Here is a 57671-nt window from a genome sequence, read left to right on the forward strand (position 1 = left end):
GCGCCAGACGCGAAATGAAAACTATGCTTACTTGGAGCAGCAGCTGGGGGCAGACAATCCCTTAAAATTGACGGTGCCGGATGGTGCTTTTGCTTATCCATTTCTGGTGGAGGACGGTACAGCCATCCGGAACAAGCTGGTCGAACAGAAAATTTACATACCGCTTCTTTGGCCGAATGTAATGAGCGACTGTCCGGAAGACAGCATCGAATACCAGTACGCGGCAAACATCCTGCCGCTGCCGTGCGACCAGCGCTATGGAATAGAGGATATGGCGTATTTGGTGGAAAAGGTAAAGGGGCAGTTGACTTAACATCCACGATTGGCAAAACAGAAAAGGCATCCTAAAAGGAACGGGCCCAAAGCTCGTTCCTTTTTTGGTTGCCGCAGTTTTAGCCGAGAAAATCCTCGCTCATTTGTAAATTAACTGTAAAAAATATTAAATTCTTGTAAAGAGTATTGGAAAAACGATGCTATAATAAACTGAATAGTTGAATAAATAAATCTTTGAAATAGAGGAAAGAGTGATGAAGTTGTTCACAAATCTTCCAAGGGAGCTGCCTATAAAAAAACTGGCGGTCTGGATGTTGACAGCGTTTTTTATGATTGGCTTACCGCTGCTGACCTTGTATATCAGTGAAACCATTGTTCGACAGGCATTGGATATGCCGTTTTCCGTTTGGACGACAGAGTTTACAAAGCGTTTTGCATTAAATGCCATCATCTTAATTGCCATCTTTAATGTCTTGTATATTTTGCCGCGCAAATGGTTCCTGTTCACCAGCTTTGGGCTGAGCTGCGTCTTGGTCATTTTTGCGATCGCCAATAGTATAAAAATCGAGCTGCGCAATTCCCCGATTTCATTGGGAGATTTTGCGCTGTTAGATGAATTGCGCGGCTTGGAAAATCCCGTCGATTTGTCAATGCCGCTCATTGTTGGGGGTTGTGCGGTTTTTCTGGCAATCACAGTGGGAATTTTTTGGCTGGTGCCAAAAATCAAAGAGCTGTGGTGGATGAAAGTTGGTATATCTCTGATTTCCTTGGCGTTTCTTGCGATGCTGTGGACCGGCTATCCGTTTTCCCCGATGGAGAAAGTGCAGTTTCAAAACACGTGGTGGCAGCAGGAAGTCGGAACGATGAGAAACGGATTGTTTGGCAATTTCGTCCTGCTGGCACAACAGTCGAACATCGACCCACCGGAGGGCTATTCGGAAAACAGGATTGAATCGATTGGCAATGAGTATGTGCCAGCTGGCGGCACCGCAGGAGAAAAACCAAATGTCGTCATACTCATGAGTGAGGCATTTATCGATCCTTATCATTTTGGAGCTGAGAATTTCACTGAAGATCCAATTCCGAATTTCCGCCAGTTTTATGAAGAATCGCTGCACGGCACGATGTATTCGCCGGAGTTCGGCGGCGGGACTGCCAATGTCGAGTTCGAGGCGTTGACGGGTTTGAGCCGCCAGTTTATGCCCGACAGCTCGGTCGCTTATCAGCTGTATGTCAAAAAACCTCTGCCATCTGCGGCCTATGCGTTTAAAGCGGCAGGGTATGAGACGACAGCGATTCATTCGTATTTCGGCTGGTATTACCAGCGTGAATCCGTCTATCGCCTATTGGGTTTTGACCAGTTTATCTCAGGTGAATTCATGGATCTCGACCACGCCCTCGGTTCGGGCTGGGGGTTTCCGAAAGACCACAACATCTCCACTTCGGTGCTGGAAACTCTGGATGCAACAGAAGGCAAGGATTTTGTCCATGCGGTAGCGGTTGAAGGCCATCAGCCTTATCAGCCTCAGGAAGATTCTCCATTTATCAAAACCGGGGGGCTTCCAGACATTACCCGGCAGTATTTAAATAAATTCACTGACAGGATGAACAGTGTCGACAAAGAAATCGGCCGTCTTGTTGAGGAGCTTGAAAAGCGCAGTGAGCCGACCATTCTTATCTTTTTCGGCGATCATTACCCGACTTTCGGAAACAATGATCAAGTCTACGGCGCACAAGGTACGCAAGTGGCGAACAATATGCTGGGGGATTACGAAGATTTCATCAACACCCATAATGTTCCTTATTTTATCTGGAATTCGGAAGGCAATGAACCAGAAGAGTTGGACTTGTCGCCAAACCAATTTGGAGCCATCGCTTTGGAGATGGCCGGTGTGGAAGGCAATGCGGTGACCGCTATATTGGATGACATGCGGGCAAAAGGCGATGCCGTTATTCCGTATAACCAGTGGCAACAACAGATGGGCGCGCAGACTGAAGAAATGGAGGATCTGCACCAACTGCAATACGATTTGCTTCACGGCAGCCGGCATGTGGAAGAGGCGATTCCCGGTTTGATCGATGCACCGGCGGAAGATTACCACCTTGGCCTGGCGTCTGACATGGAAATACAGGAAATCACCAGTCTTGGCAGCGCCTATGAAATCCTTGCCGAAGGCGTCCCGAAATTCACCAAACTCTTAAGTGAAGATGACACAGAGCTGGTAGCCGAATGGAATGAACTGGGCAATGGCCGTTCTTCATTCACAGTCAATAAAAGCGATGTGGAAGCGGGAGAAAAATTCCGGTTTGCACTCTACGATTCGCTGGATAATATCCTCCGGAGCACCGACTATTTTGAGATAGCGGAAGCTCCATAACGGGAAAAAGAGCAAGTGAAGATTGACTTCACTTGCTCTTTTTTGCTTTATTCAAACCAATAATCCTCAAAGCGATGCTTAAAGACCCGGTAAGAGAACGTGCTCGCTTCGTAGTTGAACTGAGCCAGCAAGTCGCCTTCTGCACTGTATTCTTCCAGGGTCTTGGCCATGCCGCTGTTGACGACGATCGAGTCGCCGATCAATTGGGCGTTGCTGACGATAGAGGAATAGGGCACATCAAACTCCTGGACCAGATCGTAGCTGCGTGTGCTTTCATCGACCAGGTATTTGGTGAATTTGGAGCGGTCCTCGCCATTGGCTTCGAATGTCTGGCTGGTTTCGCGGATGACCGCACCTTCATAATCGGGGCGGCTTTCATACCACCAGTAATTGTTATTGTACATATACAAGTAGTACTGGCCTTCCGGCAGGCTGTCGTCTGCCACATAGGTGACGGAATGCTGGCCGGCCTGGCTCGGAAATTCACTGGATTTTTGGAGCCGCAAGTCTTCGCCTTCGGTGCCGGCCCAAACATCATGTATGCCGATCAAGTAGTTGATCGCCGGCTGTGTATAGATGTCGTCGACTTTGATGATAGTCGAGTTTTCACGTGCACTGAGAATCACCGAGTCGCCAACCAAGTCGATGGAGTTAAAATGGATCCAGTCCCAGACGCTTTTTTCGTCCATTTCCACAGGCTGGGTTTCTTGCTTGTAGCCGCTCAGCAATTCATTGAAATCTATGAGCAGTTTTTGTTCGCCTGTATTGAGGTCAATGCTCATCACCATGTCCTCGACGGTATCTTTCGAGGAATCGGAAACCAGTGCCAGCACCTGGCCGTCGTCGTTGATGACAAAATCATGATGCATGACATAGCCATTCAGTTCATACGTATCGGTGATTTTGCCGAGCGGGTTCATCCGGGCGAGTTTCTGGTCAGTGGCAGTAAAGACCATCGAATCTTCGAAAGCCGCCATTCGGTCCATCCGGTAATCCTCGGAAACAATTTCCGCGCGCAAAGTGCCGTCGTTATCAAACAGGAACGTATAGCCGTCGTAATTATTGATGCCCATCAGCACAAACAAGCCGTCTGCAAGCTCCGTATTGCCGGATGCCGCTGTCTGCTCCATGGTAATCGGGTAGCCGGAGGTGGTTTCTGGTGCGGCCACCTTGAATGAATACGTATCGCCTTCCATTCCTTCTTCATTGATATACGTGACAGAAACGGTGTTTTCTTTACCGGGAACGAGGCCGATCAGCTGGTATTCTGCGATTGCCGCATCGGTATTTGCATCTTTTGCTGCGCGTGTGAAATCAGCTGTGCCTTCTGCTGAAATGGTGTATTCCAATGTGCCGGAATCCGCTGCCTGGAAATGGAGATAGAGCCCCGTTGTGTTGGTGCCGAACGGGTTCATCACTGCAAGCGGTTCTTCAACGGCATAGTTTTCTTGATCCTTTAAAGCGTCCAGCTCCTGCTGAAGCTGCTCGACTACGTTGACATCATAAGCGGAACTCGAAGCGCTGACCCGCGTATCGAGAAATGTCAGTTTTTCCACCGGGACCTCTATTTCGCCATGATCGTCTATCTTTACTTCATCGCTGCAAGCTGTCAGCAAAGCCGCAGCCATCAGCAGAGCAGCAGGAAGCCAAATTTTTCGTTTCATATGTAATCCTCCATTATGTGATGGTAATCAATAAATCTTAGTAACTTTAACACAATTAGAAAGGTAAATTCAATTTAATGATGGAAATTTGTCATTTTGTTCATTGGAATTAAAAGGGTTTTGGATTCTTTTCGGCGAATCACTTTGGAAATAAAACAAAAAGGGAGTGTGTTTCATGACTGAAGAATTCAAGATACAGCCCGGCTCTATCATTTCGGCAGATTTGACTGTCCATCACGCAGAAGGGGTCCGCGATTTCTATAAGGAAGTAATTGGCTGGCAGCACAGCGGTTTCCGGATGGGGGACTATGACGATTACATGATGAATACGCCGGATGGCAACCCGGCAGCCGGCATCTGCCACCAGGCGGGCGTCAATAGAGGGCTGCCGCAGCTTTGGATCGTTTATTTTGCAGTGGCAGACTTGAAGCAAAGCCTGGAAATGTGCCGGAATCGCGGCGGCATCGTCCATCGCCAACCGGAAGGCACCATCACCTCCGGAAGCTACGCCATCATCGAATATCCTGCCGGCGCATTCTGCGGATTGAGCCAGACTTAGGATGCGTGTTGAAGGGAAAGCGCTTTGGCAGGAACCGTCCGATATTCGGCTGTATTGTTGAAATACGATCCATTCAAATCGAAATACGTTCCATTGCGAATGAAATACGATCCACAGCTTCCCGAATACGATCCCAAAGCGGAAAGCGCAGGACTGCGCTTTCCTTGTTTTGTGCGTCCAGCAGTTGTGATGAACTTTTAAAAGGAAATCCTGCATATTAGCATAGCTTCAGAAAAAATCAATGCATCAAAAAAATACAAATTCAGAACGGATATATATGGCTGATTCCATGTAAATTCAAGGTAAACAAAAGTCTCTTTATTCCAGCTGTGTAGAGGATGTGAACGCTTACGTACGTTTATTTAAAATCTGTAAGACAAAATGCTTATATCCCGTTCCATATATGGTATGATGCAGAATAGATCAGCTATACGGAAACGATATTGATATATTAACTCACTCGACAATTTTTGAGGGTTGTCCGGTCGATTCTGTATGAAATGTCTATTATCAGCCGATCAGGATCAAGCAGCATTCATCAATTGGAGGTTTTATTATGTACACAATCGGATTTGTCATCAGCCATAAAAACAACGAAAAAAGAAGAGCGCTTTTGCCGAAGGACATGCCGAACATCAAGAACATCGGACAGCTATACTTTGAAATTGGCTACGGCGACGCACTTGGCTTTTCGGACGCCGAATACGAGGTTTCCGGTGCGCAATTTGTATCGCGTGAAAAAGTATTGCAATGCGATGCAATTGTCGACGTAAAATTAGGCAATGCGGATTATTTCGACCAGTTGACGCCAGGGAAACTATTGATTGGCTGGGCACACGCAGTTCAGGACATCGCGTTTACCGACGCGGTTCTTGCGGGGGACCACACCGTGGTTGCTTGGGAAGAAATGTTCGAAGACGGCCGCTATATTTTCTACCGCAACCGGGAAGTGGCCGGGGAAGCTGCAGTTCTTCAGGCTTACCAGTACTGCGGCAAAATGCCGTACGAAACGAAAGTGGCGGTTCTTGGAAATGGCCATACGACCAAAGGCGTGCTGCGCATCCTTCACGGCCTCGGCGCAGATGTTGATGTATACGGACGCAAGCTGGAATCCCTATTCATCAAAAACATGGGCCATTACGATGTGTTGGTCAACTGTGTGATGTGGGACACGACCCGTACGGATCGCATCATCTACAAGGAAGATTTAAAACGCCTGAAAAAGGGCGCGATGATCATCGACGTCAGCTGCGACCCGAACATGGAAATCGAGACGTCCCGTCCGTCAACCATTGATGATCCCGTCTACACGGTGGATGGCATCATCCATTATACGGTGGACAACACCCCTGCGATGTTCCCGCACACTGTCACAAAAGTGCTGAGCGAAGGATTTTCGCCGATGGTCGATAATTTTGTCGAAGGCAATTGGACGGAGATGATCCGCAATTCTGTTGTCATCGAAAACGGCAGCATTCTCGATCACCATATTAAAGAGTTCAGAGAAGCCAGAAACCTATTGGTCAAGTAATTAAAAAAGAGTCTCTTCCGGTGAAATCGTTGATTTCGCGGGAAGAGACTTTTCTTATGAACTCATTATTGTTCCAAAAGTTCCATTGTCAAATACACTTTGAATTTGTCGAACAGGTAAGCCTGCCCCTTCGTATTTGGATGCATTACATTTTGCATCAATTCTTTCTGGGGAATTTTCTTATCGTGCACTTCATCGGCCATGATGCTGTAAAAATCAAAGAAATGGCGGCCTTCTTCAGCAGCCAGTCTGCGGCTGGCTGCCACATACGGCAGCATTTTTATGTTTTCATTAACGGAGAGCGTCGGATTCGGTGTTCGGATCAATACTTCACTGTCGCCGGATGCCATTATTTCTTCTACGATGAGTTCATAGTTTTCCGCATATTCTTTTGCGGGAATCTTCCAGCCGCCCAGCGCATCATTCAGCCCAGCGGAAATCACTACCAAATCCGGATCGTGGACCAAAACGTCGCTCGCCACCCGATCTTTCATGTGAAAAACGGTGTTGGCGTTCATGCCGGCATTAACAACTTCCACTTGATCCGGGTACTTTTCATCAAACCAGTTGGTGAGCAGCGTCACGTGATTCGGGTTGCCGTCCGGCAGGGAATCCGCAGAAGTGACATAATCACCAAGAAACACGATGGTCACTCCATCTCCAGCTGCCAGTTTTTCAGAAAAAGTAAGCTGTTCAGACTCTGTTTTTTCGGCTGCCTTTACTTGAATTTCTTCCGTTTCAGGCAGGACAGCAGTTTCTTCAGTTATTTTGATCGTTTCAAAGTTTCTTTCACCAATGATGATAATGATAATGAGGGCAACCGATAAGAGATAAATAGCGCTCTTTAGCATCATAATACCTACCTTTCATTTTAAATATTAATACCATATTACCATACAAGTAATCAAATTTATCTAAAATTTCAGAATATTTATGAGCAATCAGCCTCAAATGCTGTCGTAGAGGCTTTTATATCGTTTAAAAGCAGCAATGTGCGGGGATAATATAATAATTGTATAATTGCCATGGACACGAAAGGGGCGTTTTGAGTGAAGCAAATTGGAGAAAAGTTAAAGGACTTAAGAGAACAAAATGACTTGAGTGTGGATGATCTTGCTTCAGAACTGGGTTTTGCAAAAACGGTTATTTGGGGTTACGAGAGCGGCAAAAAGCAGGTAAGCGTTTCACATTTGGCGCTTCTAGCCGATTACTATAAAGTGACGATGGATTTTCTGTTGGAACGAGACGGATCTTCCAGCAAGCTGGATTTGAAGGAAATTGCAGACTTAGGCTCTGTAAATCTGGTCGTGGATGACCAGCCGGTAAATGAGGAAGAGCTCGCAGAAGTGATGTCCTACCTGCAAGTCAAACGCCGGTTAAAAGAAGAAAACGAACAAGTGAAACGTTCTGTAAACTAAGGGCGGCTGGCGCCGCTGGTTGTTTATCTATAAAACTATATCAAACGCAAGAGAACGGGCAGCCCATGGAACATCCGGGCACCCGTTTTTTTGACGGGTACAGATCTTAGAAACTGTTTCAAAAAGCGGAATTCAGGGAAAACCCACAGCTATGTAGAACTGCATCTTGGAGGAGATTTGAATGTCTGCAGCAGCTGTTTCAGCTTGCTGAAAGCCTTGGCTTCTCCAGTGTTTTGGCCACTGTTTCAGCCGGCATCATGCTGTCGGGGGAGTTTTCCCATGCCATTAAAGAAGACCATTACCGGGAATCGCTGTCGGGATTTTGGGGAGTGGCCGAACCATCGCTGCTATCTTTGTTGTTTTTGCTGATTGGGATCGAAGCGACAGAATATTTCGAGTGGAACAATTGGTTCCTGGCCATCCTGTTTTTATTTGCCGGCATTGCCATCCGTTTCTTCATTGTCGGAGGCACCTTCAAGCTGCTGGACCGCAAAAAGCATGAAGCAATCTGGAAAAAGTCGCTTCTTATTTCCTGGTCGGGCATTCGCGGTTCGATGTCGGTGTTTCTGCTTCTTCAGCTGGGCACAATGACGGAAGTGGGTGCTGCAGACGAGCTGATTTCGCTCAGCTTTTCAGTTGTCATCTTGTCGTTGATCGTCCAAAGCCTCGGTATTCATCCTCTGTCAAAACTATTGGATAGCAAATAAAAGAGCCCGTGGCTGGAAGTCTTGCTTCCGGCACGGGCTATTGGTTATGCTTTCAGATACAATTCTTCAATTTTGTCAGGGAGCAGCGGCTTCTGGAAGTAATAGCCCTGTGCCTGATTGCATTTCTTTTTTTTCAAAAACGCCAATTGCTCGCTTGTTTCGACACCTTCTGCAATAACATTCAGCTCCAGGTTATGTGCCATCTGAATGATGGTGTCGACCAGCGCCGCATCTTTTGGATCGTTGTGGATGTTGCGTGTGAAATGCTGGTCGATTTTCAAGGTGTCGACTGGAAACAATTTTAAATAGCTCAGCGAAGAATAGCCGGTGCCAAAATCATCAATTGATAAGTGAATGCCCATTGCTTTAAGCTCCCACATTTTTGAAATAGCAGATCGAGCGCCTTGAATGATGCTTTCTGTCAATTCCAATTCAAGAAACTCGGGCGACAATCCAGTGTCGGCTAAAACTGAAGTTACCACCGCTGCAATGTTGCTGTTCGAAAATTGTTTGGCTGAAATATTGACTGCCACACGGAATGGCGGCAATCCGGCATCCTGCCAGTCTTTGTTTTGCTGGCAGGCGGTCCGAAGAACAAATTCGCCAATGTGGAGAATCATGCCATTTTCTTCGGCAATGGGAATAAACTCAGCTGGCGAAATAGGTCCCCATTTTGTGTGGTGCCAACGCACTAAAGCTTCGACACCGATAATTTTCTCAGATTCAATATCAAATTGCGGCTGGTAATGTACCGTGAACTCACCCATCTCCAGTCCTTTGCGAATGCTCATGGCGATTTTGGATTTTCGGGACACCAAGTCATTCATTTCGGAAGTAAAGAACTGGAAATGGTTTTTGCCTTCATCTTTGACACGGTACATCGCAATGTCCGCATTTTTTACCAGTGTTTCAGAATCTTTGCCGTCCGCCGGATAGAGAGCAGCGCCGATAGAAGGAGTTGTGAAAACCGCTTCATTGTTCAATAAGAAGGGACTGTTCAGAACTTCTAAGATTTTCTGGGCTGTGGCTTCGGCTTTTTCATAATCGGCGTTCGGCAGCAGAAGAATGAATTCATCACCGCCAAGGCGCGCGATGGTGTCCGTTTTGGTGATGCACGACTGGATGCGGTCCGCCACTTCCACCAGAAGCTGGTCTCCGGTATGATGGCCGTATGTGTCATTGACCATTTTAAATTGATCGAGATCCAAATAAAGCACCGTCAAAACAGTGTTGTTTTCCAATGCCTGGCTCAGGCTTGAATCGAGCCGGTCATTGAACAATCGGCGATTCGGCAGGCCGGTCAGCGAATCCAGATAAACAAGATTGCTTATTTTTTCCTCGGACGCCCTGCGGTCGGTGATGTCCCGGATAATGAGGCTGTAATAAGAACCTTTGGCCGTCTCCCATGTCCCGGTAGACAACTCAACCGGAAATTGGCTGCCGCCTTTTTTCAGTCCCATCAATTCAATGGTTTTTCCAATAATGGCAACAGGCCCATGAGGAGAATCCATATTTTGATGTGCCTGTGGGAAAACCAGCCGAACATCCTGGTGGATAATTTCTTTCTTGCTGTAGCCGAACAGACACTCTGCCCCGTAATTCCATTGCATGACGAATCCTTTAGCGTCGGTGACCACGATGCCGTCAGTAGCAGATTCAATAACCGACAGAAATTGACGGTCGTATTCATCGGACAGCGACTTTACCTTGGTTTCACTGCGGATGCTGAGGATGGCGATCATCAAAATCAGCGCCATGCCAATGCCGACATTATAGGCGATATAGCTGTTGTCCATCGAATTGGCGGCTATGGCGGGATGATTATGGACCGCTTCAAAAGATGCAGCTGCCATGCCGATATAGTGCATGCCCGAAACTCCAAGAGCGATCAATGCAGCACTGGACGCCTTCAGCCAAAAAAGCTCCTGGCGGTTCCGTGAATAGTACAGCAGGAACATTGCCAGCAAAGAGGCTGCCAGCGCAACCACGACGGATAAAAGCCACAGCAGCTGATTATAATGAATGGTTGCCTGCATTTGCATTGCAGCCATGCCTGTATAATGCATCGCAACAATGCCAGTTGTGATTAGGACAGCGCCTGCCAAAACCTCGGTTTTTCGGACTTGCGGCTTGCTGATAATGGCAAAGGCAATTCCGCTTGCAAACAAAGCAGGCAAGATAGATGTAATGACCAGCGGCGTATTATACGCCACCTCCATCGACAAGTGGGAAGCAAGCATGCCGATAAAGTGCATCGACCAGATGCCGAGCCCCATGACAAGAGCGCCGAGCAAGATCCACTTGATGCGTGCTTTACCGACTGTTGCAAATAGCATTCCACTTATATTAAGGGCGATAAAAGCGGAAATAAGAACTACTATAATAGAAAGAAAGATCAAAACCGGATCGTAGGATAATGGGGAAACGTTCACTTCATTTGCACATCCTTCATAAAGTTCAGTAGGAAAAGGAATTTGGTATAGAAAATAGGAAATATTAGATGTAAGTATAGACATATGGTCCATTTATTCTAGCATCTTAATAGAAGTTTGCTAATTATTTTAAATTTCTGTTAACATTATCATGCCTATTTGCCCAATTTACTATATAATGGCTGTACAAGTTCTTTTGCTAATATAGGAAAGTATCTCTTATCAAATTATCTTTATTCTGAATAACTGTTATTATTAAACAATGTATATACAATAATTAGAAATGAGAAGGTGAAGAGATGCAAGTTAAAAAAGCGATAATTCCGGCTGCCGGTCTTGGAACACGATTCCTGCCAGCAACAAAAGCCATGCCAAAAGAAATGCTGCCGATTGTTGATAAGCCGACGATCCAATACATAGTGGAGGAAGCGATCGCCTCTGGAATTGAAGACATCATCATCGTGACGGGTAAAGGCAAACGTGCTATCGAAGATCATTTTGACCATGCCTTTGAATTGGAAGATACATTATTCAAAAAAGGGAAAACCGACATGCTGGACTCTGTCCTGGAAACTTCAAATGTGGAAATCCATTATATTCGCCAAAAAGAGCCGCTTGGCTTGGGTCACGCAATCTGGTCCGCCCGCCGCTTTATTGGCAATGAACCGTTTGCAGTGCTGCTCGGGGATGACATTGTTGAAAACGAAGATCCGTGCCTGGCCCAGTTGATGAGGCAAAACGAGCTGACCGGCAAAAGCGTCATCGGTGTCCAGCAAGTGCCGGAAGAGGAAACTCATCGCTACGGCATTATCGATCCGGTTTCCATTGACGGAAAATTGATCAAAGTTGATAAGTTTGTCGAGAAGCCGGAAGCGGGAACGGCACCTTCCAATTACGCCATTATGGGCCGTTACATCCTGACACCGGAAATTTTTGAGTTTTTGGGTCAGCACCAGCTTGGGGCGGGCGGAGAAATTCAATTGACGGATGCCATCCAAATGCTGAACGAAGTCCAATCCGTTTATGCTTATGAGTTTGAAGGACGCCGGTTTGATGTGGGCGAGAAGTTCGGGTTTATTGAGACGACGATTGAGTTTGCGTTAAAGCGCCCGGAATTGAGAGATCGGCTGTTGAAGCTTTTCGAAGAAAAGTTGAAGGAGTCGTATATCAAAGGAAAGTAGATTGTATGTTCCAGAAAGAAAGAGCCGCTTCAGCCGATTTGGCGAAGCGGCTTTTCGATTCCGGCCTGATTTTCAGCAGGTGCAAATAATGATACACTGAGTAAATCAGATTCCGGCCAAATTCTTCATAAGAAAACAGGGCTGCTGCACTTTGGAAGATCATCAATAAAAGAAATGAGTGTTTAAGTTGGACAAAAAATCTAGATCTAAAAAAATAGCAGTCTGGCTGGTGACACTGTTCTTCATGATCGGCTTGCCGCTTGTGACGCTTTATGTCAGTGAGCGGATAGCCCGAGAAATGCTGACTTTGCCGCTGCGGGTATGGGTAGTGGATTTTCCTGAACGATTTATGGTCAATGTCCTGCTGGTGCTGGCATTGTTCAATCTGCTGTATATCCTGCCAAGAAAATGGTTTATGTTCACCGGCATGCTGTTGAGTGGACTTTTAATCGTCTTCGCTTATGCCAACAAAGTGAAATTGGAGCTGCGCAGTTCGCCGATCTCGTTAGGGGATTTTGCGCTGTTGAATGAACTGGGTGGATTGGAGCAGCCGATTGGTGTCAATATCCCGTTGCTGATCGGCATCGGCGTGGTATTTTTGGTGCTGACAGTGGCGATTTTCAAAGCTGTACCCAAGCTGAAAGAAAACTGGATTGCTAAAATCAGTGTTTTTCTGGTTTCTGTGTTATTCCTCGGAATGCTGTGGACGGACAAGCCTTTTTCTCCTATGGAAAAAGCGCAGTTCGGAAACACATGGTGGAAACTCGAACTGGCGTTGATGCGCAATGGTGTTTTTGGGAATTTCGTCATGCTGGCAAAGCAATCCAATATTGAGCCGCCTGAAGGATTTTCTGCAAAGAACATGAAGGCCATTGCTGAAAAGTATCAGCCGGCAGAAGAAACGGATGAAGAAAAGCCGAATGTTATTTTCCTCATGAGTGAATCGTTCATCGACCCTTATTCGTTCGGCGAAGAGCATTTTGCTGAAGACCCGATTCCGAATTTCCGAAGGCTGTATGGCGAATCGCTGCACGGGGGGATGTATTCGTCAGAATTTGGCGGGGGTACTGCCAATGTGGAGTTTGAAGCCCTGACCGGTTTCAGCATGCAGTTCATGCCTGCGAATTTCGTGCCATACCAGTTGTATGTCAAAAAGCCTTTGCCGTCTGCGGCCTATGCATTTAGAGAAGCGGATTATGAAACGACGGCAATCCACTCCTACTACGGCTGGTTTTACCAGCGCGAATCGGTTTATCGCCAATTGGGCTTTAACCGGTTTATCTCGGGAGAATTTATGGATTTGGACTACTCAAATGATGCAGGAAAAGGCTTTCCGAAAGACAGACACATTACCGATTCGGTCATTGCTGCCCTCGACAAAACAGAAGGCTTGGATTTTATTCACGCCGTATCGACCGAAGGGCATATGCCATATCGGATGACCGAGGAATCAGAATTTCTGAAGACCGGAACATTGCCGGACGATACCCGGCAGTATTTAAATAAGTTTACAGAGAAGATGCACAGTGTCGATGAGGAGCTTGGCCGAATGGTGGCAGAGATTGAAGCGCGTGATGAACCGGCCGTGCTGGTATTCTTTGGCGACCATTACCCATCCTTCCCGGATAACGAAGCGGTATATGGCGCGAACGGCACCGAAGTTGCTAACGATTTGCTGGGAGATTACGACGACTTCATTGCCACCCATAAAGTTCCCTATTTCATCTGGCAATCCGATGGCAATCAATCCGTCGAGCTGGATGTGAGCCCGAACCAGTTTGGTGCAATTGCGCTCGAGATGGCAGGAGTCCAAGGAAACGAAGTTACAGCAATTCTTGATGACTTGCGCGAGCAGGGTGATGCAGTGATTCCGTATAATCAGTGGCAAGCGCAGATGGGCCAACAGACGCAAGAAATGAAAGACCTTCAGATGATTCAGTACGACTTGCTGCACGGCAAGCGCTACTCGGAATACTTAATGCCGGACCTAGTCAGAATACCATCCCTGGATTATCATCTTGGACTTTATCCTGAAATGGATGCGCAGAAAGTGGTTGAGACACCGGAGTCATATGACCTCTATGTCAAAGGCGCACCTAAATTTTCCGAAGTTCTCGTTGATGGCGAGGCAACCGCTGCCGAATGGCAGACCGCCGGCGAAGGATTGGCCATATTCAGCATTCCAAAGCAGCAGATCGAGAAAAATGCCGAAATTCAATTGACTGTCTCCAACTCCAGAGGCGCTGTGTTGCGGCAAAGCGATGTGTTTACAGTAGAAGAAACAATTGAAACGAGCAAACAGTAAAAACAGCGGCCACATTTACTGGCCGCTGTTTTTTTGTAATTCTAGCGAGTCGGCGAATGGATTTCGCATTTTCCTGTATTGTAGAAGCAATCGTCTTTGCTCCCTCCGAATTAATCGGAATAATCTAAAAAAACAGTATTTTGTAGTGAATAATTTGTAGGAGTATGATAAACTATTTAACTATATAGCATGAACTTCAATAAAATGGGAAATATCATATGATTAGCTGCCTATGCTTAGTAAAGCTTCGGCACAAGGAGGCAGATTCAAGGTGGATGATATTTATTTTGAACGGAATTATGGGCGGTTGTATGAACAAATTGAACAAGGCATTTGTGAGGTTTTTGAATTCAAGCATCCGCTGGGAAAAGTCAGCCACATGTTTATCAAACGCCTCATTCCCGTGTCGATCAACGGAGAGTCTTATTACGACATCAGCACTCCGTATGGCTACGGGGGACCGCTCATCATTGGTTTTGAAAAAGTGGACAAATGCCAGATTGTACAAGAATTCCATGATGCTTTTGAGAAATATTGCCGAAAAGAGAACATCATCTGCGAGTTTGTCCGCTTTCATCCTTTGTTCACGAACGCTCAAGATTTCAGCAGCTGCTACGAATTGATTTTCCGCCGTTATACGACGGGCACCAATTTAAAGGATTACGAAAACCCGGTGAAATCAGAGTTTTCCAAGTCGAAGCAAAAAAGCATCCAGAAAGCCTTGCAAGCAGGCGTAGAATACCGGATGACGGAAAATCCTGTCAGTTTGGAGGCATTCAAACGCATTTACTACTCGACCATGAACAGAAAAAGCGCTGCTTCCATCTATTATTTCAATGACAACTATTTTGAAGAACTTTTACGTTCTTTCGGCAAGAATATCCTTTTGGCGGAAGTTATTTACGAAGGCAAAGTGATTGCGATGGGGCTGAATCTGGTCTACGGAAAAACGATCCATATCCATTTGTCCGGAACATTAGCGGAATATCACCAGTTGTCATCGTCTTTTGTTATGCGCTACGCACTTGTAGAGTGGGGGAAAGCGCACGGGATGGATCTGATACATGAGGGGGGCGGCGTGACCGGAGAGAAAGACGACCCTTTATATCTGTTTAAAAAGCAGTTTGGAAAAAATACGGAGTTCACGTTTTATGTCAGCCATAAAATCTGGAATCAAAAAGTTTACAATATGCTGTGCCAAACGGTTGGATCTCAAGCAGAGGCAGATGTGTTTCCAGCTTACCGCTCGACAGCAGCCGTCCGTGAAACGATCGGCATCATTATTCCCTAAGGTGAAGGAGAGTCTGCAGATTTATGCAGGCTCTTTTTTTTTGCAGATAAGGCATGAATCGGTTAGTGGTAAATGGGATGCTGCCGCTTTTTTGTGGAATCGCTTTAAGTACAGCGAAAGCGAGCTTTCGATTTATGGGCAGGATGCTATAATGGAGGTTAAGGATAGTACTCGACTCCAACAGAAAAGGATTTGTAAAATGACTGCGTACAAAAGTATTTCATGGATAGCGGCCATTGCATGGATGGCTGTCATTTTTTATCTTTCCCACCAACCGGGCTCTGCTTCGAGCGATTTGAGTTCGGGCATTGTGGCGGCACTTTTAGATTTGATGGATCGGGTAGCGCCGGGCCTGAATTTTGATGTCGAAAGCTTTCACACATTTGTCCGGAAAAACGCTCATTTTATCGCATATTTCCTATTGAGCTTACTGAGTTTGAATGCCTGGAGGAGCAGCGGCTTCCGCGGCTTGAAGCAGTTTGCATTAGGTTTCGGCATGTGTGTCTTGTTTGCCGTGACAGATGAAATCCACCAATTGTTTATTGATGGACGGAGCGGAGAAGCTGGAGACGTTTTGATAGATAGCGCCGGTGCCGGTCTTGGTGTTGCGGTTTATGCTACAGCCGAGAAAGTATGGAGCCTTCGCAAAAAAAAAAAAAACGGTAAAGAGCGGAAAAAAACGGAATAGCAATAAAAATTTCTCGTAAACAAAACCTATTGTCTCAGCAGATTTCAATTTACTGGTTAATATGCAACTAGTAAATACCAGTAATTTAGCGTAAGATAATATAAATCAATAAGAATAATGGAAATTGTAAGGAGTAGAACGATAATGACAACAGCTAGTGTGCACAAGAAGAGGTGGATTGTATGTGGGCATTGATTGCAGGCGGTTTTATGTTTTTTACGGCTATAATTCTTTCTTTGGGACGAGCAAGTTCAAAGAGGGAAGACGCTGCCATTAGCCACCGTGAAGAATTGCTGGCGCGCAACAAGGACGGCGAAGCGGATGCAGCAATCATTGAAACTCGTACCGAGACGGTTGAACAGCCAAAACCACATAAAGAAAGCAAAACACCGCATCCATCAGAGCAGCTCTGACAGATGTGGTGTTTTTTAGTTCAAATTTCCCTATTAACGTATGATATTTGAATTTTCAGTTATCAAACTGTTATTTATGTCCTGCTTTCTGTATGATAGTAAGTAGGAGCATTTCGCATCAAGGGAGGTGATTGGCATGAAAATAAAAACAGTCGGTTCTGTCCTGCTGGTACTTTTAGGGATTGCCGGATTGGGTTATTTATTTGTGATGGTTGAACGGATGACTCAGGGTGATGATACAGAAAGCGCAGTTGAAAGCTATAGTGCTGATCTGGATGCAGCAGTTGATAAGACGGAAGAAATTCAGGCAGCCATTGATGATACACCAGCCGGAGGAACCCTGGAAATACCGCCAGGCGTCTATAAGCTCAGCAAAAATCCTGAGCTCAAAGCAGTCACGGGTTATGGCGATAGCTATTTTGCTTTAAAGATTTCAAAGCCGATCACGATTTTGATGGAAGAGGTTATATTCCAAACGGATACGGATGACGAATATGGCGTGTTTTGGGTCAATGAAACAGAAGATGTCCATCTTAAAGGCGGCGTGTTAATGGGAGAGCGTTTGCCGGAAGATGGCTATTTGACTTCCCATATTGCCATTCTGTTTCTCTATACAGACAATAGTTCAATCGAAGACACCTACATGAAAAACTATTCGCAAGGCGTCCATCTTAATCATTCGGATTACAACATTGTCCGGAAAGTAACTTCGGAATTCAATTATGGATCGGGAATTATCAATTTCGACTCCAGCCATAATGTCATTGATTCGTGCATCGTGCGAAATTCTGGTGATGGTCATTTGTCTCTGTATGGAGGTGGCGGAGATAATCATGTAGTCAATTGCATGGTTACTGAAGACCGCCCGGATTACACCGATCAGCAGGGAATTACAGTGGAAAGCGAGATCGGCAGCCTGATTGAAAACAACACGGTCAGTGGCTTCTACTATGGCATCGATGTAAAAAATGCTTCTGAATCGAATATCATCGAATCGAATATTACTTTCAATAATGAATACAATATCGCCGTACGAGGCGGAGACGGCGGCAAAAACCTTCAGTTGCCGAGTTATGACACGCAAATTTTAAACAACATGGCCGTCGACCCGAGAGATCATTCTTCCTACGGAATTTATGTAGGCGCGGGTGAAGGGCATGTCGTCATTGGCAACACGTTAAATGACGGAAATTTGATCTTACCGGAAGAAGACATGGAAATCTACGAAAGCCAAAACAATTTTGTGCCGGAAGAAGATGAATAGGCGCGTTTCTCTTGGAGGCGGCTCCGAGAGAAACGTTTTTTTGCGGCCATTTTTACGAGGTGCGGAAAAATACGTTTGAGGTGCGGAAATCAGCTTGCGAGGTGCGGTCTTTGAGGATTGAGGTGCGCTTTTGTGCTTGTGAGGTGCGGTCATGGACATTTGAGGTGCGGTTGGCCTGTTTTCTTGCAATAAACCCTCTGGAAACATAGCGGCTAATGGTATAATTGGAAGCATTAGCATCTTTTATCAGTCAGAGGAGGAAAAGGGTTTATGGCAATTTTAGTTTGTGGCGGTGCAGGATATATCGGCAGCCATACAGTCAAGGAGTTAGCCGATACATACGAGGTCGTAGTGCTGGACAATTTGACGACCGGATTTGAGCACTTGGTTGATGAGCGGGCGACTTTTGTCCAAGGGGATTTGGGCGACCGGGCAGTGTTGGATAAAATCTTTCTCGCCCATGACATCGATGCGGTATTCCATTTTGCGGCCAATAGTCTGGTGGGCGAATCAGTGGAAAAGCCGCTGAAGTATTATCGCAACAACGTCAGCGCAACTTTAGTGCTGCTGGAGAAAATGGTTGAGCATGGGGTCAAGCGCTTTATCTTTTCATCAACAGCCGCAACTTACGGTATTCCAGAGACGGCTGTGATTACAGAAGAAACGGCAACCACTCCGATAAACCCATATGGCCGCTCAAAGCTCATGGTCGAACAGGCGTTGGCTGACATTTCGCACGTCCATGATTTCCAGTATGTCGTGCTGCGCTATTTTAACGCAGCAGGAGCACATCAATCAGGAGAAATCGGTGAAAGCCATGATCCCGAATCGCATTTGATCCCGATCGTCCTGCAGCATCTTCTTGGCCAGCGCGATAAAATTTCAGTATTTGGCACGGATTACGCCACAGCGGATGGCACGTGTGTGCGGGATTATATTCACGTTACGGATTTGGCGCGTGCGCACATCCTGTCATACCAAGGCATGGCGAACGGGAAAATCGCCAATATCACATTTAACCTCGGCAATGGCGCAGGCTATTCGGTAAATGAAATCATTAAAGAGTGTGAGCGGCTATCCGGCAAGCAAGCCAATATAGAATATGCACCTAGGCGTGCTGGAGATCCGGCTGCGTTGGTCGCCTCTTCAAAGAAAATTGAAGAGGCACTGGGCTGGACACCTGCTTTTGATTTGCAGGCAATCATCAGCAGTGCCTGGGCCTGGCATTCAAAATAGCGATAATCAACCTCTTTGAGCAGTATTCTGCTCAAAGGGGTTTTTGTTTGCCTAAATTATGATGCAGTCTCATTGTAAACAAAGTGTAAATATTATTAGGAAATTATTAGAAATGAAAATATTACATTAAAAAAATGTAAACTAATTATTATTTTCGAAATAATACGAATTATCTATATTTATGCTTTTATTGTGTGATAGAATGTTGGAAACACGATGGATATGAGCATAAAGTATTGTTTTTGGTCGCTATTCATTATGGTTATCCTTTTAGGCAGCTGTAATGCCCTTTTAGCATTCATAATGCCAATACCCCAAACAAAGAGGAGTGAAAATCATGACAAACAAACCGATGGTCAGCATTGTCTGCACAAGCTATAATCATGGCGACTATATTGCAGAAGCAATTGACAGCTTCCTGATGCAAAAAACAAACTTTGAGTTCGAAATTTTGATTTATGACGATGCCTCAACCGATCAAAGCCCCCGAGTGATCAAACAGTACGAAAATAACTATCCCTCTTTAATCAAACCAATTTACCAAACTCAAAACCAGTATTCAAAAGGGGTCCGTGTGGAAATGTTCAACCACAATCGGGCGAGCGGAAAATACATTGCCGTCTGCGAAGGCGATGATTACTGGACAGATCCCTATAAACTTCAGAAGCAGGTGGACTATATGGAAAGGCATCCTGCGTGCAGCATGACCGTCCATGCGGCGGACCGGGTCTTATCCGATAAGAAAAAAATCCTGTCCAGTGTGAGGCCGGAGAAGGGCAATGCTATTTTTTCCGTCGAACGCGTCATAGAAGGCGGCGGTGATTTGATTGCCACAAATTCAATGGTTTATTCCAAAGAAAAAGTCAAGGTGCTGGCGCCTTTCTACTTGAATGCAACGGTAGGGGATTATCCTCTGGTCATATTGGCTGCACTTCATGGAACGGTGGATTATTTAGATGATAATATGTCTGCTTACCGCGTTGGGGTCAAAGGATCCTGGACAGAACGGGAGCTCGCCACCAGCATGAAGAGGATCAACCACTATCGCGACATGGAAAAAATGTTCGATGAAATCAATGAATACACTGAATACCGGTACAGCTCGGCATTGGAAAAGGTGAAGTTGGGTTACCGGTTCTCGCTTTTGTTGGAGCAGGGCAGATTCAGGGAAGCAAAACACGGTGAATATCGAAAAATCTATTTGGAGCTCGGCGCAAAAAAACGGGTGCTGCTGGAGATGAAACGATATTTCCCGAATGTTGCAGAAAGCATCCGGAAAGTGAGATGGAAATTGATCCATTAATTGCATCTCTAGCGGGTTGGGGAATAGGAGACCATTAAATGGAACCAAAACCATCATTGAAAAAAAAGACAATTGGCGGTCTGTTTTGGAGCTTTGGCGACTTGATCGGCAATCAGGGCATTCAGTTCCTCATCCAGATTATTCTGGCCCGCTTGCTGCTGCCGGAACATTTCGGCTTGATCGGCATGATTCTCGTGTTTATCGCATTGTCGAATTCGCTGGTCGATAGCGGGTTTACACAGGCATTGATTCGGGAGCGCAATGCCAGCCAGGCGGACTATTCAACCGTCTTCTATTTTAATCTGTTTGTTTCCCTGCTGATTTACGGGGTTCTTTTTGTTGCAGCCCCGGGCATCAGCCGCTTTTTTGCGGAACCGCAGCTGGTGTCTCTCGTCCGGGTGCTGTCTATCGGAATTGTCATCAACGCATTTGCAGTTATCCCGAAAGCGATGTTCGCCAAAGAAGTGAATTTCAAAGCGCAGGCAAAAGTTAATTTAACTGCCAGTATCTTGTCGGGAATTATCGCAGTGGGATTGGCGGTTACAGGCTACGGGGTTTGGAGTTTGGTGCTGCGGCAACTGTCGATGAACGCCATTCAGTCGCTGCTTTTTACCTTGTCAAAAAAGTGGATTCCTTCTTTGGTGTTCAGCATTGCCTCGTTCAAGCGCTTGTTTGGCTTTGGCTGGAAGCTTCTTGTCTCGGGGCTGATCGACACTTTCTATACAAATGTCTATTTCCTGATTATCGGGAGACAGTATTCTGCATCGCAGCTGGGCTATTACACAAACGCCTCCCGGTTCAGTGAAATCGTTTCGCAGAATTTGGCAGCGACCATTCTGCGGGTGACTTACCCGGTGCTCAGCAGCATCCAGGACGAGCATGAGCGTCTAAAGCAATCCTACAAAAACATCACAAAACTAACCGCTTTTCTTATTTTTCCTGTAATGGTCGGCATGGCAGCTGTCGGTGAACCTCTGGTACTGCTGGTTTTTGGCGAAAAATGGCTGCCGATGGTGCCTTATTTCCAATTGCTGTCTATAGCTGGAATGTTGTATCCAATTTTAGCTCTCGATTTGAGCATACTCCAAGTAAAAGGACGGTCCGATCTCTACCTTCTTTTGGAGATCATCAATAAAATCTCGTTGACAATCCTGTTAGTCCTCGCCATATGGCTGGAGCTGGGGGTCATTGGGCTGATTGCCGCAGCCATCCTGAACACCTATCTGGAATTTTTCGTCAACAGCCATTTCTCCAAGCGTGAAGTCGCCTATCCTGCTGCGGAAAAAGTGAGAGATTTGCTGCCGGTTTACGTAGTGTCATTTTTGATGGGTGGTGCAGTGTTGATGTTTGGGACACTGTTGGAAACAAGCCTGCTGCTGCAATTGCTGCTGCAGATTAGCGCCGGCATCCTGTTCTATATCGCTGCTTGCCGCATCGCAGGCATTACAGAATTGAAGACAGTGTATAAATTGATTCTGCCCATTCTCAATAAAATAAAATAACCGGCAAGCAGAGTTGTCTGCTTGCCGGTTTGTTATGGTGCATTTACTTTCAGGGCCACCGATATGCTGGGAAAAGTCCGCTTTCGGAATTGGAATTCGTCTGCTGAACCAATTGCTGATAAATTTTTTCGTTCCAGATTTTATTGCCAACATAATAATCAAATTCAGTGTTTCTGCCAAATCTTTTTTTGAATAAATACAGTGAATCGTCAGGGCCAGGGTTAACGCCGCCGCCGGAGTGGATAAATTCCACTCCCCGTTCTTTGCCCCATAGCACAATGGCATAGGTCATGACGTAAACGGGCGACAGGTGGTTAAAGCCATCGACGGTGCAAGAGAGATGGGTGTGGATGACTGAACCGGAATGGAAATGAAGTTCTGCGCCAATTACTTGTGAGTCGAACACGGCTTCGACTAATACCAGCTGATCGCCCAAATTATCAATGATTTTTTGGAAATATGTATTGTCGAATAAATAAAAGTCCTCAGCACCGACTCGCTGCATCGTTTTGATATACATGTCCTGAAACAGATCTAAGTTAGATGGACTTAGTGTAATCCGATAAGTTACACCATCTTTCAACGCTTTCCGGATTCTTTTGCGGGTCGAGCCTGAAAATTCTTCCTGCACCGGATCTTCAAAGCCTTTCAAAGTGACGCCTGTAGTATGGCGCCTGAAAAGGACAGTGTAGCAGGACTTGAAATCCGCGGCATTGTCGATAAGCGGATGGAAACGGACAAATTCACTGACGATATTGTGCTCCAGGCAATAAGCCTGAAAAGCCTGGCAGAAATGATTGACCAATTCGTCCTTGCTCGCCTCGTCCTTTAGTTCCGTTATGACCGGCCCTCCATAGCCGTAAGGCGTGAGAAGGTCAAAATATGGTCCGTCCTCTAATTGAATCGGAATCTCTCTTTTAATAAACTGATGATAGACCGACCCCAGGGGATGTTCAAACTCGAAAACTTCGCAGCTTCCGCCTTCCATCTCTTCATACAGTGCGGCATAATCTTTTACAAAAAACAAATCCCTCAAAATAAAACCTCATTTCTTTATATTTTTTAACGTAGATAGAAAGATCGCTTTTTGCAGCAGTTAAACCATATAGAATTCGGCTACCGGTTTAATATGACTAAATTTTCAATTAAATTAGACTCATCTTTGATTATAGCGAGTAAAATAAGAAAATACTAGGGTGAAAACAATTTGGTTCCAATAAAATGGTAATTATTATGGGCAGTAGGATAGAATGACGATGATTTTGGGTAATATTATAAAAGAATTAGTAATCTGAAAAGTGTGCATTTTTAGATATATTAACTTATACTAGAAATATATACGCTTTCGGGAAACTATTGAACCTCTTTATTTCTGGTTCGATCAAAGGAGAGAATGCTGATTATGACTAATAAAAAAACTCGCTGGCTGCTTTCTCTGCTGGGAATATACGGGTTAACCATAGCTTTCTTGATAGGAGAAAACTTGCTTTTCGATGAAGAAATTAACGCAAAAACCCAATTTGAAGCAGAAGGTGACGGAATGACAGATGATACGCAAGCTATTCAGGCCGCAATTGATGAAACGCCAATCGGTGAAACTTTACATATTCCAGCGGGTGTATATAAGTTGAGCAAAAATCCTGATTTAAAGGCCACTACAGGATATGGCGACAGCTCTTTTGCTTTGAAAATATCAAAGCCGATTACCATAAGGATGGATGGGGCGATTTTTCAGACAGAAGCTGACGGTGAATACGGTGTTTTTTGGATTACTGATACAGCCGATGTCCATTTAAAGGGCGGCTTTTTAATGGGAGACAAAATTCCTGAAAGCGGATCACTGGTCTCCAATATCGCCATTCTATTGCAGGACAGCCAGGAAAGTTCCATTGAAAATGTCTATACAAAAAACTATTCGCAGGGAATCCATCTTCATCATGCCAATGGCAACCTGCTTCGGAACGTAACAAGTGAGTTTAATTATGGCTCCGGCATCATCAACTTTGCCTCGGATTATAATGTTATCGAATCTTGTGTCGTCAGAAATTCTGGGGACGGACATCTCTCTTTGTTTGGAGGCGGCAAGCATAATGTAGTTAAAGGCTGTTTTGTACAGGAAAATCGACCGGGTTTTACCGATCAGCAAGGAATTACAGTGGAAAGTGAAAAAAACAGCTTAGTTGAAAAGAATGCAGTTAGCGGCTTCTATTACGGAATCGACATTAAAAACGGTGCGGATTCCAATGTGATAAAAGGAAACCTGACTTTCAACAATGAGTTTAATATTGCTGTTCGTCCAGGTGATGGAGGCAATAACTTGATGACGCCAAGCCACAATATCAGCATCATCAATAATTTGGCCATCAATCCCCGTGAGGATTCTGAACGGGGCATTTATATCAATGTGGGAGAAGGCCACATTGTCAAAGGCAATACAGTGGAAGAAAATCAACTGATCCTGCGGGATGAGGAGTTGAGGTCTGTTTATCAAAAAGAGAATTTCACTGCTGCTGTTGATGAGTGACGCCCCATATTTTACAGATGTGTAAAGCTGTTGTTAAGTTATCTGAAAAATCCGTTTTTTAAAATATTTCAGTGCTATGATAAGGAAAACGGCAGGCGTCCAATGGCATTAAGTGCAACAAATATGACAGGAGGCGGTCAGGTTGCTTATTGTGGCTGATGACAAAAAATTTACTTTAACTGAAGAGGAGTCTGTGACTTATGGCTAACGAGATAATGGTAAGCATTGAATGCAATAGTTACAATCATGAAAATTTTATAGCAGAGGCACTGGACAGCATGCTCATGCAGAAAACGGATTTCATGTATGAAATTTTAATTCATGACGATGCGTCTACTGACCGGACAGCTGAAATTATCAGAAGTTATGAACGACGGTATCCGGATATTGTCAAGCCGATCTACCAGACGGAAAATCAGTATTCGCAAGATGTCCATTTTGAGTTGTTCAATATTGAACGCGCGCAAGGAAAGTACATGGCGATTTGTGAAGGGGATGATTACTGGACAGATCCCCGGAAGCTTCAGAAGCAAGTGGACTACATGGAGGCGCATCCAGAATGCAGCATGTGTGTGCATGCTGCAGAAAAAGTCTCTGCAGTAACTAAAAAAACTGTCTCTGCCATTCGTCCAAGCCATAAGGACAAGATCTATTCTGTAGAAGAAGTGATTGAAGGTGGAGGGGAACTTTTCGCCACCAATTCGATTTTATATTCGCGCGATAAAATTCCTGAGATGCCGGAGTATTACCTGAATGCTACAATCGGAGACTATCCTCTGGCAATCTGCGGAGCATTAAGCGGGACGGTTTATTACATGGACCAGAATATGGCTGCATATCGGGTGGAAGTCAAAGGTTCCTGGACGGATATGCAAGTTTCTGATGTTTCGGCGAAGCAAAAACACCTTCAGGATGTCGCTGCCCTGCTCGATGAAATAAATGTCTACACTAATTTCAAATACGATCATGTCATCAGCCGGACAAAAAGGCGCGATCGCTTTTACATTTTGCTGAAACAGCTGAAGATAAAAGAAACATTGAAAAGAGGCTACCGCCAGTTCTACATGAAGCCCGAGTTTTTCAGACGGGTCTTTAAAAGAATTACAATCTAATAAAATCCAGCATACCGCAGTTTAGTAAAGGCGATTCCGAAAGGCCGGCAGCAAGGTCTTTTAGGAATCGCTTTTTGTTTTGGAGAAAAGTGGGCAGTTGAGGCCGTTATATTTAGAAGAGCGGTGGATAAGAAGTTGATTTTATATTTTGCCAGTTCAAATTAGTAATATATACCTGTATATAGCTATGCAAAAAAACTCTGAAAAAATTTACAAGAAATAGACAGTATCTAACAGTTAAACAGTGAATTTTTCGCGAGAAAAATAGTGAAAATCAATTTTTTTTACAATTTTATAAAAAGATAGTGGAATAATTTGCATAATTAAAATAAAAAATAATCTAAATTATCTGTTATTAATGACTTGTAGTATGTTAGAATGATAATTAAGAAATATAAATAAGCACAAAGTAGTGTATCTGAAATGGAGGACTATTTATTTATCGTTAAATAAGATGTTATATACCTACTTTGATGTAAACGAAACAACAAAACGAAGAGATTTCTGAACTTTTCGATATAAATTAAGCGGATTTCAGAAAAAAGTTTTCTTCGATAGGAGCCGGCAGATGAAACAGGAAAATTCGTTGAAGAAAAAAACCATTAGCGGTCTGCTTTGGAGCTTTGGAGACATGATAGGCAATCAGGGCATTCAGTTCATTATTCAGATTATCCTTGCGCGGCTATTGGTGCCCGAAGATTTCGGAATAATCGGCATGATTTTGGTGTTTGTCGCACTTTCAAATTCTCTTGTTGACAGTGGATTTACACAAGCGTTGATCCGCGATCAAAAAGCCGATCAAACCGATTATTCGACTGTCTTCTATTTTAACCTGGCTGTTTCCATTGTTATTTATGGCTTGCTGTTCCTGTCGGCGCCTTTGATCAGCAACTTTTTCGAGCAAGACCAATTGACGGCCATTGTCAGGGTGCTGGCATTGGGTGTCGTCATCAATGCATTCTCCATCATCCCGCGGGCAATGTTCACCAAGGAAGTTGATTTCAAAGTTCAGGCGAAAGTCAATATGGCGGCAAGTGTGCTGTCGGGAATTGTTGCAGTTGCGATGGCGTTGCTGGGATTTGGTGTATGGAGCCTGGTGGTGCGCATGTTGGCACTGAGCGGGATTCAGGCGGTGCTGCTGGTTTTCTATAGAAGATGGCTGCCTTCGCTGGTTTTCAGCACAGTGTCATTCAAACGTTTATTCGGTTTCGGGTGGAAGCTGCTCGTTTCAGGACTGATTGATACGGCTTATAACAATATTTATTACTTGATCATCGGTAAGCAATACTCGGCGACTTCGCTGGGCTATTACACCAATGCCTCGAAATTCAGCGATGTGGCAACGCAGACATTGACGGCGACCATCCAGCGGGTGACTTATCCGGTATTGAGCGGAATTCAAGATCAGGAAGAGCGGCTGAAACAAAGCTTTAAAAAAGTCATTAAGCTTTCAGGATTTCTGATTTTTCCGGTCATGGTCGGTGTGGCTGCAGTCGCAGATCCGCTGATTTACCTGATTTTCGGTGAAAAATGGATGACCATGGTGCCTTATTTCCAATTGCTGTGCATCGCAGGCATGCTGTATCCGATTCACGCGTTGAATTTAAACATTCTTCAAGTTAAAGGGCGTTCGGACCTGTTTCTCTATCTGGAAATTATCAAGACCATCGTGCCGACGGTATTAATCTTAATTGTCATCTGGATGGACTGGGGAATTACCATTTTAGTGGTGACAATTGTTTTGGATTCGTATATTTCCCTGTTCATCAACATTTACTTTTCAGGACGGGAGATCTCTTACGGCGTCAAAGAGCAGATTGTTGACCTGCTGCCGATTTATGCCATCTCAATGGGGATGGGACTGGTGGTTTATGGAATCGAAAAACTCCTGCCATTCCCGGAACTTTTGACGCTGATTCTGCAGATCGCCATTGGTGCGGCGATTTACATCGCAATTTGCAGGCTATTGAAAATCAAGGAATTCGATACCGTCTATGATTTGCTGGTGCCGATGCTAAAAAAGATAAAACCCGCTAAGACGGGTTGATCTATCGAAAAACAGATCCATAAGGGAGGGAATAGAATGGCTAAAGCTTTTGAACAACCGATTTATGTCACACGGCCTTTATTGCCGGACATTGAAGATGTCACTGAGCGTTTAAAGACCGTGTGGGACAGCAGGCAACTGACTAACTTCGGCAAGCAGCACGACGAATTGAGCCGCCAGCTCAAAACGTATTTGGAGGTCGGCCATATCTCCATGTTCTCCAATGGCACACTGGCTTTGCTGCTGGGCTTGAAGGCCTTGAAGTTGACGGGGGAAGTCATCACCACGCCATTTACATTTCCTGCTACTGTGCAGGCTCTTGACTGGAATAATTTGACGCCCGTTTTTTGCGATATCGACCCGATGACTTTCAATATCGATGCCGACAAAATCGAAGCATTGATCACAGAGAAAACCAGTGCGATTCTGGCAGTCCATGTATTCGGAAATCCATGCGAGGTGGAAAAAATACAGACGATTGCCGACAAGCATGGGTTGAAGGTTATCTATGACGGCGCTCATGCTTTCGGCTCCAAAATAAATGGCGTGCCGATCAGCAGCTTTGGGGATATGACGATGTTCAGCTTCCACGCGACGAAACTGTTCAACACCATTGAAGGCGGGGCTTTGACCTACAGCGATCCAGCGCTCGGCAGGCAGCTGGATCTGCTGAAAAACTTTGGGATTGCCAGTGCGGAAGAAGTGGTGCTGTCCGGATTGAACGCCAAGATGAATGAAGTCCAGGCGGGGGTCGGCCTTGAAGTCCTGAAAGTAATTGAAGAAGAACGTCACAAGCGCCATGCGGTTAAAAAAGCCTATGAAGAACATTTAGCGGAAATTCAAGGCATCCGGGTGCTGACGGTTCTTGATGGCCAGTCCAGCAGCTATCAGTATTTTGTCATTGAAATTGACGAGGCAGTATTTGGCCGCTCGAGAAATGCTGTGCATAAAGAACTCCAAAAATACAATGTATTCGCAAGAAAGTATTTTTATCCTTTATGCAGCGATTTTGACTGGTACAGCGAACTGCCGTCTGCACGTCCGGAACATTTGCCGCATGCGCAGCAGGCAGTTCAGCAGGTGCTGGCGATGCCTTATTACGGAGATTTGCCGATCAGCTCAGTCGCAGAAATTTGCGGCATTATCCGGGAACTCTATGTGACGCAGAAAAGCCTATCTCAAATTTAAGAAATGAGGGATCTATGATGAAAGGGATTATTTTAGCTGGTGGAACCGGGACGCGCCTGTATCCGCTGACCAAATCGATTTCAAAGCAAATGTTGCCTGTATACGATAAACCGATGATTTACTATCCGCTGTCTGTATTGATGCTCGCGGGAATTAAAGAAATTCTCATCATTTCAACGCCAAGAGACATTGCCGGATTTTTGAGCCTGCTCGGCAATGGACAGAAGCTCGGCATCAAACTTGAGTATGCGATACAGGAAGAACCGAACGGATTGGCTGAGGCGTTTACGATTGGCGAAAGTTTTATCGGAGACTCGCCGGTTGCACTGGTGCTCGGCGACAATGTCTTTTATGGCTCGGATTTCGGGAGCCGGCTGCAGGAATCAGCAGAGCTGACAAAAGGCAGCATCATTTTCGGCTGCCATGTAGCCGACCCGAGAGCTTATGGGGTAGTGGAAGTGGACGAAGAAATGAATGTCATCTCTATTGAAGAAAAACCGGAGCAGCCAAAATCCTCCTATGCGATTCCCGGCCTTTACTTTTTCGACAATAAAGTTGTCGAAATTGCTAAAGGGGTAGCTCCTTCAGCGCGCGGGGAAAAAGAAATCACTTCTGTAGTTGATGAGTATATGAAACGGGGCGAGCTGCAGGTCAACATTATGGGACGCGGACTGGCCTGGTTGGATACCGGAACTCATGAAGCCCTTTTAGAAGCTTCCAATTTCGTTGAAGCCATCCAAAAACGGCAAGGTCTGTACGTTGCTTGCCTTGAAGAAATTGCTTACCGGAGAGGCTATATCAGCCAGGCGCAGTTGATTGAACTGGCGCAGACTTTGAAAAAAACGGATTATGGCCAGTACTTGCTGGACATTGCCTCTGAAAAAAAATTGTTGCCGAATAAATTATAAAGGGGCGTTCACATGGAAAATATCCTTGTAACCGGCGGCGCAGGCTTTATTGGCGGGAATTTTGTCCAATATATGGCCGCTAAATATCCGCATTACCATATATATAATCTGGATCTGCTGACATATGCAGGGGACTTGACAAAACATCGGAAAATCGAAAGTGAAGCAAACTACAGTTTCGCCCACATCGACATCGCCGATCGCAAAGCGGTCAATGAGTTATTCGAACAGGTTGATTTCGCTTATGTCATCCATTTCGCAGCAGAAAGCCACGTCGACCGTTCAATCACGGATCCGGAAATTTTTATTCGGACAAATGTTCTGGGGACGCAAGTATTGCTGGATGCTGCAAAAGGGGCAAAAGTCAAAAAGTTCGTCCATGTCTCGACCGATGAAGTATATGGCGAGCTGGATTTTGATCCGGCAACATTCTTTACGGAACAGACGCCGCTGCAGCCGAATAGCCCTTACAGTGCCAGTAAAGCATCATCGGATCTTTTAGTCAGGGCTTATTACGAAACATATGGTTTGCCTGTCAACATTACCCGCTGCTCCAATAATTACGGACCTTACCATTTTCCAGAAAAACTGATTCCGCTGACGATTTCCCGGGTGTTGAATGGCCAAAAGGTTCCAGTTTATGGCGATGGCAAGAATATCCGTGACTGGCTGCATGTCCAGGACCATTGTGCGGCGATTGACTTAGTGATGCACAGCGGCGAAAACGGCGAAGTGTACAATATCGGCGGCCACAATGAGCAAACCAATCTGGAAGTGGTGCGTACCATTATTCAGACGCTCGGAAAGTCGGAAGATCTGATTGAGTTTGTTGAAGATCGGCTGGGGCATGACAAGCGTTATGCGATCGATCCCACGAAAATTGAACAATTGGGTTGGCGTCCTGTTTACGATTTCGATTCAGGGATTGCCCAGACAGTCGACTGGTTTCTTGAAAATAAGGATTGGTGGCAACAAATTATCAGCGGTGAATACCAGCAGTATTTTAATAGGCAGTATGCGCGCAAATAATTAGGACGCGCATTGCTTGGCATGCCGGGGACAGGGGGAGTAAGGCAATGGCAAATGGATTGACAATCAGTGAATATATAAGGGCTTCATATCCGCGGAAACAAACAGTGAAAGTTCTTGAATACAATGCTGAAAGCAGCTGCTTAAAAAAACAGCTGGCAGAGTTCGGGTACAAGAATTTTCTTGGAATATGCACCGGGAATCCGGACATCCAGCGCGATCCAGATTTGTATTATGCCAATGAAAAGACGTTGACCTACAAAAATAATGCGGAAGTGCTGATCATCAATAGTGCGGATTTCATGGATTTGAAAAATGCTTTTCATTCTTCAGCCGACTTGATTCTTTTTATACCATCTAAAATAATCGATCGAGCGAGCTTCCTGCCGCTATGGGCTTATAAGCTTGCCAGGAAGAAAAAATGGAATTTCCGTTTTGAAACTTTTGGCGACATTCCCGGTGAAACGCGGACAGGCATCCTATTCAAGCGGAATCACCAAAAAGAACAGGCTGCACGCCAATATTTGTCGCCTGAACTCGGGCTTGAAAACTTCTTCGATCTTCTCAACGAAAGAAGGCTCGATTACGTGGTTTTACGCTGGTTTGATGAACTGCCTTTTTTGGATCTGGACGAAGATGTGGATTTATTGATATCAGACGAACATATCGAAAAGGTCAGGGAATTATTGAATGAAAGGGTTGGCATCCTGCCTTTTGATATTTATAGCGCCGGTGGACTGCCGGGAAGCAATTTCCATAATATCGCCTATTATCCGCCGTATATTGCAGAAACGATCTTGGACCAAAAGGAATTATGGAACGGCAAGTATTCGATTCCATCCAAACGCCATTATTTTCTCAGCCTGATGTACCATGCGGTTTACCACAAAGGCGAGAAATCCGGAATTCCAGCTACAGCTGGCGGCACTGTAAAGAAAATTCCGCAGGACCATGATTACCCGGGCGTCCTTAAACGGCTGGCAGCTGAAACAGGGGCAAAGCTGGAAGAAAACAGCCTGGAGTATTTCCATCATTTCCTGGAAGAGGAAGGTTGGGCACCGTCTACTGATACCATTCGGAAACTGATCGGGGTCAGCGGCCAATGGCTCGAGTCGACCATCAAATCGAGTGAGCATAATTTTGAAAAAGATGGGGAATTGATGGTTTTTGTTGTTCGGGAATGGGCAGAAGAGCGTCAGCTGACCCATAAAATTACCGACTGGTTTGACCGCAATGGTTTATGCCTTATCCGGGCAATTAAACTGGACGAAGAGCAAAAAAGAAATGCTGCCCAAAGCATGAGGGGAGGCAATTGGGGGCAAGGTCCGTGGCCGGTGAGCGGCGGCAAGCCATCCACTTTGCTGGTCATGTATGATTATCATCCTAAACCGCTGAATGCAAAAATGAAAAAAAAATATCCGCATGTCTCGAACGAGCATTATCTACTGAAAGAGCAGCTGCGTTCAGAAATTAATTTTTCTTTATCGAAAGAAGAGCGCGCTAATCCGCTCCACAGTGCTGACGATGAAATCGAAGCCTTGGATTATATTGCCGCCGTCGCTCCTGACCTCCTGCAGGAAATCAAAACGATTGTCACTGAATGGGACCAAGCATATAAAACGGAAGAAAAAGTAGTGGCAGACGTATCCGAGAAAAAACGCCGTGCCAAAGTGGAAGTTATCGAATATGAGGGAAAACGTGCGGTGAAAAAAACGTATAAAGCAGGAAAAGAACGATTTTTGGAACGTGAAAAATTCGTTTATGGGGAATTGAGCAAGGAATGCGAGTTTATTCCAAAGCTGATTGACAGCGGAGAAAACTACATCATTGTTCCTTATTTGAAGACCAATAAGGTGACAGAAAGCTGGCATATTAAAAAGCAAATCCTGAAGCGGCGGCATAAAAAGGAGATTTTCAGCATTAACGAATTTTTCTATAACAAAGGCTATGCGCTGATTGATTTTCATCCGGGGAATATCCTGCTGACGCCTGAAGGGCTTAAGGTCATCGATTTCGAGTTTCTTTATCAATACGAAGAGCGGCCGCCAAGTGATCGCGACTCGTTTGACCTGAATGGATTTCCAGAAGATTTTGAAGAAGACAGGCCGTATGGGATATTTCCGAAGCAACGGCGGAATATGTGGAGAAAGATTTTATATTAAATGCGATTAGAGGAATGACCTATGGCATCTTTAAAAAATCAAGCAGTGAACAGTGTGAAACTAACTTCTATTTCAATGCTCGTGACCAGTGTTTTGCAGATTGCCCAGCTGCTGATTTTGGGGAGGGTTCTGGGCCCGGAGATTTTTGGGCTGATCGCCATGGTGCAAATTGTCATTCAGTTTTCGCAGTTATTCCTGGAAATGGGCATCACGGACGCAATCATACAGAAAGAGAAGGTTTCAAAACTTGAGCTGTCCAGTTTATATTGGTTTTCGCTTTTTGTCGGGGTGGTGCTGTTTCTTATTTTGTTGCTTGCGGCTCCTGTAATTGCGCTGCTGTTCAATGAAAGCAGTTTGACGGCAATGATTCAGGTGGTTGGCATCAGTTTTCTGATCCTGCCATTGGGCCTGCAGTTTCAGACGCTTGCAACAAAAAAACTGGAATTTGCCCAAATTACCAAAAATGAGATTACAGCAACTGCGATTGGAGTGCTGCTGACCATTGGCCTGGCTGCTTTTACCGGTCTCGGAGCTTGGTCGCTCGTGTATGGGCATATCGCTACATCGCTGATCAGAAGCATTCCCTGGATGGTTAGAGGATATCGGAATCTGGAAACCAGACCTCAACCTGTATTTTCCTGGACTGCCATTCAAGGGTTTGTGTCTTTTGGCATGTACCGGTTAGGGTCGACCAGCATCAACTATTTTACGACAAAAATCGACCAGATGATTATCGGCATTGCCCTGGGGCCTGTAGCGCTCGGTTATTACAGCATGGCAATGAACCTCATTATGCAGCCGGTACAGAAGTTGAATTCCATGATCAACCGAGTAGCTTTTCCGGTTTTTTCGAAAATTCAATTGGACAGCAGCAAGTTGCGCAGAGCCTATTTGCTGATTACGAATATGCTGACCAGCTTTAATGCACCGCTGCTGGCAGGGGTCATTGTCTCAGCTCCATATGCCGTGCCCGTTTTACTTGGAACGGAGTGGGCGGACAGCATTGTCATAATTCAAATTCTCTGTCTATATGGACTTTTTAAAGCATTGGGAAATCCGAGCGGCAGCTTATTTATTGCCGTTGGAAAAGTCAGGTGGAGTTTTTACTGGCAATTGTTTCAGTTGGGAATTATTCCGATTGTTGTTTACTTGGCAAGCCTCTCTGGTGAAATCCTGATTGTTGCGCTGGCGGTCGGCCTTTTGCGAGTGTTGTTATTCTATGTCAGTTATTTCGTCAGAATTCGTCAAATTATCGGGGACAGCTTAGCTGAATTGACGCTATCGATTGTTAGGCCAATGGTTCACTCTGCCATAATGCTTGCGCCTTTGTATATCATTAACTCTCGATTAACGGGTATGGAGCCGATTGCTATTATCGTGATCGATGTGATTATCGGTGGGTTGATTTACGGCTTGCTTATGATTCTGAACCAACGTGAGCTGCTAAAGGAAATGAAAAGTTTTTTTCAAAAACGAACAGCAGTTAAAGGTGGATAAATGGCGTGTGCCATTTAAAAGAAAATCGCTGAATAGTGCAGGAGTAATGGTTTTTAGAAACTCAATCGCCTGATTATTATCAGGAAAAATGGAATTCATTAGAAATAATGAATTTACATTATATTATTTATCAAATAATCAAAATAATCTGTAATATTTAGACTATTGTATGGTAGAATGAGAAAATAAAATCGATTAGTAAGCATATAGTCTTGGGTATAAGGGCGAATTTCGATTTTATATTTGTCTTATCTAAAAACATAAAACAGATACCAGCATCCATGTACAAGTACATGGCAGACGCTGAAAAAAAGGTGGGGTATTTATGAACTTGGATGCGAAAATTTATGTGGCTGGACACCGGGGTCTTGTGGGCTCTGCGATAGTAAGAAACTTAACTGCAAAAGGCTATTCCAATTTAGTGTTTCGGACCAGCGGGCAACTGGATTTGACGAAGCGTGAACAGGTAGATGTGTTCTTTGAAGGAGAGCAGCCAGAGTATGTTTTTCTGGCAGCGGCCAAAGTGGGAGGCATTGTTGCAAACAACGACTTTCCCGCAGAATTCATTCGTGATAATTTGATGATTCAAACCAATGTCATTGATGCCGCTTATCAGAACGGAGTCAAAAAACTGCTGTTTCTTGGCAGTACATGCATCTATCCAAAACTGGCTGCACAGCCAATGCGAGAAGATTCACTCCTGACGGGAGAGCTCGAGCCAACCAACGAGCCCTATGCGATCGCCAAGATTGCAGGAATCAAAATGTGCCAATCTTATAATCGGCAATACGGGACAAATTTCATTTCCATCATGCCCACAAACTTGTATGGTCCACATGACAATTTCGATTTAAACAGTTCACATGTTTTGCCGGCGCTCATCCGGAAATTCCATGAAGCCAAGCTGAACAATGCGCCAACGGTTGAGGTTTGGGGAACTGGAACGCCAAAACGCGAGTTTCTATACTCTGATGATTTGGCAGATGCAGCCATTTATTTGATGAATTGCTATAGCGGCAGCGACTTGGTCAATGTCGGCATGGGGAAAGATATCTCCATTAAAGAACTGGCAGAAAAAATTGGGGAAACTGTGGGGTATGAGGGTGAAATCGTCTTTAATGCTTCAAAACCGGATGGCGCACCCCGCAAATTAGTGGATATCAATCGGCTGACAAGCCTTGGCTGGCAAGCGGCAACTCCGCTGGACGAAGGCTTGGAAATGGCCTATAAATGGTTTTTAGAGCATATAGAAAAAAATACAATGTTGACCAATTAAGGGGGAAGATTATGAAAAAGGCATTGATCACAGGAGTAAACGGGCAGGATGGTTCATTTCTATCAGATTTTTTATTGAAAAAAGGCTATGAAGTGCATGGCATTATCCGCAGAAGTTCGAGTTTTAACACGAGCCGCATCGAGCATTTATACGTCGAAGAACTAAAATCGAGTGACAACTTTTACATTCACTACGGGGATATGACGGATACGTCCAATATTATTCGGCTGATCAGCGAAATCAAGCCGGATGAAATCTATAATTTGGCAGCAATGTCCCATGTGAAGGTGTCGTTCGAGACTCCCGAATACACAGCGGATGTGGATGGAATCGGTACTTTGCGTATTTTGGAAGCAGTCCGTATTTTGGGTCTGGAGAAAAAGACGCGCATTTACCAGGCGTCCACTTCAGAACTTTATGGCAAAGTACAGGAAGTTCCACAACGGGAAACAACACCTTTTTATCCGCGTTCGCCTTATGGCGTTGCAAAGTTATACGGCTACTGGATCACTAAAAACTACCGGGAGTCCTACGATATGTTCGCGGTGAACGGCATCCTGTTCAACCATGAATCAGAGCGCCGCGGGGAAACTTTTGTTACACGAAAAATAACCATGGCGGTCGCGCGAATTGCCAATGGCAAACAGAATAAAATTCTATTGGGCAATCTTGATGCTAAAAGGGATTGGGGTTATGCCAAGGATTATGTGGAGTGCATGTGGCTGATTTTGCAGCATGATACACCAGAAGATTTCGTCATTGCAACAGGAGAAATGCATACTGTCCGTGAATTCGCTACTTTGGCCTTTAAGCATGCCGGAATTGAAGTGGAATGGCAGGGAGAGGGAATCGACGAAAAAGGGATTAATGCAAGAACGGGCGAAGTGATAGTAGAAGTAAATCCGGAATATTTCCGTTTGGCAGAGGTAGAACAGCTGCTGGGTGACCCATCTAAAGCAAAAAAATTGCTGGGATGGAATCCGACTTCTACGTCGTTTGAAGAGCTCGTGGAAATCATGGTTACGCATGACTGTAATTTATTAAAGGAAGAAAAGAGCGCCATCACTGAGTATTAATGGAAGCGGGTTCCTTAACGGATGGGGGGGATGAAGTCCAATGGTGACCTTAAATGATAAAGTCAGCGTCATAATTCCAACATACAATCGTTCAGAGCTGCTGAAAAAGGCGGTGAAAAGTTTGGAAAGCCAGAGTCATCAAAATATTGAAATCATCATTATTGATGATTTTTCAACTGATGACACAGAAAAAGTTGTCGAAGAGATGAACGATGTCCGCATCGTCTATTTGAAGCATGACATCAATAAAGGCGGGTCGGAAGCCAGAAATACCGGCATCAAAAGAGCCACGGGGAGATTTATAGGCTTTTTGGATTCTGATGATCAATGGCTTCCTGACAAATTGGAAAAACAGCTGCAGCTATTTAAGGATCAGCCGGATGTAGGTGTGATCTATACGGGAGTTCAAGTAGTCAATGAGAACAATCAGCCTACCCGTAAAATAGTGCCGGCATATCGTGGGGATATTTTGCCAAAGTTGTTCGAGTCTAATTGTATCGATACGACTTCATCGGTATTGGTGAAAAGGGAAGTGCTCGAGCAAGTGGAGGGGTTTGATGCCGGTTTGCCAAGTTGCCAGGATTGGGATTTGTACATAAGGCTGGCGCAAGTGACCAAATTCGATTTTGTCAAAGAAAGCATGGTGCTGTTTTATCACCATAGCGGTGAACGCATCACTACTAATAAAAAGTCAGTGCTCAACGGCCATTTGAGCATTTTCGAAAAATATAAGAATTTGGCAAAAAAACAGAAAAAGTCGACTTATCACCGTTTTACTTTGACCATTTGGAAAGTGATTTTCCGTACAGGAATTGTTGGCCAAAACAAAGAAACTGTTCGTCTATCCAGAGGTATATTGGCTGATGGTTTTAAGGATGAACGCATGTCTTTGAAGTTTCTGTTTTATTACCTATCCACTTTTTTACCTTTGAAGGCTTTATCCTATCTCTACACACAATCCAAAAAAAACAACAAAAAATCCCGCCTGTTATCCGTTACTACGCCTTCCTGAAAAGGAGTCCCGCGGATTGGGATGCATTTGGTTGTTGGAGAAGGGAATTATAAATAAAGGAATGAGACGATGGAAAAGCATATTGAGGCCGATGATCGATTTGAAAAAGTCCTGTTTATCATCGTCAATCTACTAACTGGGATTTCAGTGATCTATTACTTGCTTCAGGCAGGAAAGGTTTTCAATACCGATGATCCATGGAACCTGTTCATTTTAATTATTTTTTCCTTTAAATTTATTATGGACATTTATGTCTTTAAAGTGGGATTTGCCAGTTTTTCATTGGTTTTGCTGTTTTTGCCGATCATCAGCATACTCGGCTTCGGTCCAGTTGGAGAAGTTCAGCCATTGTTCAATGACCGCACCCATCTTATCGAAAAGCATTTCTACACTTTGGCTTTTGGTGCGTTGTTTTTCTATTACATCTGGTCGATCCTGCTTTGGATGACCAATAAAACTTATCGAAACTATGATGCCAAAATTCTAACTTTTTATTCGGGAACAGTTCACAGTTTATTGGCCACATGGTTTTTCAGTGCGTTAGCCATCGTCTCTTCAATCATTTATTTGCCGGATCTTCCGGGTGGAGCCTATCACGATCTTTCGCCCAGTTTGTTGCCTGGGAATGCCTGGAACTCAGTTGTCGTCATCTCGTATTTCTTTGTTCTGATGGGTGTCAAAGGAAGCGCCATTCGGAAATTTGCGATCCTATTTGTGCCATTTTGGCTGCTGTCGCATTATGCGCGCGTCGATATTTTAGGGCTGCTGCTGATTTTATACCTGCTTTTGACGGCTACAAAAAGAGCGGGAGTCATAAAATCAAAATTCTCGTTTAAAAAAGCCGCATTGATTGCCGGGGGTTTGTTGGTATTTTCATATCTAGGCCTGGTCCGGCATTCTGGATTGATTTTTGATGTAGAAGCTATTTTAGATTCTGTGTTTATTCTCATCAATTATCCTACTGTTCAGGATCTCGTCTATTCTACAGCTGCAGCTATTGAAGTAACTCATACTTACGGCAACTATTACACGCTCATCGATTATATTCCTCAGTTGATTCCATCTTTCTTTGGCATTGAGGCACAAAGTCCACAAGCAGCCCATCTTGTTGCTTCGCTTATTCATACCAATTATGGGTTGTTTGTCTACGGGGAATACTACTTGAACTATGAAATTATGGGACTGATTTTGGCGCCATTCACAACATATGCCATTATTTTTGTGCCAGCTTATGTGATGAAGAAGTTGTTTGGAGATTTTGGCATGGCTCTGGGATATTATTGGATAGTTTTGACCATTGCGCGGGTGTTTTGGTACGGCTATATCTATTACATCAAACCGCTGATCATTATTCTGCCAATTTTCGTCATTATTTATCTGGTCATAGCCTCGTTCGAGAAGGACTTGGTGGACAAGCCGGCGTTAAAATCCACTGAACCGCATTAGTGCTGGTGGGTGGATCAGGTTTAGGAACTTGCCTCTGAAAATGCAGGGCAAACAGATGTCAATTATTGAGAGGTGATTTAACATGGCTGGAACAAAAAAGGGGAATTTGATTTTTGTCGGGCCTTTGCCTCCTCCTATATTGGGAGAAAGCATCGCTCTGCAATCCTTATATAAATCAGAAAAACTCCATCAGCGGTATAAAGTAAAAAAAATTAATTTGAGCCGTAAGGATTTCGAACATCCGGGGGCTCTTTCTTTTGATAAAGTATGGACCGATTCTTTTGCCATTCTTTATTCTGGATTGCTGTCGCTTGCCATGAAGAATCCAATCCTGTATATCTCCATTTCTCAGACGAAAATGGGCTTGCTGCGGGATTGTATAATGATTCAGGCGTGCAAGTTGCTCGGTCGCGGAAAAGTGGTGACTCATCTGCATGGAAATAATCTCGGCGGCACCATTGATGCCACCTCCGGAATCACGCAAAAGTTCATCATCAATTCATTGAAAAAAATCGATGTAGGCATTGTACTGGGCGGGAAGCTATCTCCTAATTACCGTGGCCATGTTAAACGGGTGGAAGTGGTGTCCAATGGCATACCTGCCGACTTTATTCTCAAAAGCGAAGTAGGGCTAGCCAAGAAAAAAGGGGCGATTTCCCTGCTGTATTTAAGTAACCTGATGTTCGAAAAAGGTTACGTCGAGCTGATCAAAGCAACTACTGCATTGGTCAAGGAAGGACATAATCTCCGACTGGATCTGGTCGGCGGCATCCAGAACGAAAGCGAATTCCTGGAAGTTAAACAATATATTGCAGCGAACGATATGGATCAACGCATCCAATACCATGGCCTTAAACAAGGGGAAGAGAAAAAACGCTTTTTCCTGGAGTCAGATATGATGGCTCTCCCAACCAAGTACAAGGTAGAAGGCCAGCCGATGTCTATTATTGAAGGCATGGCTGCAGGGCTGCCGATCATATCTTCGGATCGAGGAATTATTGCAGAATTGATCAAAGATTGTGGTGTCATAATCGAACCGACCGTGGAAGGCGTCAAAGCTGCTATCAAAGATCTGGTAGTCGATGATGCCGAACGCATGCGTCTCGGGCGAATGAGCCGGGAGACGTTTGAAGAGTTTTATACCGAAGATAAATATACTGATGCTTTGATTGCTATTTTTGACGAACTTTAAATGGGGAATGCCCATTTTTTCTGGGTGTTCTCCGGGAAAGGAAGGTCCATATGCTACGCAAAAAAAAGATCGTTTTTGTCATTAATTACTTTTACCCAGATCTCGCAGCTACCAGCCAGTTGATGACGGAACTGACAGGGCGCCTGCAGGACGATTTTGATATTACGGTAATTGCCGCGCAGCCGGGATACGCCGGTGAAAACCAAGGCAGCAAGAAACTTTTTGAAGAGGATTATTTAAATAGCATAAAAGTGGTTCGGATCAAACTGCCCGAGGTGAATAAAAACTCCAAAGCCAGTCGGATAAAATACATCTCTTCTTATTTTTTATTGGCAAATCTCGCATTGCTGAAGGAGAAAGGAACAGATGTCATTTTCACAATTTCCCAGCCGCCGGTATTGGGCGGGTTGATCGGGACCATTGGCAAGCTGTTGAAACGTTCGCGGCATATATACAGTGTCCATGACTTTAATCCCGAGCAGGCACAGGCTGTAGCGTATACGAACAATCAGGCCATTTTCAAAATTGCCAAAGCTGTCGATAAGCTGAATTGCAGCTATGCCGATCAAGTGCTGCTGGTAGGGGAAGATATGGCTGAAACCTTGAGAGGGCGTTTTGTAGATAAAAAAGTGCCGAGCCATACTGTCATCAGCAATTGGACGGATGAACATGCTATTGTTCCGCTTGAAAAAGATGAACCGGCCATACGTGAATTCCTGGAAGCGCATGGGCTGGATAATAAATTTATCGTCATGTATTCAGGGAACTTAGGTCTCTACTATGATCTAGAGAACTTAATTGGAGTGTCCAAGCAATTTACGGATCAGCCTGATCTTGTCTTCTTGTTTATCGGGGAAGGTGCTGTCAAGCAGCGGATACAGGAATATGCGGTTCAAAACAATCTTGAAAACGTCAAATTTCTTCCGTATCAGCCGAAAGAGTTTCTTAAGTATTCGCTGAATGCGGCGGACGTTCATTTAGTGGTCAACCAAAAAGGCATTAAAGGAGTTTCTGTACCGAGCAAGATTTATGGCGTCATGGCAGCGGGCAAACCTGTTTTGGGCGTATTGGAGCAGGGCAGTGAAGTGCAGCGCCTGATTTTTGAAAGCGGAGCAGGCGTTGTCATCGAACCTCAAAACTACCAGGGCGTTGTCCATGCAATCAACTATCTGCGAAGCTTGGATCCTGCTGAATTGAAGAAGATGGGACTCAAAGGCCGCGCTTACCTTGAAAAAAACCTGACGAGTGATGCGTCCATCAACAAATACCGTGACGTGCTGCAGGCTATTGCGGGCACTCCGCAGCTGGGAACTTCTTATCAGTCCCAGTCAGAGCACTACAAAGAAGCTGTCAATAAAAAATAAGTCCATTTAACCAAACCGCTTTCATGGAATCAATCGATTCCATGAAAGCGGTTTTTCTGCGGCAAAATTTGCAGAGAAAATGCAGGTTGTTAACGATAATACTGTGGTTTTACTCGAACGACAAAAAAAATGTCTTTAATTTCTAAATAATATGAAAAATAAAAAAACTATAAATGCCTTGGTGTGAGTGGTTTCAAGATCGAAAATAGGTAAATATATCTGATATTTCTAATTAATTAGAAAATTATATTGAATTATTAGGTATTTATATATATAATACGTGTATACCTTTTTAGAATTACATGTAAATAGGATTACTTATTTTGGAGAGTAGATATATATTACCTATGGGGTGATGTAAAAAAATAACTTTCTTTAAATGAGTAAGTACAAAGAACTGTTATTAACTTAAATTAGCAGACGGAGAAGGAGGGCATAATTATGAGATTGGTATTGTTGTCGGGGGGATCGGGGAAGCGCCTATGGCCACTTTCCAACGATGCGCGTTCAAAACAGTTTCTTAAGGTGTTGAGTGATGAGGATGGCAATAAAGTTTCCATGGTTCAGCGAGTCTGGAAACAAATCGAGGAAACAGGCATGGCTGGAAATTCCATCATTGCCACCAGCAGCTCTCAAGTGGATATGATCAAAACCCAATTGGGGCAAGATGTCCATGTGGTCACTGAACCCGAGAGAAGAGATACGTTTCCAGCAATCGCTCTGGCAGCTGTTTATCTTTATTCGGTTCAGAAATGCAGTCTTGACGAAGTGGTGGGAATGCTGCCGGTAGATCCATACGTTGAGAACCGATTTTTTGGCCGCGTTCAGGATCTGGAGAGAGCCTTGCTTGATTCGGGGGCGGACTTGGCGCTGATGGGAGTTAAGCCGACTTATCCTTCTGCAAAATACGGTTATATTATTCCAGACAAAAAGCTGGGTGATTCGTATTTGACGGTCGATTACTTTAAAGAGAAACCGACGGAACAACAGGCGGAAGAGCTGATCGAACAGAATGCCTTATGGAACTGCGGTGTGTTTGCTTTCAGGCTCGGCTACATTATCGATCTATTGAAAGAGCGTGGCATGCCGACCGAATATCATCAGTTGCTAAGAAATTACCACCGGCTGCCTAAAAATAGTTTTGATTATGAAGTGGTTGAGCGTGCGGCTCACATTGTCTCTCTGCCATACGATGGCTATTGGAAAGATTTGGGTACCTGGAATACGCTGACAGAAGAAATGGCAGTTCAGGTGACAGGCAAGGGGATCATTGGGAAAGGGGTGGAAAATTCCCATATCGTCAATGAACTTGATATTCCGATTACCTTGCTCGGCTTGGATAATGTTGTGGTGGCGGCAAGTCCGGATGGGATATTGGTGACCGACAAAGATGCCAGTACCAAAGTGAAAGAATATGTGGAAGGTTTTAATAGCCGGCCGATGTACGAAGAACGCCGATGGGGCTGGTATCGGGTGTTGGAATATACAAGGTATGCGGAAGGCAACGAAGTTCTGATCAAACGATTGGGAATAAATGCCGGGAAAAATCTCAGCTACCAAATGCACTACAAGCGCAGTGAAGTATGGACCATCGTAAAAGGCGAGGGCATTTTTGTTTTCAATGATCAATTGAGCCATGTCAGAACAGGAGATGTTATTCATATCCCGCTTGGAGCTAAACATACGTTGAAAGCGACCACTGATATGGAAATAATCGAAGTTCAAACAGGCAGCGAATTGATTGAAGAAGATATTTTCCGCACTTCAAACGAATGGGAAGAAATCGAAGCGATCTGCAAAGTTAAAATAACTGCTCGCCATGGATAACGGGTGGGGAAAATTTTGTAATTAGTAAGGTGCTTGTTATTCCGTGGAGGAGGGGAGTTCATGTATAAGGAACCTGTTTTTTTAAAGCCGGTTTTCCAGGAGCGGATTTGGGGTGGGGAAAAACTTCAAAAACTATTTAATTACGATATTCCTTCGCAAACGACAGGGGAAGCATGGGTCATTTCAGCTCATGAAAATGGGCCATCCATTGTTATGAATGGCGAGCTGCAGGGGAAAAGTTTGTTGGAGGTTTGGCAAAACTATCCTCAGTTATTCGGCTCTGAAACCACCGACAGTGATTTTCCGCTGCTGGTGAAAATTCTCGATGCCAACGATCAGTTATCTGTTCAAGTGCATCCGGATGATCATTATGCCCAAGAGCTAGCCCATAAACCATTTGGAAAAACAGAATGCTGGTATATTTTGGATTGTGACGAAGATGCTGAAATTATAATCGGGCACCAGGCACAATCGCGCGAAGAGTTTCAGCAACTGGTAAGCAAAGGGGAATGGCACAAGCTATTTCAAAGCATCAAGGTGAAAAAAGGGGATTTTGTTTACGTGCCAAGCGGAACGCTGCATTCGATCGGCAAAGGGATCGTTATTCTGGAGACGCAGCAAAGTTCGGATATTACATTTCGGCTGTACGATTATGATCGTGTAGATCCGGAAGGCAAGAAGCGGGAGCTGCATTTAGAAGAAGCGATGGCGGTAATGACCTGTCCGCATCAGCAAGTTATCCAAAGCAACCTGAAAGAGCAGTTGAACAACCTGGAGTCGACGCGGTTGATTGAAGGTGAATATTTTACGGTATACCATTGGCTGCTTGGCGGAAAAGTTGAAGTGCCGTTAACGACCGGGTTTTTACTGGTCAGCGTTATTGGTGGCGCGGGGCAGATTGTGACAGAAGAGAGTGTATCGACAGTGAGGAAAGGGGACAATTTCATTGTTCCAGCGACTATCGGCAATTACTTTATAGACGGAGATTTAGAAATGATCGTATCACATACTTAAAAACGTCTACAATTATCTGAATATTAGAATATATATTTTGCTGTAAAAAGCCTCGGATAAATTAAAATAATAAGCAAATAGAACTAATTAAACCGTTTAAATTAATAATTCTTAATAATTAAACTATTTTTTAGGGACTATCGATGTTACAATGGGACAATATTTAGTCAATTGATTGCTAAAGAACCTGTTTTTTGATAACAAAAAGGTTCGATCCCATTTGAAAAGATAGAAATCGGTGTTCCTGAAATAAATCAAAGGCGGGTGGATTGTATGGTGAAAAAGGTAAGAAAAGCAATTATTCCAGCAGCCGGTTTGGGTACGCGATTTCTTCCGGTAACTAAGGCAATGCCTAAAGAGATGCTGCCAATCGTAGACAAACCAACGATTCAATACATTGTTGAAGAAGCCATTGCTTCGGGCATCGAAGACATCATCATTGTTACGGGAAAAGGAAAACGTGCAATTGAAGACCATTTCGATAAGAATTTTGAGCTGGAAGATAATTTGTTTAAAAAAGGCAAGTTTGAACTTCTTGAAAAAGTTCAGCATACCTCTAATGTAGAGATTCACTATATTCGCCAGAAAGAGCCTAAAGGCTTAGGGCATGCTGTCTGGAGCGCACGCAAGTTTATCGGAAATGAGCCGTTTGCTGTCCTCCTAGGTGATGACATTGTAAAAGCGGACAAGCCTTGTTTAAAACAATTGATCGACCAATACGACAAACTGCAATCGTCTATTATCGGAGTACAGCAGGTGCCCGATCATGAAACCCATCGATACGGCATCATCGATCCAAGTGGAGTGGATGGGCGCTGCTATCAGGTCAGCAACTTTGTAGAAAAACCGATACCAGGTACAGCTCCTTCCAACCTGGCAATTATGGGACGCTATATTTTAGATCCTGAAATTTTTGATTTTCTTGGGACCCAAAGTGCAGGGGCAGGAGGAGAAATCCAGTTGACGGATGCTATCCAAAAGCTGAATAAGGTGCAAAGCGTCTACGCTTATGACTTTGAAGGCAAACGCTATGATGTGGGTGAAATGCTTGGTTTCCTGCGTACAACCATTGAATTTGCTTTAGACAGTCCGGAATTTGGAAAAGACGTAGAAAGCATCATCAAGGAATTGATGGCTGAAAAATCAGCTGCACCACTATTTTAATTTGGGGGCCTCCGTATGAATATAAGTGTAATTGGAACTGGATATGTCGGATTGGTAACTGGTGTGAGTTTGTCTGAAATTGGCCATCACGTGATCTGCATCGACGTTGATGAAGACAAAGTCACAAAAATGAAGAAGGGGATTTCTCCCATCTATGAACCTGGTCTTGGTGAATTGATGACAAAGAACATCAATGAAAAGCGTCTTAGCTTCACGACAAGTCACCGAGAAGGACTTCAGCAGGCAGTTGTTGTCTATATTGCAGTAGGAACCCCGGAAAACAAAGATGGCTCTGCTGATTTATCTTTTGTGGCTCAGGCTGCCAAAGACATTGCTGAGAATGTCAAACACGATGTCATTGTTGTTACAAAAAGTACAGTTCCTGTAGGGACAAATGCCATGATCAAGGAAATCGTTCAAACTCATTTGTCTGAAGGGCTCCAGGTCGAGGTCGTATCGAATCCTGAATTTTTAAAAGAAGGATCGGCAATTCATGATTCTTTTCATGGAGACCGAATTGTCATTGGTGCGGACAATGAACAGGCATTCAGCATAATTGAGGAGATTAATCAGCCATTCAGGGTGCCTATCTTTAAAACAGATATAAAAAGTGCAGAAATGATTAAGTACGCATCGAATGCATTTTTAGCAACGAAAATCAGTTTTATCAATGAAATCTCCAATATTTGTGAATTGTTGGGGGCCAATATAGAGAATGTATCAACGGGAATGGGATTGGATCAACGGATTGGCAGCCAATTTCTAAAAGCGGGAATCGGCTATGGCGGATCTTGTTTTCCAAAAGACACAAAAGCCTTGATACAAATTGCGGGGAATGTCGAATATGAGTTTGAGTTGCTGAAAGGCGTGGTCAATGTCAATAAAAAACAGCAAGGGATATTGATCGGCAAGTTGAACGACTGTATACCAGTCATTTCAGGTAAAAAAATAACTGTGCTGGGGCTGGCTTTCAAGCCGAACACAGATGATATGCGGGAGTCTGCATCTATTCTGATTACCGAAGAATTGATAAAGCTGGGAGCAGAGGTTGTAGCTTATGATCCAATTGCAATGGACAATGCTAAAACCATTTTGAGTTCGAAAGTTCAATACGCAGATTCAATTGAAAGAGCGGTTGACAATAGTGATGCTGTACTGATTTTAACCGATTGGGATGAAATTAAGAACGTTGAACTGGCTGTATTCCACAACATGAAAAGGCCACTCGTTATTGATGGAAGAAATTGTTTTACGCTAGAAGCTATGGAGAAAAATGGAATTGATTATCATTCGATCGGCAGACCAGTTTCAGCAAAACTGATTGAAGCAGCGCCCATCTGATTGATAAATGGAATTTAAGATGAAAGTGGTGATTCAAATGTCAGTGTCCGCTCCTGAAAAAGAAAAACTGGATGTTAATACGAGATATCGGGAAATGGTGTTTGAAAGCGTCAAGACCAATACCAGCAATGGATATTTATATACAAAACGTTTTCTGGATATTGCCGGCTCGTTAATGGGGTTGGTTATATTGATTCCCTTATTTCTCATAGTCAGCTTGCTGATTAAACTGGAAGATCCTGATGGTCCGATATTCTTCAAGCAGAAAAGAGTCGGCAAGCATGGCAAGTCTTTTGATATGTATAAATTCCGTTCTATGGTGTGCAATGCGGAAGATTTAAAGGCCTCGCTGCTAAAACAAAATGAAGCATCAGGCCCTGTTTTCAAAATCAAAAGCGATCCGAGAATTACTAAAATCGGAAAATTCATCAGAAGAACCAGCATTGATGAATTGCCGCAGTTGGTGAATGTGCTCAAAGGCGATATGAGCATCGTAGGGCCAAGGCCAGCTCTGCCTGACGAAGTGGCTCAGTACACAAACTATGAAAAACAGCGTATTAGTGTTACGCCGGGCTTGACCTGTTTTTGGCAGGTTAACGGAAGAAGCAATATCAGCTTTCAGGAATGGGTCGAAATGGATTTGGAATATATCCGCAATCGCAATACAGTGATGGATATTAAACTTATCTTAAAAACTATTTTGGTGCTATTTGGATCGAAAGATGCCTATTGAACGAAAAGAAACCTTCATTGGATGCCCGGGCTTTACTGAAGGCGATCATAAGTTAAAGCATGGGACATCAATTAGTTCGATTGATGTCCCATAGCCGATTGTTTGAACAACAAGAAGCCGAGGGTTTTGTTGATGCCCGAAACTTATGCTTTCGTGCACTTGTACATTTCTAATCGAAAGGAGGGGATGGCGAAATGATAGAAACCATCAGTCTGCGTGAAATTTACTTGATCTTAAAGAATCGGATGCGGCTGATTTTGGCCATTACCATCGCATTCATGATTGTTGCAGCATTGATATCGTATTACATGCTAACACCCATCTATCAAACATCTACTCAGCTTTTGGTCAGTCAGCAACAGGCGGAAGCCGGGTTTGACAGTGAAAGTATTGAAACAGATTTACAATTGGTCGGTACATACAGTGAAATCATCAAAAGTCCGATCATACTTGAGCAAGTGATTAGCCAATTGGGATTGGAAATGTCCTATGAAGAGCTAAATGAAAAAATAACTGTGGAAATTGCAGAAAGCTCTCAGCTGCTCAACGTGGTTGTAGTAGATGCAGACCTTACTGCGGCTGTTGAAATTGCAAACAGTACAGCCGAAATTTTCGAAGTGGAAATTTTGGAATTAATGAATGCAGATAATGTTTCAATCCTGTCACCAGCTGTGGTCATGGAGAATCAGACACCGGTATCGCCAAATCCTCCATTGAATATTTTACTGGGTGCTATTGCCGGCCTGCTGATTGGAACGGCTATCGCTATGATTTTACGCTATTTGGATACAACGCTTAGAGTAGAAAAAGATATACAGGATGTGCTGGGGATTCCTGTACTCGGAGCCATCTCACCGATGAACGAAGAAGAAGACATCCCGGCAAATGAGCCGATTGCCTTTAAACGCAGGGAGGCATAAATGAATGGTGAAAAAAAAGAACAAACCGGAAGTGAAAAATCGAAAGCTGATTGCATTTACTAATCCGAAATCGCGGGTGTCAGAACAGTTCAGAACCTTGCGGACCAATATTCATTTTTCTTCTCCTGATGGTGATATTCGGTCATTGGCCATCACTTCTGCCTCGCATTCTGAAGGAAAGTCGACTACCGCTTCGAATTTGGCAATTGTGTTTGCTCAAGAAGGCAAGCGTGTGCTTTTCATTGATGCGGATATGAGAAAACCAACCATGCATGATACATTTAAAATTACAAATAACCGTGGGCTTTCAAATGTACTGGCCCGCCAGATTGCGTTGAAAACGGCGATTCAGCCAGCTGGAATTGAAAATCTGGATCTTTTGCCGTGTGGACCAATTCCGCCGAATCCGGCAGAATTATTGAGTTCCCATAGCATGGACCTGCTTTTTGAACAGGGACTGGATGTTTATGATCTGCTGATCTTTGATACGCCACCTGTTTTGTCTGTTGCGGACAGTGTGATTTTAGCGAACAAATGCGAAGGCACTATCCTGGTAGTGAACTCAGGGAAAACAGAACGAGAGCATGCCATCAGAGCAAAAGAAGCAATTACAGCTTCACCAAAAACCCGCTTGCTCGGAGCAGTGATCAATAATGTTAAAGTCCAAAAAAAAGCTGACTATGCGCAGTATTATGGGACGGAATGATAATTGTGAGTCCATAAAAAAAGTTCAATCAGTTTTTTGATTGAACTTTTTTTATGGACTTATTCCGAACGTTCTTGCAGGTTGATGGGCCGAATGGTTCCCCAACTGGAGACATCAATTGTTACTTGCAGGTTTTGCGCCGCCTCTAGTTGAGGGCCAAGCCCCTGCTCTACATAAAACTGTTCCAGTTGAGGGGCTGTGACGCTCCCGCCATAAACTGATCCCTCGATAGCTCCGAAAAAGGACTCGTTATCGATTCGGTCAATGACGGCATAGCCATCATCGCCTTTTTTCAAAGTGAAGTACACGGAACTGTCGTCTGTGACGGAAGACGTTTGCAAGTCTGGGTATTGCAGCATGACGTATTCTCCATAGAACGGATCGAACGGATCAAAGGGTTCAGCTCTTAAAACATATTGCTCGCCGAACCAGGAAGCTGCGTAATAACTTGCAAGCAGAATTACGACAACCGCGGTTTGGATGATTGGAAAGAGCCAGGATTTCATGGCTTGACACCTTCTTTCCTGCGATTAATCCACCAGGCTATAGCTGACAACAGGAACAACAGCAACGCACCGATTAAGAAGAAAAGTGACATGTCGAGCCGGTCCCATGCATAAATGATGTAAATAACAAACTGGACAACGATGAAGTAGACAAAGCCCAATCCCAAAGGTTCATTTTGCCGCTGGGCAATAATCAAATATGCGAGTGCGGACAATTCGGCAACTACTGTCAGTCCGATTGCTGTTTCGTCAAAGAGCAGCAATCCAATGGATCCGGCAATCGCAATCCACATGAGGGAGCGGAATTTGAAAAAGCAAAGTACAAGAACGCCAACTCCGGCGATGGCTAAAGCGATGGCCTCTGCCATATGGCTAGCGTCAATTATGCTGATAAACGTTTGTCCACGCACTGCCAAATATGCTACCAGCAACATCCCTGCTGCCAGCAAATAAAGTGGTCGAATCGTCCGCTGTTTGTTTTCAGGTGCAATGAGCAGGAGCAGGACAAGGGCGAACAAGGTCCAAATCGGCCACAGCGAGCTGTCATAATCCACTAGACCCCACAGCATGAACCCGGAAGCGAATAGCAGAATCCAGCTAAAGGCTACCGGTGCAAAACTTTTGCTGAAGTAAAACCACCCTGTAGCAATGGCGATGAAGATGCCCCATTCCAGCCATCCGATGTCAGGCAGAAATGATATCAGCACAGCGCCGCCAAAGAGAAAGCCGATGACGGAGTAAATGAGGTTTTTCCAATAAAAGAAATGGGCAAGCGCTGCAAGAAACATCGCCCATGGCAAAGCGGAATTTGCCAATGGAAAATGAAAAGTCTGTGCCGCGACCAGTAAAGTCGCACCAAACATCGCCAGCCCAATCACCCTAAAGAGCAGTGGGGAACCAAAAGCTTTTTTCTCCGAGAAAAGAGCGATACTGTAGAAAATCCACATTAAAGCCAGCATTAGCATTACTTTTGCGAGATCCGGTATTGCCTGCCAATTGGCCGCAATAAAACTGAAAATCGCCAGAGAGAAGAAAATCAAGCCAATCATCAACAGCAGCGGCAGCTTTTTAGGGGCGGGCTGACGCTTTTCAAAGGCTAAAATCTGCTCTGTTGTTTCTTGATCCAGCAGACCTGCCTGTTGCCATTGCTTCAGTTTTTGCTCGGTGTCCATGCTGATTCCCCCATTCTATTTACCCTCATTATATGCTTAAATTATGCAATGAGATAGGTAATTGATTGCATGAAAAAAGAAAACATCAGACAGCGGATCATTCCGTGTCTGATGTTTTCTTAGTCCCAGAGCTTCACCACGACAACATCGTCAATTACGCGAACGGCATTTGGCGATGGCCACGCCTCCATCTCTTCAAACCATACTGTAGCTGCAATTTTCTGGCGTTCCTGCTCAGAAATGAAATCATATTTAACACCAAAATAGTTTTTCATTAAGGCGCTGTAATGATAAGGGAGTGGAACGATGCTTTGCCCCAAAGGTCCCGTCATTCTTGGGATATTGTCGGGAATATCTTCTGTGCTTAATGGCGAGTCCAATTGCACACGTCCGATTAACGCCAGTTTTGATTCAGCCGTCACCCCTTCGGTTTGTTCCACTCTGCTGATCAGGCGGTTAACGAAGGCGGTTGATTTTTCGAATTTCAATTCCATATTGAGATAAGAAATATTCGAGATAAGGGCAAAGTTGAAGACTGAAACAAACACAATCACTACCGACAACCACGAAAATGTTTTAGCAGCCATTGTTGGGAGGGTCAGATGCTCATAGAAAAGCACCGGCAGCATGTAGAAACTGACAAGACCAAGCACCATCAGCATATGATAGACGACATCGGGTGAAACGAAATACAGCATATAGGCAGACACGGGCATCAGCAAAAGCAATGCCAGGGAAATCAATGTCATCCGAATACTAGTAAAGATGCGGTTCTGAATCAACAGCAGCACGAAGCCGACGGCAATCAACAGAAAAACAGCGACATTCAACCATTCAAATAAATTAATCGGCGAGTCTGTAGTGAATCCACGGAAAAAGAAAAAGGAGAAAGAATCATTTACTTGCTTGAAGCGTTCAAAAATGGAACCGCCGCTTTCGCCGACCGAGTCCAAACCCTGATAGCTTGTTATATTTCCGGCAAAAAAGGTGGAATAGAATTTGAAGTTTAGTGCATACATTGACATTCCGATTGCTCCCAAACCAAGGAAGCGAAGGACGTAGCTCTTCAATTGCTGGAAGGGAATCTTGCGGCCTAAGATTTCACTGATCAAAAAGATGATTATCACGGTAGATAGGAATGGCAGGTTGGCCTGGTAAACACCCATTCCCAAATAAAAAATGATCGAACCCGGGACAAATCCATATCTGTATTTTTTTGTGGTAAGCAAAGCCAGCATGGTGAGCAAAGAGCCGAAAATATAGCCGTCTGCAGTAAACATATACGAGAAGATAGACGCAATGGTCGGGAATGTGACGATTAAACCGCTAACTGCCACGATAGAAAAGGTTTTTTTCAATTGAAACAGTTCTATAAAAATTACAGCAATCAGCGCTAAGTAAAGAATAGAAAGCGTTCCGTTGATCCATGGCAAGTCGAAATAAGAGCTGATTCCGCTGAAAGGCGACAGAAAGAACCGGCCAGAACTCCCTTTCAGCTGGGGACTATACACATTGACGAGACTGTCATGGTTGGGAAGGATATTAGTGAAAACAAACATATGGCATAAAAACCCGATGATCACGGCTGAAAGAAAAGCGGTTTTCCATTGTGGTTTAATGATCAGTTTCAATTTCAATAGAAATTCTTCGGGCATTTCGATCGGCTCCTAATCTATTGCGATAATTTCACTCAAATTGGTATGTAAATTCCATTTCTAATAATATCAAACTTTGTTTGGAAAAAATAGGTCGTTTTTGTGGAGACCGCGAGTTTCGCTGTTTCTGCAATTTTTTTGGCACACCTGCTTCGGTGCCGGCGCAATCGCTTTGAACTGTCCAAATCAGCAGTCTTTTCAATACGAAGATTTGTTGCAGAAAACTGATTCGGAAAGGTTTGAAAAGGGAAAAAGAATAGGAAGAAGGCTTATGGCTGACAAGGTGAAGGGGTGGTTGGAAAAAATGATCATAGATCCATTGAACATGACTGCAAAGCAAAATTACAAATTATTGATTGGAAGTGTTGTGCCGAGGCCGATTGCCTGGGTATCGACTATGTCGACGGATGGCATAGCCAATTTAGCGCCTTTTAGTTTTTTTACAGTGGTATCGCGCAATCCGCCGATGCTGGCGTTTTCTGTAGGTGAAGGGGTCGAGGAACGTGCAGGTACGGTTAAGGACACATTGCAAAACATTCGTGAAAACAAGGAATTTGTCATTAATATCGTGACAGCGCCACTAGCAAATGAGATGGCAAAAAGCAGTGAACATATCGCCAGAGAAATTGATGAGTTTGAGTATGCGGGGTTGACTGCAGCGGAGTCCATTGAAATTTCCGTGCCGCGCGTTTTGGAGGCACCCATCAATATGGAATGCAAATTGCATGACATCATTCAATTGGGCGATGATCATTTGATAATTGGCAGACTCGTAAAATTCCATGTGAAAGATGAGCTGTATCAAAATGGCCGCATCAGTTTGGAAAAGCTTGCACCCATCGGCCGCTTAGCTGGAAATTACGCACCGGTGGAAACCATTTTTTCGTTGCCGATCGAAGATCTGGATAGCATACTGAAAACACCTGTTGATAAATCAGATAATCCGTAACGTGTTGCCGCTTTTGCTTATTCATTCGAATAACGGATAGCGGTTTTCTTATACAACAAAGATTAAGAAAGGAGTGTTTTGATGGGGTTAGATATCGGGAACGTCAGCTTTCGGCGATTGCGGCGCGAGCATTTGCCGCAGCTTTATGAATGGATTACAAAAGAACCGCCAGCCACCCGATTTTGGGGCTATGCACAAGGTGGCACATATGGCCAGTTTGTACAGGAATTCACGGACAGCATCAAGGGCAAGGATCCAACAAGGCCCTATATCATTTATTATGAAGAAACACCGATTGGCTATATCCAGACCTATCAATGGAGCGATTACCCAGGCTGCGAAAAGTACGAGGAGCTGCAAAAAGCTGCAGGATTGGATGTGCTGATCGGTGCCAAGAGCTACCGCAATAAGGGGCTGGGAACCAAAGTGCTTCATAAGTTTCTGAAAGAAATCATCTTTGCGGATTCGAAAATCCTATTCTGTGTCACGGATCCGGATATCCGAAATACAGTTGCAATCCGGGCCTATGAAAAAACTGGCTTCCAAAAAACGCGGCAGGTGGATGAAGTGCTGGATGAGCCAAGGCCGGTCATGCTGATGAGAGTGGGACGCAAAGAGGTGAAATAAGAAACCCGTTAGCCAGAGCGTTTCTGGCTAACGGGTTTTGGTCTGTTCATTGTCGGAGGCATCCTACTGAAGATTTTTTTTGCTTTCGAATATAGCCAAATCGATGGCATCAAGCGGTTTGCTGATCATTCGGCCATGTCCGACTGCAAGAAGCTGCGGATTTAGCTGGCGGATTTTCTGGGCGCTTTTAAGAGCTTCCTGTTTGTTCCATGTTGCAAAAGCCGGAAACGGAAACAAAGCTTTAAATGTACCGGATACAGCGATGCCCCCGCGCGTCTGGAGGGCATCCCCGGCAATCAGGAATTGGTTGCGCGTATCCAATAACGAAATAGAGCCTGGAGTGTGGCCGGGCGTACTGACCACTTTCAGGGAACCGACCCGATCGCCTTCTTCGAGCAAGCGATCCGGCTGCGTTTGAACGTTTTTAGGGACTCCGCCTTTGATTGGTGAATCAGGTTCATCTGGCAGCAGATTCGTGTCACCGGCAAGCAGACGCGCATCACGCCGTGACATGCTGACAACAGCATCCGGCCACTCGCGCTTGACGGCATCAAGTGCGCCGATGTGGTCGCCATGGGCATGGGTGATAATGATTTGGGTCAGCGGTTTTTTCATAACCTTGATCGACAATAAAATCTGTTTGGCATTAAATCCTAAAGCGGCATCGACCAAAGTCAGCTCGGTTTCTTCATCGACTATATAACAATTTACGGGGAAAAACCGGGGCATGAACGTCAATTGATAAACAGGTCCTTTTTTCGTCATCTGCACAGCCAACCAGCTCCTTATGGATGATGTAAGTTAGTTCCAGTTTACCCTGTTTGGCAAGGTTGGGAAAGGTGTTCTGACAGTAAAAGATGGCGAAGGGACATTATTTATTCGATTGGACAGTATATCCAAAAAATGAAAAAAATACTCTGGTTTCTGAAGAATTCATAGCAATAACAGACTTTTTGATGCCTGCTCCTTATAATAAAGAAAAAGGGAGGCGTATTCATGAAATATTTCGCGGTATTACTGCCCATGAAAGACGCTGATAAGAGCCGGGAGTTTCGGCCGCAGCATTTGGCGTTTTTGGAACACAAACGGAGCAATGGCCAAGTGGCAGCCAATGGAAAGTTTGCAGATGGTTCCGGTGGACTGGTCATTTACAGGGCTGAATCATTCGGAGCATGTGAAGCTTTGGTAAAGAAGGATCCATATGTTGTAGAAGGTGCCAGGAAATACGAAATCTTTGAATGGGAAGCGGTTTGGGCGGATAATGCTGAGTAAAGGGCATGGAACAATTTGAGGAGGAAAACCGGTGCATGAGTTAAACGGTGTTTTGCCAGTTTTGCGCAATATGAAAGAATTTGAACGCTTGCTCGACAGCGATCACGAATACATCATTTTTTTGGAGATTCGGCTGGCGCAGCTGAAACAGTTAGTGCAGGCAGCGAAAAAAGCCAAAAAGAAAGTTATCCTCCACGTGGATTTGATTCAGGGACTGAAGACAGATGCTTATGGATTCGAGTATTTGGTGAGGGAAGTCAAGCCGGATGGCATCGTGTCGACTCGCAGCAATGTCATCGCTTTGGCGAAGAAAAATAATTTGCTGACGATTCAGCGTCTTTTCCTGTTGGACAGCCAAGCGCTTGAGCATAATATTAAGCTGATCAATCAGGTCACTCCCGATTATATCGAAATTCTGCCCGGGATCATCCCGTCGGTCATCAAAGAAGTTTTTGATAAAACGGGCATCCCGGTCATTGCAGGCGGACTGATCCGGACAAAAGAAGATATTCAGTTGGCATACGATGGCGGGGCTAAAGCCATTTCAACCTCTCAGCCCGAACTTTGGGAAATATAAATTGTTGACAGCGTTTTCATAAACTGGTAACTTAGTATTTACAAGTTAAGAGCTGTGTTGGAGAAATGGAGACCCACACTGAAATGAGCGCTTCTCGCGGAGAAGCGGCTCGGTTCAGCGTGGGTCTTTTTGCGTTTTCTGAAAAACGGTTCTCAACTGAAAAGCAAAGGGGTGCAAAACAATGACGGAATTTTTAGCGGAATTAGTCGGTACGATGATTTTAATTATTTTTGGAGCCGGCGTAGTAGCAGGAGTGGTATTAAAGGACTCAAAAGCTGAGAACAGCGGCTGGATCGTTATTACGATTGCTTGGGGACTAGCCGTCACGATGGGAGTTTACGCAGTGGGCAGTTTTTCAGGAGCTCACTTGAATCCTGCAGTCACACTGGGGTTTGCAGCTGTAGGCGATTTTCCTTGGGCGAAAGTGCCGGTTTACATCATCGCACAGATTCTTGGTGCAATTATCGGTGCCGCCATCGTCTTTTTCAATTATTTGCCGCATTGGAAGCAGACTGAGGATGCCGAAACGAAATTGGGAGTATTCGCAACAATTCCTGCAATCCGCCGTCCATTTTCGAACTTGGTCAGTGAAATCATCGGGACTGCAGTTTTGGTCATGGGCTTGCTGTTTATCGGAGCCAACGAATTTACAGAAGGCCTGAATCCATTGATTGTCGGGGCATTGATCATGGCGATCGGGATGTCGCTTGGCGGCACGACCGGCTACGCGATCAATCCTGCGCGTGACCTTGGACCCCGCATTGCACATGCATTGCTGCCGATTCCGGGTAAAGGAAAATCGGACTGGTCTTACGCCTGGGTGCCGATTGTCGGACCTATATTCGGCGGTGTTTACGGAGCCTTATTCTATAAAGCCTTGTTCACTGGTGCATATGGTTTGCCATTTTGGGCAATGACAGCTGCCTTGTTCCTGGTTTTATTCGGGGCAGCAAGTGTAGAATTGAGAAAAGAGCGGACAACCGCTGATAAATTAGAAGAAAAAATCGTTTCATAACCCATTGGAGGAGATTGTTTTGACTAAAGATTATATTTTATCCATAGACCAGGGCACTACAAGTTCACGTGCCGTATTACTGAACCATAAAGGTGAAATTTTTGAAACAGCCCAACAGGAGTTCCAGCAGTTTTTCCCGAAACCGGGCTGGGTAGAGCATGATGCCAATGAAATCTGGACATCTGTTTTAGCCTGTATCGCTGAAGTGCTGCGCA

Annotated in this window: 51 protein-coding genes (2 of these 51 cut by a window edge); 43 read left to right on the plus strand and 8 right to left on the minus strand. The window is 44.5% G+C overall.

Annotation, left to right across the window (positions count from 1 at the left end; all coding sequences use genetic code 11):
- Together GJB59_RS15145 and GJB59_RS15150 are read left to right on the plus strand one after the other, a co-directional pair.
- Positions 1-313, plus strand: the final stretch of a protein-coding gene (locus tag GJB59_RS15145; RefSeq protein WP_142825916.1) for a hypothetical protein. The gene continues 641 nt to the left of window position 1, outside the view; only the last 313 of its 954 coding nucleotides appear in the window; its start codon lies beyond the left edge, outside the window; it ends in the stop codon at positions 311-313.
- A 214-nt stretch (positions 314-527) separates the two neighbouring features.
- Complete coding sequence (locus tag GJB59_RS15150) at positions 528-2651, plus strand: LTA synthase family protein (RefSeq protein WP_142825917.1); 2124 nt, start codon at positions 528-530, stop codon at positions 2649-2651.
- 47 nt (positions 2652-2698) lie between these two features.
- Here GJB59_RS15150 and GJB59_RS15155 read toward each other — a convergent pair whose 3' ends face one another.
- Positions 2699-4315 carry an aryl-sulfate sulfotransferase gene (locus GJB59_RS15155; protein ID WP_142825918.1) on the minus strand — a complete coding sequence of 539 codons (1617 nt, stop codon included), beginning with the start codon at positions 4313-4315 and terminating at the stop codon, positions 2699-2701.
- A gap of 175 nt (positions 4316-4490) precedes the next feature.
- Here GJB59_RS15155 and GJB59_RS15160 point away from each other — a divergent pair, with 175 nt between their 5' ends.
- The 3 genes from GJB59_RS15160 (at position 4491) to GJB59_RS15170 (ending at position 6405) form a co-directional block, all read left to right on the plus strand.
- Positions 4491-4874 (plus strand): VOC family protein, encoded by a 384-nt coding sequence (locus GJB59_RS15160; RefSeq protein ID WP_142825919.1) that lies wholly within the window; start codon positions 4491-4493, stop codon positions 4872-4874.
- Positions 4875-4898: 24 nt separating this feature from the next.
- Positions 4899-5075, plus strand: coding sequence for a hypothetical protein (locus GJB59_RS15165; protein ID WP_185959966.1), 177 nt, complete (start codon positions 4899-4901; stop codon positions 5073-5075).
- 355 nt (positions 5076-5430) lie between these two features.
- Positions 5431-6405: a N(5)-(carboxyethyl)ornithine synthase gene (locus GJB59_RS15170; protein WP_142825920.1), complete on the plus strand. Its 975-nt coding sequence runs from the start codon at positions 5431-5433 to the stop codon at positions 6403-6405.
- A 65-nt stretch (positions 6406-6470) separates the two neighbouring features.
- Here the strand turns inward: GJB59_RS15170 and GJB59_RS15175 are convergent, their stop codons facing one another.
- Entirely contained in the window at positions 6471-7256 is a 786-nt protein-coding gene (locus tag GJB59_RS15175) for an SGNH/GDSL hydrolase family protein (RefSeq protein WP_236015716.1), read from the minus strand.
- 198 nt (positions 7257-7454) lie between these two features.
- Between GJB59_RS15175 and GJB59_RS15180 the strand changes: the two genes are divergently transcribed.
- Together GJB59_RS15180 and GJB59_RS15185 are read left to right on the plus strand one after the other, a co-directional pair.
- Positions 7455-7823, plus strand: a complete 369-nt coding sequence (locus GJB59_RS15180; RefSeq protein WP_142825922.1) for a helix-turn-helix domain-containing protein — start codon at positions 7455-7457, stop codon at positions 7821-7823.
- 194 nt (positions 7824-8017) lie between these two features.
- Positions 8018-8530, plus strand: coding sequence for a cation:proton antiporter domain-containing protein (locus GJB59_RS15185; protein WP_268951332.1), 513 nt, complete (start codon positions 8018-8020; stop codon positions 8528-8530).
- Positions 8531-8574: 44 nt separating this feature from the next.
- Here GJB59_RS15185 and GJB59_RS15190 read toward each other — a convergent pair whose 3' ends face one another.
- Positions 8575-10806, minus strand: a complete 2232-nt coding sequence (locus GJB59_RS15190) for a bifunctional diguanylate cyclase/phosphodiesterase (protein ID WP_142826228.1) — start codon at positions 10804-10806, stop codon at positions 8575-8577.
- 455 nt (positions 10807-11261) lie between these two features.
- Here GJB59_RS15190 and galU (GJB59_RS15195) point away from each other — a divergent pair, with 455 nt between their 5' ends.
- From galU (GJB59_RS15195) to GJB59_RS15235, 9 genes are all read left to right on the plus strand, one after another.
- Positions 11262-12143 (plus strand): UTP--glucose-1-phosphate uridylyltransferase GalU, encoded by an 882-nt coding sequence (gene galU, locus GJB59_RS15195; protein ID WP_142825923.1) that lies wholly within the window; start codon positions 11262-11264, stop codon positions 12141-12143.
- Positions 12144-12330: 187 nt separating this feature from the next.
- Positions 12331-14448, plus strand: a complete 2118-nt coding sequence (locus GJB59_RS15200; protein ID WP_142825924.1) for an LTA synthase family protein — start codon at positions 12331-12333, stop codon at positions 14446-14448.
- 271 nt (positions 14449-14719) lie between these two features.
- The gene (locus GJB59_RS15205) at positions 14720-15739 is read left to right on the plus strand and encodes a GNAT family N-acetyltransferase (protein ID WP_185959967.1); all 1020 of its coding nucleotides are present in this window, start codon (positions 14720-14722) and stop codon (positions 15737-15739) included.
- A gap of 199 nt (positions 15740-15938) precedes the next feature.
- Entirely contained in the window at positions 15939-16427 is a 489-nt protein-coding gene (locus tag GJB59_RS15210; protein ID WP_142825926.1) for a VanZ family protein, read from the plus strand.
- A 182-nt stretch (positions 16428-16609) separates the two neighbouring features.
- On the plus strand, positions 16610-16840 hold the full coding sequence (locus GJB59_RS15215) for a hypothetical protein (RefSeq protein ID WP_142825927.1): 231 nt from the start codon (positions 16610-16612) through the stop codon (positions 16838-16840).
- Between the two features lie 136 nt (positions 16841-16976).
- On the plus strand, positions 16977-18104 hold the full coding sequence (locus GJB59_RS15220; RefSeq protein ID WP_142825928.1) for a right-handed parallel beta-helix repeat-containing protein: 1128 nt from the start codon (positions 16977-16979) through the stop codon (positions 18102-18104).
- A 270-nt stretch (positions 18105-18374) separates the two neighbouring features.
- Positions 18375-19340, plus strand: a complete 966-nt coding sequence (gene galE, locus GJB59_RS15225) for a UDP-glucose 4-epimerase GalE (RefSeq protein ID WP_142825929.1) — start codon at positions 18375-18377, stop codon at positions 19338-19340.
- Positions 19341-19677: 337 nt separating this feature from the next.
- Entirely contained in the window at positions 19678-20643 is a 966-nt protein-coding gene (locus GJB59_RS15230; RefSeq protein ID WP_142825930.1) for a glycosyltransferase family 2 protein, read from the plus strand.
- Positions 20644-20681: 38 nt separating this feature from the next.
- On the plus strand, positions 20682-22145 hold the full coding sequence (locus GJB59_RS15235) for a lipopolysaccharide biosynthesis protein (protein WP_142825931.1): 1464 nt from the start codon (positions 20682-20684) through the stop codon (positions 22143-22145).
- Between the two features lie 49 nt (positions 22146-22194).
- On the opposite strand, the gene GJB59_RS15240 is transcribed toward GJB59_RS15235, so the two are convergent.
- Positions 22195-23181, minus strand: a complete 987-nt coding sequence (locus GJB59_RS15240) for a peptidoglycan bridge formation glycyltransferase FemA/FemB family protein (protein ID WP_142825932.1) — start codon at positions 23179-23181, stop codon at positions 22195-22197.
- A 366-nt stretch (positions 23182-23547) separates the two neighbouring features.
- Here GJB59_RS15240 and GJB59_RS15245 point away from each other — a divergent pair, with 366 nt between their 5' ends.
- The 21 genes from GJB59_RS15245 (at position 23548) to GJB59_RS15345 (ending at position 49683) form a co-directional block, all read left to right on the plus strand.
- A complete protein-coding gene (locus GJB59_RS15245) occupies positions 23548-24669 on the plus strand; it encodes a right-handed parallel beta-helix repeat-containing protein (RefSeq protein ID WP_142825933.1) in 1122 nt (373 codons plus the stop codon).
- Between the two features lie 200 nt (positions 24670-24869).
- Positions 24870-25781 carry a glycosyltransferase family 2 protein gene (locus GJB59_RS15250; RefSeq protein WP_142825934.1) on the plus strand — a complete coding sequence of 304 codons (912 nt, stop codon included), beginning with the start codon at positions 24870-24872 and terminating at the stop codon, positions 25779-25781.
- A gap of 568 nt (positions 25782-26349) precedes the next feature.
- Positions 26350-27828 (plus strand): lipopolysaccharide biosynthesis protein, encoded by a 1479-nt coding sequence (locus tag GJB59_RS15255; RefSeq protein WP_142825935.1) that lies wholly within the window; start codon positions 26350-26352, stop codon positions 27826-27828.
- Positions 27829-27864: 36 nt separating this feature from the next.
- Positions 27865-29016: a DegT/DnrJ/EryC1/StrS family aminotransferase gene (locus GJB59_RS15260; RefSeq protein ID WP_142825936.1), complete on the plus strand. Its 1152-nt coding sequence runs from the start codon at positions 27865-27867 to the stop codon at positions 29014-29016.
- A 17-nt stretch (positions 29017-29033) separates the two neighbouring features.
- A complete protein-coding gene (rfbA, locus tag GJB59_RS15265; RefSeq protein WP_142825937.1) occupies positions 29034-29924 on the plus strand; it encodes a glucose-1-phosphate thymidylyltransferase RfbA in 891 nt (296 codons plus the stop codon).
- A 12-nt stretch (positions 29925-29936) separates the two neighbouring features.
- On the plus strand, positions 29937-30953 hold the full coding sequence (gene rfbB / locus GJB59_RS15270) for a dTDP-glucose 4,6-dehydratase (protein ID WP_142825938.1): 1017 nt from the start codon (positions 29937-29939) through the stop codon (positions 30951-30953).
- 47 nt (positions 30954-31000) lie between these two features.
- A complete protein-coding gene (locus GJB59_RS15275) occupies positions 31001-33115 on the plus strand; it encodes a protein kinase family protein (protein WP_142825939.1) in 2115 nt (704 codons plus the stop codon).
- Between the two features lie 21 nt (positions 33116-33136).
- Positions 33137-34612 (plus strand): MOP flippase family protein, encoded by a 1476-nt coding sequence (locus GJB59_RS15280; protein WP_142825940.1) that lies wholly within the window; start codon positions 33137-33139, stop codon positions 34610-34612.
- A 325-nt stretch (positions 34613-34937) separates the two neighbouring features.
- Entirely contained in the window at positions 34938-35888 is a 951-nt protein-coding gene (fcl, locus tag GJB59_RS15285) for a GDP-L-fucose synthase (RefSeq protein WP_142825941.1), read from the plus strand.
- An 11-nt stretch (positions 35889-35899) separates the two neighbouring features.
- Entirely contained in the window at positions 35900-36964 is a 1065-nt protein-coding gene (gene gmd / locus GJB59_RS15290; protein ID WP_142825942.1) for a GDP-mannose 4,6-dehydratase, read from the plus strand.
- Between the two features lie 40 nt (positions 36965-37004).
- Positions 37005-37976, plus strand: a complete 972-nt coding sequence (locus tag GJB59_RS15295) for a glycosyltransferase family 2 protein (protein ID WP_142825943.1) — start codon at positions 37005-37007, stop codon at positions 37974-37976.
- Positions 37977-38045: 69 nt separating this feature from the next.
- Positions 38046-39422, plus strand: a complete 1377-nt coding sequence (locus GJB59_RS15300) for a hypothetical protein (RefSeq protein ID WP_142825944.1) — start codon at positions 38046-38048, stop codon at positions 39420-39422.
- A gap of 82 nt (positions 39423-39504) precedes the next feature.
- Complete coding sequence (locus GJB59_RS15305; RefSeq protein ID WP_142825945.1) at positions 39505-40614, plus strand: glycosyltransferase family 4 protein; 1110 nt, start codon at positions 39505-39507, stop codon at positions 40612-40614.
- 50 nt (positions 40615-40664) lie between these two features.
- The gene (locus tag GJB59_RS15310; protein ID WP_142825946.1) at positions 40665-41978 is read left to right on the plus strand and encodes a glycosyltransferase family 4 protein; all 1314 of its coding nucleotides are present in this window, start codon (positions 40665-40667) and stop codon (positions 41976-41978) included.
- Between the two features lie 441 nt (positions 41979-42419).
- Complete coding sequence (locus GJB59_RS15315; protein WP_142825947.1) at positions 42420-43805, plus strand: sugar phosphate nucleotidyltransferase; 1386 nt, start codon at positions 42420-42422, stop codon at positions 43803-43805.
- Positions 43806-43865: 60 nt separating this feature from the next.
- Positions 43866-44819, plus strand: a complete 954-nt coding sequence (gene manA / locus GJB59_RS15320; protein WP_142825948.1) for a mannose-6-phosphate isomerase, class I — start codon at positions 43866-43868, stop codon at positions 44817-44819.
- A gap of 276 nt (positions 44820-45095) precedes the next feature.
- On the plus strand, positions 45096-45983 hold the full coding sequence (gene galU / locus GJB59_RS15325; RefSeq protein ID WP_142826229.1) for a UTP--glucose-1-phosphate uridylyltransferase GalU: 888 nt from the start codon (positions 45096-45098) through the stop codon (positions 45981-45983).
- A 15-nt stretch (positions 45984-45998) separates the two neighbouring features.
- Positions 45999-47324, plus strand: coding sequence for a UDP-glucose dehydrogenase family protein (locus tag GJB59_RS15330; RefSeq protein WP_142825949.1), 1326 nt, complete (start codon positions 45999-46001; stop codon positions 47322-47324).
- A 19-nt stretch (positions 47325-47343) separates the two neighbouring features.
- Positions 47344-48057: a sugar transferase gene (locus GJB59_RS15335; protein WP_142825950.1), complete on the plus strand. Its 714-nt coding sequence runs from the start codon at positions 47344-47346 to the stop codon at positions 48055-48057.
- 194 nt (positions 48058-48251) lie between these two features.
- Positions 48252-48977, plus strand: coding sequence for a YveK family protein (locus GJB59_RS15340; RefSeq protein ID WP_142825951.1), 726 nt, complete (start codon positions 48252-48254; stop codon positions 48975-48977).
- Positions 48978-48981: 4 nt separating this feature from the next.
- Positions 48982-49683 (plus strand): CpsD/CapB family tyrosine-protein kinase, encoded by a 702-nt coding sequence (locus tag GJB59_RS15345; RefSeq protein WP_142825952.1) that lies wholly within the window; start codon positions 48982-48984, stop codon positions 49681-49683.
- Between the two features lie 59 nt (positions 49684-49742).
- Here the strand turns inward: GJB59_RS15345 and GJB59_RS15350 are convergent, their stop codons facing one another.
- The 3 genes from GJB59_RS15350 to GJB59_RS15360 form a co-directional block, all read right to left on the minus strand.
- Positions 49743-50189, minus strand: coding sequence for a GDYXXLXY domain-containing protein (locus GJB59_RS15350; protein ID WP_142825953.1), 447 nt, complete (start codon positions 50187-50189; stop codon positions 49743-49745).
- Positions 50186-51361: a DUF2157 domain-containing protein gene (locus tag GJB59_RS15355; RefSeq protein ID WP_142825954.1), complete on the minus strand. Its 1176-nt coding sequence runs from the start codon at positions 51359-51361 to the stop codon at positions 50186-50188. Before GJB59_RS15355 ends, GJB59_RS15350 begins: the two co-directional genes overlap by 4 nt.
- Before the next feature lie 119 nt (positions 51362-51480).
- Positions 51481-53016 carry a glucosyltransferase domain-containing protein gene (locus GJB59_RS15360; RefSeq protein WP_142825955.1) on the minus strand — a complete coding sequence of 512 codons (1536 nt, stop codon included), beginning with the start codon at positions 53014-53016 and terminating at the stop codon, positions 51481-51483.
- A gap of 271 nt (positions 53017-53287) precedes the next feature.
- Between GJB59_RS15360 and GJB59_RS15365 the strand changes: the two genes are divergently transcribed.
- Both GJB59_RS15365 and GJB59_RS15370 read left to right on the plus strand, forming a co-directional pair.
- Positions 53288-53965 (plus strand): flavin reductase family protein, encoded by a 678-nt coding sequence (locus GJB59_RS15365; protein ID WP_236015720.1) that lies wholly within the window; start codon positions 53288-53290, stop codon positions 53963-53965.
- An 81-nt stretch (positions 53966-54046) separates the two neighbouring features.
- Positions 54047-54592 carry a GNAT family N-acetyltransferase gene (locus GJB59_RS15370; protein WP_142825956.1) on the plus strand — a complete coding sequence of 182 codons (546 nt, stop codon included), beginning with the start codon at positions 54047-54049 and terminating at the stop codon, positions 54590-54592.
- Positions 54593-54655: 63 nt separating this feature from the next.
- Here the strand turns inward: GJB59_RS15370 and GJB59_RS15375 are convergent, their stop codons facing one another.
- On the minus strand, positions 54656-55363 hold the full coding sequence (locus tag GJB59_RS15375) for an MBL fold metallo-hydrolase (protein ID WP_142825957.1): 708 nt from the start codon (positions 55361-55363) through the stop codon (positions 54656-54658).
- 225 nt (positions 55364-55588) lie between these two features.
- Here GJB59_RS15375 and GJB59_RS15380 point away from each other — a divergent pair, with 225 nt between their 5' ends.
- The 4 genes from GJB59_RS15380 to glpK form a co-directional block, all read left to right on the plus strand.
- Entirely contained in the window at positions 55589-55864 is a 276-nt protein-coding gene (locus tag GJB59_RS15380; RefSeq protein ID WP_142825958.1) for a YciI family protein, read from the plus strand.
- A gap of 31 nt (positions 55865-55895) precedes the next feature.
- Positions 55896-56441, plus strand: coding sequence for a glycerol-3-phosphate responsive antiterminator (locus GJB59_RS15385; protein WP_142825959.1), 546 nt, complete (start codon positions 55896-55898; stop codon positions 56439-56441).
- Between the two features lie 181 nt (positions 56442-56622).
- Positions 56623-57456, plus strand: coding sequence for an MIP/aquaporin family protein (locus tag GJB59_RS15390; RefSeq protein WP_142825960.1), 834 nt, complete (start codon positions 56623-56625; stop codon positions 57454-57456).
- A gap of 19 nt (positions 57457-57475) precedes the next feature.
- A protein-coding gene (gene glpK, locus GJB59_RS15395) for a glycerol kinase GlpK (protein WP_142825961.1) crosses the window boundary here: on the plus strand, positions 57476-57671 show its 5' end (the start). 1307 nt of this gene lie beyond the right edge of the window; the window shows 196 of its 1503 coding nt (coding positions 1-196); the start codon lies at positions 57476-57478; its stop codon lies off the right edge, out of view.

Source organism: Planococcus soli, assembly GCF_016881065.1.
Classification (GTDB): Bacteria; Bacillota; Bacilli; order Bacillales_A; family Planococcaceae; genus Planococcus; species Planococcus soli.

Bases quoted from the DNA above. Each gene is read 5' to 3' on its own strand.
- GJB59_RS15150 (WP_142825917.1), top strand. From the start codon at position 528: ATGAAGTTGTTCACAAATCTTCCAAGGGAGCTGCCTATAAAAAAACTG.
- GJB59_RS15155 (WP_142825918.1), bottom strand. From the start codon at position 4,315: ATGAAACGAAAAATTTGGCTTCCTGCTGCTCTGCTGATGGCTGCGGCT.
- GJB59_RS15160 (WP_142825919.1), top strand. From the start codon at position 4,491: ATGACTGAAGAATTCAAGATACAGCCCGGCTCTATCATTTCGGCAGAT.
- GJB59_RS15170 (WP_142825920.1), top strand. From the start codon at position 5,431: ATGTACACAATCGGATTTGTCATCAGCCATAAAAACAACGAAAAAAGA.
- GJB59_RS15175 (WP_236015716.1), bottom strand. From the start codon at position 7,256: ATGCTAAAGAGCGCTATTTATCTCTTATCGGTTGCCCTCATTATCATT.
- GJB59_RS15190 (WP_142826228.1), bottom strand. From the start codon at position 10,806: ATGGGGCTCGGCATCTGGTCGATGCACTTTATCGGCATGCTTGCTTCC.
- galU (WP_142825923.1), top strand. From the start codon at position 11,262: ATGCAAGTTAAAAAAGCGATAATTCCGGCTGCCGGTCTTGGAACACGA.
- GJB59_RS15210 (WP_142825926.1), top strand. From the start codon at position 15,939: ATGACTGCGTACAAAAGTATTTCATGGATAGCGGCCATTGCATGGATG.
- GJB59_RS15215 (WP_142825927.1), top strand. From the start codon at position 16,610: ATGTGGGCATTGATTGCAGGCGGTTTTATGTTTTTTACGGCTATAATT.
- GJB59_RS15220 (WP_142825928.1), top strand. From the start codon at position 16,977: ATGAAAATAAAAACAGTCGGTTCTGTCCTGCTGGTACTTTTAGGGATT.
- galE (WP_142825929.1), top strand. From the start codon at position 18,375: ATGGCAATTTTAGTTTGTGGCGGTGCAGGATATATCGGCAGCCATACA.
- GJB59_RS15230 (WP_142825930.1), top strand. From the start codon at position 19,678: ATGACAAACAAACCGATGGTCAGCATTGTCTGCACAAGCTATAATCAT.
- GJB59_RS15235 (WP_142825931.1), top strand. From the start codon at position 20,682: ATGGAACCAAAACCATCATTGAAAAAAAAGACAATTGGCGGTCTGTTT.
- GJB59_RS15245 (WP_142825933.1), top strand. From the start codon at position 23,548: ATGACTAATAAAAAAACTCGCTGGCTGCTTTCTCTGCTGGGAATATAC.
- GJB59_RS15250 (WP_142825934.1), top strand. From the start codon at position 24,870: ATGGCTAACGAGATAATGGTAAGCATTGAATGCAATAGTTACAATCAT.
- GJB59_RS15255 (WP_142825935.1), top strand. From the start codon at position 26,350: ATGAAACAGGAAAATTCGTTGAAGAAAAAAACCATTAGCGGTCTGCTT.
- GJB59_RS15260 (WP_142825936.1), top strand. From the start codon at position 27,865: ATGGCTAAAGCTTTTGAACAACCGATTTATGTCACACGGCCTTTATTG.
- rfbA (WP_142825937.1), top strand. From the start codon at position 29,034: ATGAAAGGGATTATTTTAGCTGGTGGAACCGGGACGCGCCTGTATCCG.
- rfbB (WP_142825938.1), top strand. From the start codon at position 29,937: ATGGAAAATATCCTTGTAACCGGCGGCGCAGGCTTTATTGGCGGGAAT.
- GJB59_RS15275 (WP_142825939.1), top strand. From the start codon at position 31,001: ATGGCAAATGGATTGACAATCAGTGAATATATAAGGGCTTCATATCCG.
- GJB59_RS15280 (WP_142825940.1), top strand. From the start codon at position 33,137: ATGGCATCTTTAAAAAATCAAGCAGTGAACAGTGTGAAACTAACTTCT.
- fcl (WP_142825941.1), top strand. From the start codon at position 34,938: ATGAACTTGGATGCGAAAATTTATGTGGCTGGACACCGGGGTCTTGTG.
- gmd (WP_142825942.1), top strand. From the start codon at position 35,900: ATGAAAAAGGCATTGATCACAGGAGTAAACGGGCAGGATGGTTCATTT.
- GJB59_RS15295 (WP_142825943.1), top strand. From the start codon at position 37,005: ATGGTGACCTTAAATGATAAAGTCAGCGTCATAATTCCAACATACAAT.
- GJB59_RS15300 (WP_142825944.1), top strand. From the start codon at position 38,046: ATGGAAAAGCATATTGAGGCCGATGATCGATTTGAAAAAGTCCTGTTT.
- GJB59_RS15305 (WP_142825945.1), top strand. From the start codon at position 39,505: ATGGCTGGAACAAAAAAGGGGAATTTGATTTTTGTCGGGCCTTTGCCT.
- GJB59_RS15310 (WP_142825946.1), top strand. From the start codon at position 40,665: ATGCTACGCAAAAAAAAGATCGTTTTTGTCATTAATTACTTTTACCCA.
- GJB59_RS15315 (WP_142825947.1), top strand. From the start codon at position 42,420: ATGAGATTGGTATTGTTGTCGGGGGGATCGGGGAAGCGCCTATGGCCA.
- manA (WP_142825948.1), top strand. From the start codon at position 43,866: ATGTATAAGGAACCTGTTTTTTTAAAGCCGGTTTTCCAGGAGCGGATT.
- GJB59_RS15330 (WP_142825949.1), top strand. From the start codon at position 45,999: ATGAATATAAGTGTAATTGGAACTGGATATGTCGGATTGGTAACTGGT.
- GJB59_RS15335 (WP_142825950.1), top strand. From the start codon at position 47,344: ATGAAAGTGGTGATTCAAATGTCAGTGTCCGCTCCTGAAAAAGAAAAA.
- GJB59_RS15340 (WP_142825951.1), top strand. From the start codon at position 48,252: ATGATAGAAACCATCAGTCTGCGTGAAATTTACTTGATCTTAAAGAAT.
- GJB59_RS15345 (WP_142825952.1), top strand. From the start codon at position 48,982: ATGGTGAAAAAAAAGAACAAACCGGAAGTGAAAAATCGAAAGCTGATT.
- GJB59_RS15350 (WP_142825953.1), bottom strand. From the start codon at position 50,189: ATGAAATCCTGGCTCTTTCCAATCATCCAAACCGCGGTTGTCGTAATT.
- GJB59_RS15355 (WP_142825954.1), bottom strand. From the start codon at position 51,361: ATGGACACCGAGCAAAAACTGAAGCAATGGCAACAGGCAGGTCTGCTG.
- GJB59_RS15360 (WP_142825955.1), bottom strand. From the start codon at position 53,016: ATGCCCGAAGAATTTCTATTGAAATTGAAACTGATCATTAAACCACAA.
- GJB59_RS15365 (WP_236015720.1), top strand. From the start codon at position 53,288: ATGGCTGACAAGGTGAAGGGGTGGTTGGAAAAAATGATCATAGATCCA.
- GJB59_RS15370 (WP_142825956.1), top strand. From the start codon at position 54,047: ATGGGGTTAGATATCGGGAACGTCAGCTTTCGGCGATTGCGGCGCGAG.
- GJB59_RS15380 (WP_142825958.1), top strand. From the start codon at position 55,589: ATGAAATATTTCGCGGTATTACTGCCCATGAAAGACGCTGATAAGAGC.
- GJB59_RS15390 (WP_142825960.1), top strand. From the start codon at position 56,623: ATGACGGAATTTTTAGCGGAATTAGTCGGTACGATGATTTTAATTATT.